The following is a 55,791-nucleotide window of genomic DNA, read 5'->3' as shown; positions in this document are numbered from 1 at the left end:
GCCACGATGCCACCGAGCAGCGGATCGAGCTTTCGCGCCTCCAGCCGCTGCAGAAGGCCGAGCGCATCGAGCGCGCGCCCCTCGCCATAGGCCAGCGCGCCACGCAGCGCCCGCCGCTCGACATAGGGAGTTCGCGGCCGCGTCATCACCGCCCGGAGAACGGCAGGATCGCCTCCCGAAAGGACGAAAAAGATCGCCGCCCGCACGTTGCGCACATCGTCCCACACGGCGATAGGCAAGGCCGTCATCGTTTCGCCAAGCGCGCGCATGAGATCGCGCTGGCGCCCGTGGGCATCCGCGCTCCCCGCCGCCACCTCGTCCTGCACCGCACGTAGCGAGCGGATCAGCACATAGGGTTGCTGATCTTGCTCGACCGCCGGCATCTCCGGCCAGATCGGAGGGGGTGAGTTCTCCCCTTCGCCCTTGTCCTGCGCCTGAGGCGGGGCTGCGTCAGCCGCCGCGGGCTCCGCCTCTGCCGCCGCCAGGTTGATGAGCCCGACGCCGCCGGCGATCAGCGGCTCTGCCACGCATGCCGTCGCCGCCACGACGCTCACACCGGCGAGCAAACTGAGCATCCCGAGCGCGCGAGCCATCTTCATGGCGCTGGCCTCAGCATGATTTCGATACGGCGGTTCTCGGCAGCGTTCGGATCGGCGGTATTCCTGAGATCGCGGTCGGCGCGCCCTTCGATGCTTTCGAAACGCTGCTCGGCGATGCCTCCCCGCGCGAGCATGTAATAGGCCATTTGCGCGCGATCCATCGAGAGGCGCCAGTTGTTGTTCCGCTCCGTTCTGAACGGCCGCGCGTCCGTATGTCCACGCACGACGATCTGGCCCTGCTGGCCGGCCAGCACCTTCGCCACCTTCTCCATCACGACGACCGTTTCGGGGCGCGGTTCAGCCGACGCGCTTGCAAACATGCCGAAGCGGAAGTCGTCCGTGAGGACGATCAGAACGCCCTCGTTCACCAGGCGCACGTCGATCGCCGGCTTCTGGTCCAGGCTGAGACCTCCGAGTGCCTTGCTCAGTTCCGTACTGATCGCCTGCACTTGCTCGCGGGCCTTCTCCGACTGCGCCTCATCGCCCTCGGCAGCATTGGACGAGTCCGCCTTGCCAGAGGCGGCGATTTCAGGCGGAGCTTCGAGCGGTTTTTCGAGATCGAGCGTCGCCTCCCGCCCGCCGAGCGTCATCTGCTCATGCTCGCTCGGCGACTCCGAGAGAGGCGCCCTCTGTTCGGCGAAAGGCTCGAACGGATTGCTGAAGCGATCGCTACCGCCAGCGAGGCGGTCCTGGCTCTCCGTCGCCGCTTCCGACTGTACGGACGCCTCGCTCGCAAGGCGCGCCAGAACGCCGTAGGGATCGTTGAAGAGCTCTTCCTCCGCTATGCGTTCCGCACCTTCTTCGAGATCTCCATCACCTCCGGGATCCGCGGACGCGTTCCGGCTCATCCGGTGCGGCTGAGCGCCCTGCGCTGTTGGGCTTTCCGGACCCGCCGCCGACGGCGCCGCTCTCGGCAGCTCTTCCTCTTCCACGCCCTTGCTGGTCGGCCGCTTCGCATTGAGCTTCAGCGGATTGAAGTAGGTGGCGATCTGCTGGATCTTCTCCTTGTCCGAAACGTTGACCAGCCACATCACCAGAAAAAACGCCATCATCGCCGTCATCAGATCGGCGAAGGCGATCTTCCAGGCACCGCCGTGGTGATCGTCGTCTCCCATGCCGCGACGCCGTCGGACGATGACAACCTCATGGGGAGCCGGCGCGTCGTCGTCGCTGCTCATTGGCCCTCTCCCGTCAGCGTGCCAATCCAGGCCGCGATCCGCGTCTCGAGAATCGTCTCATCGATGCTGACCGAGACATCCATGCCGTCGGACGGAACGAAGGACATCCCGGGATGGCTCCCAGCAAGCCGCGCCTCCATGGTCGCCAGCAGGTCGGGCGGCCCCGAGACGACGACCTTCGCATACTCCCCCTTGGACAGCATGCCATGCAGCACGGCTGCGAGTTCATCCATGGCCCGGCTGCGAATGCTTTCAGACAGCACCGGTTTCAGAAGCTCACCCAGTGTGTGCGCCAGGCGCCGCTCCATGTCGTCGAACGCACTGGCGCATGTCTCGCCGAGGGCCGCGCCTTGCTCCACGGCCCATCGCTCGCGCTCCGCTGCAAGCTTGTCTTCGAAGCCTGCCGCCTGGGCCGCAGCGGCCGCCGCGAACTCGGCTTCTGCCGCTGCCCGCCCCTCGGCCATACCGCGCGCGTGCGCTTCGCTGATGCGCAGCTCGACGTCGGCAGCATCCTCCACACCCGGCGGCGCAAAAAGACGCTCGCTGCGGCGCGACCCGTCACCGGAGAGTTCCTTCAGATAGCGGGCGACGGGAAGAGCGCTCATGCCGCCCGCTCCCTCATCCACTGCTTGAGGATGTTCGCTGCCTGCTCCTCATCGAGGGTCACCATCTGCTCAAGGCGTCGTTGCGAAAGACGCATCACGTCGTTGGTGATGTCCTCGATCAGGTTCGTCTCGCGCTTGATGCCGAGGAGTTCTGCGGTCGCCGAGGATTCGAGCGCCGCGTCGTCCCCTTCCTCGCTCGATGTCAGGAGCGGCCCCTCGTCCGTCGCATCGGGATCGGCCGCATCGAGCGCGCCGCCCGCAACCTGGGGCTCACGCTGGTCGAGCAGGAGCCGTATGACCGGCCGCAGTCCGTAGGTGACGACGATGAACACGAGGCCCAGCACGGTGAGGGCCTTGATGAGCCCGGTGGCCAGCCCAAGAAGCGGCCCCATCAGGTTCGCGCTATCGAAGCCGTCGCTGCCGCGCATCGGCTCTGCGAACTCCACCGCCTCGACGCTGATCTGGTCCCCGCGCTTGATGTCGAACCCGGCGGCCGTGCTGGCCAGGCGCTCGATCTCCTTGACCTTCGCCTGGATCGCCTCCGGTGCCGCCGTTTCTCCGAGGGTCTCGAGCAAGCGCTTGCGGTTGATGACGACGGCGATCGTCAAGCCCTCGATGCGGTACCCCTCGCTCGTCGTCGACACCGTTTTGGTGTTGAGCTCGTAGTTCGAAAGATCCTCGCGCTTCTCGCTGGTGCGCCTGGATTGGTCGCCACCCGCGCCTTCCGCACCCTGGTCCGGCACGTTCTGCTCGACGCCGACCGGCGCACGGCTGGCTGTATTTTCCTGCCGTCCGGTTTCCTTGATGACGCGCAGCGAGCGTTCGACGCGTGAGTCCGGATCGAACGTCGTCTCGCTGATCTGACGCTTGTCGATGTTGAGGATCGCGGCGACGTTGACCTCGAAGTTCTCGAGCCCGAGATAGGGCGTAAGCGTCTTCCGGACGTTCTCGCTGAGATCTTTGCTCACCGTCCGCTCGAGATCGAGCTTCCGGCTCGAAGCCGTTGAGCTCGCATCCCCCGCCGACGCGAGAACGGTGCCGTCAGCGTTGAGCACGCTGATGTCGTCGATCGTGAGGCCGGGCACCGCTGCGGAGACGAGATGCCGAATCGCCTGCGCCATAGAGGCGTCGGCTGCCATCTCGGTGCGGACGAACACCGATGCGGAAGCCGGCTGGCGCCCGCGCCGGAACGAGCCCGTCTCCGGCAGCACGATATGAACGCGCGCCGCCTTGATGCCCTTCATTGCCTGGATCGTGCGCGCCAGCTCTCCTTCGATGGCCCGCACGCGCGTCACTTCCTGCATGAACGACGTGAGGCCGATCGGCCCGAGCTTGTCGAAGAGTTCGTAGCCCGCGCTCGAGCTCGACGGCAGGCCCTTCTCCGCCAGCAGCATGCGAGCCTGCGCGGTTTCCTCGCGCCGCACCATGATGCGGCTGCCTTCCGCATTGATATCGAAGGCGATGCCCGCATCCCTGAGCACGGCGCCTATGCGGCTGACGTCCTGCCCGTTAAGGCCGGCATAAAGCGTATCGTAGTCCGAGCGGCTGAGATAATAGCTGCCGAAGCCGACAGAGGCGAACACGGCAAGCCCGACGAGCCCAAGCGCGGCCAGCCGCCTCGAGCCGAGCGCGAGCAGGTTGCTCCAGAGTTTCTCCAGTTGTTCGAGCCCGAGCATTCCCGCCCCAATTCCTCGCACGCTTCACCTGGAATGATGCCCGGGCGATTCTGGGTGACCAAGCTTGTGCGGAAATTGCCGCCACGTTTAAAAGAGCCAATCGCCGCGACAATTGAGTGAGAGCCGGGCGCTTACGGCTTCAAGAACGAGAGCCGCTCACGCTCACGTGCGACTGCTTAGATTAGATGGCGCTCGATCTAGCCCTGGAAGAGCCTCAGGATCTGCTGCGCCGACTGGTTGGCGATGCCAAGCGCCTGCACGCCCAGCTGCTGGCGGACCTGAAGGGCCTGCAAGCGGGTCGATTCCTCGTTCATGTCTGCATCGACCAGCTGTCCGATGCCGATATCGATGGAATCCATGAGCTTGTTGACGAAGTCCTTTTGCAGGCTGATTCGCGACTTTGCCGCACCGAGCAGGGTCGCCGCGTCGGTCATTCGATCGAGTGCGGCATCGACGGCATCGACCATGGCTTCGAGTGCGAGCAGATCGGTCGGATCGTCCGTAATTTCGCTGATGTCGATGCCGGTGCCGACTCCGGCGACCGAATATGATTTCGTGCCACTTGCGAGCACATAGTCCGTAACTGTATCGAGAATGCCGGTAGCGCTGGCCGGATTGGTTCCACCGATATCGAACAGCATGGTTCCCGTAGCGCCGATATCGACCTCGATGGTCCCAATCGTGATGTTGCCCGTGCTGTCGCGGGAGAACGAGGCGACGATCGTTTTCAGGGTCGGGCCGGTCGAATCGACCTGGAGCCAATTCTCGCCCGAGAAGACCGCAGACCCGGCCGTATTCCTGAGCTCCGCCTGAAGCTCTGCAAGCTCGCTCTGGATCTTCCCGCGGTCGAGACCCGGGGCGCGCGCTGCAACCAGCTTAGCCTTGATCTTTGTGACGGTCTCGATGGCGCTGTTCATGGCGGTGACGGCCACCTCGATGGTGGCGGCGCCGAGCCCGAGCGCGTCCTCAACCGTCGAGACGGCCGCGCGGTCGCTGCGCATCGTCGTCGCGATGGACCAGTAGGCGGCATTGTCGGAGGCGTCCCTCACCTTGAGGCCGGTCGAGACACGGTTCTGGGTGACCAGCATCTCCTTGTTGGTCTGGGCCAGGGTCTGCAGCGCGGTCATGGCCGCAATGTTGGTATTCAAGCTGCTCATGACAGCGCCCCTCCACCGATTCGCAGGCCATTGTTCCTGCCGAACCTTGTGTGGGGATTACGGAGGGATGGCGCCTGCGACAGCAGCCCGCGCGCTCAAAAAAGAGAAAAGCCCGCAAACCCTTCCGGATTTACGGGCCTTCTCGAAAAGGCAGCTGAGAAGGAGACTTACTGGAACAGTCTCAGGATCTGCTGCGCTGACTGGTTGGCGATGCCGAGCGCTTGGACGCCGAGTTGCTGGCGCACTTGCAGTGCTTGTAGTCGCGTCGATTCCTCGTTCATATCCGCATCGACGAGTTGCCCGACACCCGTATCGATGGCGTCGATCAGGCTCTTTGCGAAATCCCTCTGAATATCGATGCGGGTCTTCACGGCACCGAGGCTGGTGGCTGCATCGGTCATCTTATCGATGGCCGTGTCCACCGTCTCCATCATGTGAACGATGGCCGCAAGATCATCCGTATCGTCCGTGAACGCCGAGATGTCCAAGGTCAGAACTGTGTAGGCACTCGAGGCGCTTGAGCTGCTCGTTACCGATGTATTGAGAATACCGCTGACGCTGCCCGACGATCCGGCAGTATCGATCAGGCGCAAGTCATCGAGATCGACGGTGATGGTGCCGATCTCGATCGATCCATCAGCCGCGCGCGAGAAGGACGACACCAGCGTGCGGGTTGTCGTGTTCGCGCCGCTGTCACCCGTAAGCCAGTTCTGTCCGTTGAACGTGGCGCCGTTCACGATGCTCTTGAGCGAATCCTGCAGTTCCTTGATCTCGCTTTGGATCTTTGTGCGATCCACGCCCGGCGTGCGGGCCGCGAGAAGCTTGTCCTTGAGCTTGCCGGCCACCTCGATGGCGCTCTCGATGCCCTTCGCCGCGATCTCCGCGGTTGCCGAGCCAAGGCCGAGAGCGTCGAGGACCGTCGAAAGAGAAGAGCGGTCTCCGCGCATGGTCGTTGCGATGGACCAGTAGGCGGCGTTGTCGGAAGCGTCTGCAACCCTATAGCCCGTCGAGACGCGATTCTGGGTGACCAGCATCTCCTTGTTGGTCTGGTTGAGGCTCTGCAACGCGGTCATGGCCGCGATGTTGGTATTGATACTGCTGGCCATCGTTCTGGATTCCCTATCCGACTGGTCTGTCCCGCTCCGAGTCGGGCTTCAGCAGAGAAAGTAGGATGTGTTGCTTACCGAACCGTTAAAGTGTGTTCCAAAATCACCAAGTTGGGCGGCAGAAGGCTCATGCACCGTCCCCTTCGCAAGCTTGGGGAAAGCCTCAGGCAAGCTTCGAAAATAACTGAAGAAAAGCAAAAAGGCCGCACCCTGATGGATGCGGCCTCTCGGAAACGTCGGGAGTGTTCGACGATTTTTATCGGAAGAGCGACAGGATCGACTGGGCGCCCTGGTTGGCGATACTGAGCGCCTGGATGCTGAGCTGCTGCTTGACCTGCAGCGCCTGCAATCGCGTCGATTCCTCGTTCATGTCGGCATCGACGAGTTGCCCGATGCCCTTGTCGATAGCTGCCTTCATGCTATCGGCGAAATTCTTCTGAATATCGATGCGGGTCTTCACGGCGCCGAGGCTGCTCGCCGCATCGGTCATCTTGCCGATCGCCGTATCCACGTGCTTGACCATGGCTTCGATCAGCGCCAGGTCGTCGGCGCTATCCGTCAGCTCCCCGATATCAAGCGTCAGGACGGTGCCCGCGCTCGAGCCGCCCGAACCGACCGATACCGTTTCGTCGAGGATGCCGCTGACGCTGCCGCCCGAGCCCGCACTCGCGGTGTCCATGAGCCGCGTGGCATCGAGATCTACGGTGATCGTGCCGATCGAGATCGAGCCGTCGCTGCTGCGCGTGAAAGAAGAAACGATCGAACGCTCGGTGTCGGTCGAGCTATCGCCCGTGAGCCAGTTCTGACCATTGAAGCTCGCGCCGTTGATGACGCTCTTGAGGGAATCCTGGAGCTCCGAAATCTCGCTCTGGATCTTGCTCCGGTCGACGCCGGGCGTGCGGGCCGCAAGCAGCTTGTCCTTGATCTTGCCGGCGATGTCGATCGCGCTTTCCATGCCCTTGGCAGCGATCTCTGCCGTGGCCGAGCCGAGGCCGAGTGCATCGGAGACTGTCGAAATGGACGAGTGATCACCGCGCATCGTCGTTGCGATGGACCAATAGGCCGCATTATCGGAGGCGTCGGCGACGCGAAGACCGCTGGAAATGCGGTTCTGGGTCCGGAGCATATCCGCGTTGGTCGACCGCAGGGCTTGCAGCGCGGTCATGGACGCGATGTTCGTGTTGATGCTACTCATGTGTACTACCTTACGCTACACCATAACGGCCGACTTCGTGGCCGCGCTACACCGCAGCAGCGCGTTCGGGCGTACTCCCCCAAAAAGCCGTTCTGCCACTCTGGGAACTATAGGTGCGATATATTGATCGCGAGTTAAGCTCGCGCCCGAACTCGCCAGGTTTCTCCGTTTTCGAAGAAATTTAGCGAGGTATCTGCATCTCGCAAATGAGAGTTGCAGTGCGATGACTACGGAAACGACCGCACAAGCCCGCCGATCAGCAAATTCCAACCGTCGATCAGCACAAAGAACAAAACCTTAAAGGGCAGGCTCATCACGGTTGGTGGCAGCATCATCATGCCCATGCTCATGGTGAGCGTCGCCACGATCAGGTCGATGACCAGAAATGGCAGCACCACGAGAAAACCCATCTCGAAGCCCCGCCTCAGCTCGGAGATCATGAACGCCGGAATAAGAACGCGCAGCTCGATCTCCGCATCCGGTGCGCGCGGGCCAAACCGCTCCTCCGCCAGCTCTTCGAACAGCTCGAGATCCTTCGGCCGCACATTGGCGCGCATGAACTCCCTCAGCGGCTGAGTGATCTGCGTATAGGCTTCCTCCTCGCTGATCTTGTCCTCTGCGAAGGGCTTGAGGCCGTTCTGCCAGACCCGATCGAAGGTGGGCGCCATGACATAAAAGGTCATGAACAGCGCCAGGCTCACCAGGATCATGTTGGCGGGCGTCGTCTGCAGGCCGAGGCCGGAACGGAGCAGCGCCAGCACGATGACGAACCTCGTGAAGCAGGTCACCATCATCAAGAGCCCCGGCGCCACCGACAGCAGGGTGATCAGCAGGATGAGCTGCACCATGCGCCCGGTTACGGTCTGCTCGCCCGCCGGCAGAAGAGCTTCGAGATTGAAGCCCTGCGCGAGCGCCGCCGCAGGCCACGCCACCGTCAGAAGAACCAAGAGAAACGAGAGAGCTGAAAGCCGCCTCATTCGACCACAACCCCGTGAATGATGACGTCCTTGATGTGCTCGCGCCCGCGGATCATCGCTCTGTCGACGAGGTCCTCTCGAAGGTTCTGGAAGCCGCTCGGCCCTTCGAACTGGGACAGCGATGCGGTCCTGAGATAGGCGACGAAGTCCTCCGCCAACCGCGCCGCCAGAACATCCGCGCCCTCAACCTTCTGATCGACAAGCAGCGATGCCTCGATCCGGATCCAGGTATCTCGGGGTTGCGCGAGATTGACGACGAGCGGCGGCAGGGCGACCAGGCGCGAGGTTGCCGGCACGGCCGCGGCGGCCTTGTTTCGCGCCTTTGCCGATGGCGTTTCCACGTCGCTCTCCACCTGCACGGCCGTTGGCTCATCGGAGATGAGCATCCCGAAGCCCGCGCCGAAACCGAGCGCGACCACCGTCACGATCGCGAACCCGACTAGGCTGCCCGCCTTCCCTCCTTCTTGCGCATCGACGCTGGCCACGTTTCAGCTCCCCAGAATTCCTCCCGAAGCCGAGAGCCCGCATGGCTCCGCCGGAGTCGTCATTTGCATCGCCCGGCCCGGTCTTCGTTTGCATGCTCCCGCCATGACAGAGGTCCCGCTTCTCCGAACGGACCTTAGAACGGCGTGAGCAGGTCGAAGAGTTGCTGCCCGACTGCCGGCTGCTGCACTTCCATGATGCGGCCGCGGCCACCATAGGAGATGCGCGCCTCGGCGATCTTGTCGTAGGATATCGTGTTGTCCGTGGAGATATCGCGCGGGCGCACGATGCCGGCGACGCCGAGTTCACGCACGTCGTAGTTGACGCGCACCTCCTGGCTGCCGCTGATGATCAGGTTGCCGTTTGGCAGCACACCCGTGACCACGGCTGCAATCAGAAGCTCGATCTTCTCCGAGCGCGTAATCCCGCCCTTGCTATCGGTCGACGTCTCGGCATCGACTTGCGCATCGACCGAAAGGTCGCCCTGGTGTGCGAGCCCGCCGGTCGTCTGGAAATCATAGCCGAGCTTCGGCTTGAGGGTCGACTTCGCGTCCCGCGAGCGCTTGGAATTGTTGTCGAGCGTCGCCTTGTCCTTGATCGAGATCTTGACCGTCACCACATCGCCGATCTTGCGCGCGCGCGGATCGCGGAACAGATCGGCGCTCGCGTCCTGCCAAATCGAGTTGCCGGGCCGATACGCAGGCTGCGGCGAAGGCTCCGCCGGCAGCGGAACCCGGTCGGCAAGAAGCCCCGAACCCACCGCCGTCAGCGCGGGAGGCCGATTGATGTCGCCGGGGTTCACCGCGCATCCCGCAGCCGAGACGAGCAAGGCCAGCACGCTTGCGAGCAGCGGAGCACGCAAGAGAGCGGATGTCTCCTGCTGTCCTGGCTTCGCTATGTTCTGCCGTCTCATGTCCCGGATCCTTCCGCGGGCATGCTCTCTCCGGACGGCGAACCGCCGTCTCCGGCTTGCGGCGCCCCATCGGCAGCTTCGGCACCGGCTTGCGCAGCAGTCTTCCGCTTGGCGGGCGGCAATTTCGATGCCCCCGAGATGATGGTGGCAATCTTGGCCGCGCGTTCGGGGTCCATCTCGGCCATGATCTGGCTGGCCACCTTCGTCTCGAGCTTCATTACGAGAGCCGCGGCGATCCTCTCGTCGATCGTCGCGATCTGCTCAGCCGCCGCATCGGGCCGCATGCGCGCATAGAACCCCACGAGCTTTTCGTGAGCCTTACGTGCGAAATCATCACGCTTGGCGAGCCATTGCTTGTATTCCTCGGTCTTGGCCTCGAGCTTGCGCGCTTTCTTGTCGAGCTCGGCCTCCATCTCGCGAATCTTCTTCGCCTGCCACGCAAAGCGCGCATCCGCCGCAGTATCGGCCGTGTTGAAGCAGTATTGCTGGGCCTCGCTGGCGTCCGGCGGCAGGGCATCCAGCGGCCCCGGCTTCTTGAAGATCGGCTCGCCCGCGCGCTCATTGCTTTCCGGTGAAGCTCCCGCATCGTCCTGCGCTTTGGGGGCAGCGGCCGTCATCGCCGGACGCTGTGTCGGCCGGACCGGCGAAAGATCGGGAAGCGGCACGGCAGCGCGGGGCGCGGTCGCCGGGGCGGGCGTTCCCGCCCGCGCTGGCGCATCAGTCGCTGGCAAAGCGCCGGTCTCGACCGGAGACCAGCCGGCTTGAGGCTGCGGGCTGCGTACCGGCGGCGGGGGGGCCGTGTCGCGCGGAGAGGGGAAGAAGCGCGGATCGATATTCGTCGGCTCCCGGTTCATCGCTCCGGGCACATCCCCGTGCAGCGTCCCTCCCGGAGCAGTTGCCACCGTTGGGGTCCAGCCCTGCTGCGCCATGCCTGGCGAAACCGTCATCGGCCCAGCGAAAGCCAATACGGCAATCGTAACGCTAAAACGCCCGAGCCTCCGCCTCGCTCCTCTCTCCCGTGCACTGCCGGCTTGCGTCATTGCACTACGAGCTCCGCCTGCAGAGCTCCGGATGTCTTGATGGCCTGAAGGATGGCGATGATGCCGGTGGGCTTGAGCCCCATCATGTTGAGGCCGCGCACCAGCGTCTCGAGGTTCGTCCCGCCCATGATGGCGAGATTGGCGCCCTCCTGGTTGACCGAGACGAAGGTCTCGGGAACGACAACCGTCTCTCCATCCGAGAACGGCTCCGGCTGCGAGACGTTGGCGCCTTCCGTGATGCGCACCGTAAGGTTGCCATGCGACACGGCAACCGTCGCGATCTGCACCTCGCGGCCGATGACGACGGTCCCCGTCCGCTCATCGATCACCACGCGCGCCGGGCTGTCGGCATCCGTATAAAGCTCTCCGATCTCCGCCAGGAAGCGCGCGGCGCTCACGTTGTAGGGCCTCTGAAGACTGACGCTCCTGAGATCCTGCTCGCGCGCCACGCGGCGGCCATAGCGCTCGCGTGCGAAGGCGTTGATCGTGTCCGCGATGCGGACCGCCGTGCTGAAATCCGGGTTCCGCAATTCGAGAACCAGCGTCGCTTCATCGTCGAGGGCGCCGGCCACCTCGCGCTCGACGAGGGCACCATTCGGAATACGTCCGGTCGTCGGCACGTTTTGGCTCACCGATTCGGCGCGCCCCTGCACCGAGAACCCGCTGACGGCCACCGGCCCCTGCGCCACCGCATAGATCGCCGCATCCGCCCCCGAAAGCGGTGTCATCACGAGCGAGCCTCCGGCCAGCGACGTGGCATCGCCGAGCGATGAAACGGTCACATCGATGCGCGAACCGGCGCCCGCGAACGGCGGCAGGTCCGCCGTCACCAAAACGGCCGCGATATTGCGGGTCCGCGAGTTTGCGTGACGGATGTTGACGCCCATCTGATCGAGCATCGATTGCAGCGACTGCGCCGTGAACGGCGAGTTGCGCAGGCTATCGCCGGTTCCGTTGAGGCCGACCACGAGGCCGTATCCCACGAGCTGGTTGGCGCGCACACCCTGCACCGCGGTGATGTCCTTGATCCGTACGGCGCCGTCTCTGCCCGCCCAGGCCGTCGAGCCAACCGGCACCGCGGCAACAAGAGCGAGAAGCAGGAGCATGCCCGGAAAACGGCTCATGGCATTCCCACCCGGACCGTGCCGTCGGGCTGCACTGTGCCGCGGATCGTCGTGCCGCTGTCGGTATTGCGCAGGCTGATCACATCGCCGGAAGATCCCGGCTGCAGTGGCACCGCCGTGGCGGAGATGAGCAGCGCGCCGGATTTGAAGATGACGACGGCGGGCTGCCCTTGAAGAACCGCGAACGGCTCGCGCACCGCGCCTGACGATACCGGCACGTTGGGCAGCAGCGTGCCGCGCGCCACCTTGCCGACGAGAGCCGCCCGGTTCGTCGCCAGCCCGCGCGTATCCGTGCTCTGGCTGCGGAAGCTTTTGTCGATCAGCATCTCATCGGTGATGACGTTGCCGGGATAGATGGTGATGCGCGGCACCGGCAGCACGGTCTCGCGCGCATGCGCTACGGCGGCCGGCAGCATCGCGCCACCGGCGGCCAAGCCGAGCAGCCCCCAAGCCAGGAGCGCGACTTTGCCCATCATCCCTGTCGTAGCGGGCCTTCGTCCGCGCACCATTGGCGTCATGCTACCTCGCTACCGCATGTTGTTGGCGACCGTGCCGTACATCGAGTCGACCGTCTGTATAACCTTGGAGTTCATCTCGTAGGCGCGCTGCGCCGAGATGAGCTGTGTAATCTCCTTCACCGCATCCACGTTCGAGTTCTCGAGATAGCCCTGGTGGATGCGCCCGTAACCGGGGTCTCCCGGCACGCCCGTCACCGGATCGCCCGACGATTCCGTCTGCCTGTAGAGATTGCCGCCCATGGGCTCGAGCCCCGCGTCGTTGACGAACGTGGCGAGCGTGAGCTGGCCGAGAAGCTGCGGCTCTATCTGGTTCGGGATCGTCACATAGACTTCGCCCGTCTCGTTCACGATGATGTCGGTCGCGTCTTCCGGCACCGTCATCGCCGGCTGAACTTCGTAGCCGTCCAGCGTGACGATCACGCCGTCTGCATTCTTGTTGAAGGCGCCGTCGCGTGTGTAGAACGTCTCGCCCTCGGCCCCAGTGATCTGGAACCAGCCGCGCCCGTTGAGCGCGAGATCGAGCTTGTTCGTGGTCTGCGCGAGCGAGCCCTGCTGATGGAGATTTCGGATCGCGGCCGTGCGCACGCCGAGGCCCACGTAAGCGCCTTCCGGCACCGCCGCCTGTCCGCCGCGCGCCGGAGCGCCGAGCGCACGCTCCGCCTGATAGAGCAAATCCGTGAACTCCGCCCGCGCCCGCTTGAAGCCGGTGGTGTTGATGTTCGCGATGTTGTTCGCGATCACTTCGAGGTTGGTCTGCTGCGCATTCATACCCGTCGCAGCGATGGAAAGCGCTCTCATGAAACTGCCTCAGCTAATCCGCTAGATCGTCATGCGGCTGATTTCGAGATAGGCGGAGACGACCTTGTCCCGGATCGCGATGCTGGCCTGAAGCGTCTGCTCCGAGGCCATCACGGCTTCCACCACCTGTTGTGTCGTCGCTTGGCCGCGCACGCCGGCAACGGCCACTTCCTCGCCCTGCTTCAGTGTGCTGATCGCCTCCAGCGTCATGCGCCCGAGCACGGTGCCGAAGTCGGTCGGGAGCGTCTCGGCCACCGCCGCCGGGTTCGGCGTGGTGACGACGGGCGCCGGCTGCGCCAGACCCTGCGCGCTACCGAGACCGTGAGGAGAAACCTTCCCGACGCCGTCCAGCATCACGAGCTCCTGAGCAGGTCGATGGTCATCGACGAGAGAGAGCGCGCCTGCTTGATGACTTGCAGGTTCGCCTCATAGGACCGGTTCGATTCCCGCATATCCGCGAGCTCGACCAGCATGTCTACGTTCGGTAGCTTGACGTTTCCGTCAGCATCGGCCGCCGGATGCCCCGGGTCGAACTCGACGCGATAGGGCCTTTTGTCGATATCGACGCGATCCACCTTTACGAGATTGGCGCCCGATACGTCGTCGAGAACCGATTCGAAGCTCACCGTCTTGCGCGTGTAGGGTTGCGCACCGGGCGTCGAGCCCGTGGTCGTGGCGTTGGCGAGGTTCTCGGACACGACCAGCATGCGCCGGGACTGCGCCTCGAGCCCCGACGATGCCACTTGGATCGCAACTTTGATCGGATCGATCATCGACTACCCCCGTGACGCCGCCAGCAGCATGCGATGGAACGTCTTCATGACCCCAGTATTGCGCGCGTATGCACCCGAGACCTCACCCGACTTCAGCATCTGCTCCTCGAGGCTGACGCTGTTGCCCGAATGCACGATCTGCCACTTGCCGTTTTCTTCCGTCTGGGCATCGGCGCCCGCCGCGCCCGACGGGCTGAGATGGCGCGGCTCGGTCCGCCGCATCTCGATGCCGGTCGCGTTGAGAACGGCATCGAACGGCTCGACGTCGAGCGCCTTGTAGCCCGGCGTATTCACGTTCGCGACGTTCTGCGCCACCACCGACTGACGCACGGTGAGCCAGCGGTTTTGCTGCGACGCGAGTGAGAAGAAGTTGATGGCGTCCATGGAAGCGCGGGCCTCGCCCCTGGACCGAGATCGCTTGCGGCCTTGAGCCCGCAAGTTGAATCATCGGCCGCACCGAAAAGCTGCCCCGGTTTTAGGTCTTCAATCTTGTCCGAAGCTTATACCGGCGCCGCTGCGGCCCCGCGGCGGGCCGAGAAAGACACGCTCTCAGAATGCGTTAATGGAGCAGCGCCGCACCCGCGCCGCCGATCAGCCCGCTCCCCTGAAGACCGTCGAAAAGAGCCTGCACGGCGATCGCCGCAAGCAGGATACCGAACACGCGCATGAGGACCCGCTGCGCCGTCACGCCGATGAAGCGGGTCATCTCATGGGCCGCGAGGAGGAGCGCGAATGTCAGCGCCATGACCGCGCAAAGCGCCGCCACGACCGCGCCGAGCTCGAGCGCATCTCCGCCTGCTTTGGCCGCCATGAGGATCCCGGCGCTCATGGCTCCCGGCCCTGCGAGCAGCGGCGTCGCCAGCGGGAAGACGGCGAGATCATCCTTGCGCTGCGCCTCGGCGCCTTCCGATGGCGTCAGCTTGAAGGCGCTCGTCGGTCGCGCGAACACCATGTCGAGCGCGATCACGAGCAGGATGATGCCGCCCGCCGTCTGCAATGCCGGGATGGAGACGCCGAGTTGCTTCAGCAGCGGCCCGCCCGCGATCGTCGAGGCGAGGAGGATCGAGCTGGCGATGGCGGTTGCCCGCACCGCGATCCGCCGCCGGCCCGCCTGCGAAACGCCGGGCGTGAGCGTTGCGAAGATCACGGCCGCTTCGACGGGACCGACGGTTGCGAAGAATGTCGTGAAGCTGGTGAGCGCCGCAGCCAGCAATGTCGCCTCGTTTGTTATGCTGCCTCGTTGACAGGCCGCCCACTACGCGGCGGGCCATGACCTCGAACGAAGCGCTTCGCCTTGTCCGCACGTTGTTAGCAGCATCTGCGATCTGCTGCTAAATACATGATTTTTATAAACAATATTGAAAGCGCACGCAACTCGCTTTACGCTCGTTCCATCACGCCTGCAATACCGGAGGCCACCTTTGAGCACTGCCGACACCGACTTCGTCCGCATGCTTGCGGGCTATAGCCTGACCACCGCCGAGATCATCTATCGCCTGCCCGATCACCCGCATCTGATGCAGAGCTACATCTGGCAGGATTACGATCTTCATCCGCGCTTTCCCAAGCTGAAGGGCTTCCTCGATTTCTGGTCACGCAATCTCGAGGGCAAGCTGCATCACGTGCTCGTCGCCCATTCCAGTCTCATCAAGCCGTGCGAGCTGCGCCTCGTCGGAACCGAGGTCAGGCTGAACTGACTAAAGCGAGCCTGCCCGTCGCGGGCTGGCTGGCCGCGCAACCATATCACAGCCCCGTCCGCATCTCCGTATGCGGCCGGGGCCGCCTGCTCCGCGACACGGGCACGATCCGCGCATCCTCGATCGCTTCAATGAGCCGTGCCGTATTTTTGTCGGGGTCTTCCGACCCGCCCTCGAATGACACATAGCTGATCTCGATCCCGGCCTTGAGCGACTGCAGCACCATGCGGAAGTAGGCCGAGACGTTGAGATGGTGAAATTCCATGTCGAGCGAGATGGTGGGCGCAGAGCCCCACGGCAGGTCCACCTCTCCCGAAAGCCCAAAGCTGATCGTTCCAGGCTTGAAGAACATCTCCGTCGACGAATTGACGAGGTTGCGCAAATTGCCGAACTGCTCCGTGCGGATGTAGGCGATGAAATCGGCAGGATCGATCAGCCGCAACTCCGAGGCGACGTCCCGTAGGCCTTCCGCCAGCGCCTTCTCCCGCTCGCGGGAGTAATCATTGCCCTGTTTCAGCATATCTCGATCCTCACCCGGCCGGCCGCGTCTGCCGCCCTCGCTGTCCGAGGAATAGGATGACGCCCGCGACGGCCTTGTAGAACTCCGGTGGAATCATCTTATCCACCTCGACGCTTGCGTAGAGCGAACGTGCGAGAGAACGGTCCTGGTAGATCGGTATTCCATTCTGCTCGGCGATGAATCGGATTTTGAGTGCGATGAGGTCTTTGCCCTTCGCCACCACCACCGGTGCTCCGCCCTCTTCGCGCACGTAGCGCAGCGCGACAGAGTAATGCGTCGGGTTGGCGATGATCAGCGTCGCCTTCGGCACCGCCGCGATCATGCGCCGCCGCGAGCGGTCTCTTTGCAACGAGCGGAGGCGCATCTTGACCAGCGGATCGCCTTCCGCCTGCTTGTGCTCGTCTTTCACTTCCTGGCGGGTCATGCGGAGATCCCGTCGCCACGAGAAGCGGCTCCAGGCAAGATCCGCTGCGACCAGCACCGCCGTTGCCGCCACCACCGCCGAGAGGAAGCGCACGCTGAGATCCTGCATCAGCTTCGGTGTGGCCGTCGGCTCCATGAAGAGCGCGTTGAAGATATCGACGTACGAGCTTTTCAGCGCCACGTATCCGGCCAGCGCCACGATCGAAAGCTTGAACACGCTCTTCAGGAACTCGACCTGTCCCTTGACGCCGAAAATACGGCTCCAGCCCTTGACGATGGAGATCCGGTCGAGCTTCGGCTCGATGCGGTTGCTTACGAATTGCGGCTGGTTCTGCAGCGCGCCGCCTGCGACACCGGCGATGGCAAGCGCCGCGATGATCGGTGCGATGAATTTTCCGCATTCGATCGCCAGGACGTACATGATCGCCGAGGCATCCGCCCCATTGGCGAGGAGGAAGCTTTCCGGGCGGTCGATGAAGCTCTCGAGCGTGTAGCGAAGCTTGAGCGCATTGTCCGGGACGAAGAAGACAGCTGCGATCAGGATCGCAAGCATTGACGCGAACACGGTGGCTTCGCGCGAATGCGGGACTTGGCCCTTGTCGAGCGAGTCCCGGATTTTCTTCTCGGTTGCCTCTTCTGTTTTACTCTCTTTGTCCGGCTGCTCTGCCATCGGGTGGACCTGCTCGGCCTAGAGCCTGATTGTTTGGAATGCGAGCAGTGCGATCGTCATGGCGCGAGGCTCCCGCATGTGAACCGCGAACGCCGCCTCAAGCGACGCGCGTCGGCGTGCTCGTTCCGATCACCTCGGTGAGGGAGACGCCGAAGCGCGAGTTGTCCTCGTCGAGCACCACGACCTCCCCGCGCGCAATGACGCGCCCGTTGACCACCACGTCCACCGGCTCGCCGACCTTCCGGTCGAGTGGCACGACGGCTCCGCGCCCGAGTTTTAGCACGCTGGCCACGGGCATCGTCGCCGATCCGAGCACGACCTTGACCGAGACCGGGATCTGCAGAACGGTTTCGAGATGCCGCGGTCTCTCCGCGGAAGCTGCCGCGGGCCTCGCCTCGGGCGGCGCGTCCGCTTGCATGGACTCGGCGATGCTTTGCAGCTCGGCTGCTGCGGAACGGATATCAGAACCTTCCTGGCTCATTTCTCTCGACCTGCGTTGCTCTCTGCAAATCTAAATCCAAGGTGGCGGCTATGCCGCCTTCCGTGCGTCTCCCCCGCCGCCAAGCGTTTCCGCCTCCACCTCGTCGATCGTCGGACGCTCATGAGCGGAGATGGTTTTCCGGCCATACTCCACGGCCACCTGCGGCATGGCTCCGTTCATGAAAGCGAGCAGCGTCTGCTTGGTTACGATGTAAAGGCGCATCTGCTTCTCGCGTCCCGATTTCACCTTGCTCGCCAGCGGTGCAAACACGCCATAGGAAAAGAAGATACCCGCAAACGTGCCGACAAGCGCCGCTCCAATCAGGTGCCCAAGCACCTCCGGCGGCTCCGTGATGGCGCCCATGGCCTTGATGACGCCGAGCACCGCCGCAATGATACCGATCGCCGGCAGTCCGTCCGCGACATTGGAAAGTGCATAGTAGGCCTTGAGCTTGTCGTTGCGCAGCGTCTGGATCTCTTCGTCCATCAGCGCCTCGACCTCGTGCGTACGCGCATTGCCGATGATGATCAGACGGCAATAATCGCAGATGAAAGTCGTGAGTTCCTTGTTCGCAAGCACGCTGCCGAATTTCTGGAAGATCGACGACTCTTCCGGCATGTCGATGTGCTTCTCGACCTCGTTCCGCGGCTTGCTGCGCAGCTCGCGCATGAGCGAGTAGAGCAGTCCCATCACATCCAGGTACTCGCGGCCGGAGGGCGCACCCTTGCCGAACGCTTCGCCAAACCCCTTGCCGGTGTCCTTAATCACCTTCATCGAGTTGGCGACGATGAACGTTCCGAGGGAGGTGCCGAGAATGATCACGAACTCCCACGGCTGCCAGAGCACATCCACATGCCCACCCATGGCGACGTAGCCACCGAGCATGCAGCCGAGCATTACGACAAGGCCGAGGATGATCGTCACGAGGAACCTCGCGCGTTAAGGGTTGTACGGCATTACTGACGCCGCGTCCTTGCGCGAGCCTGACGACATGCGAAGGATGCAAGAAGCCCCAGAGCCTGATCGTTTGAGGTGGGCGGACACGCACCCACCGAGAACGTGGCTCAGTCTCTCAGACAAAGACCTGGAGCAGGCACGCGCCGCAAAGACAAGTCTACCAAGCGTGAGCATGCCCTTGCTTCTCCATCAGGTCAGCCCGAGGCAAGGCATCCCGCACAGACTAAAGGCCTCTGCACGCTAGAGTACTTCCGGAAAGTGGGAACCGGTCATGGCGAAGCCATGCAAGTTAGAGTGTCCGAGAAGAAGCACGATCAAACAAAAACTTAGAGCCGTTCCCCGTTTCCACTCAGACTGGAGCGGCTCTAGACGAGAGATCAAGAGTATGGCCCGCGAATCATCATGTTCGCGACATGCGGCCGCCGCGGCAACCCGTTATTGGAAGAGAACGCGCTGATGCAGCCGAGCCTCTACGTCTCGCTCTCCGGACAGATGGCCCTGATGCGCCGCCTTGAAACCCTGGCTCACAATGTGGCCAACGTGAACACGGCGGGCTTCCGTGCTGAGGAGATCAAGTTCGACGAACTCTTGTCGCAGCGCACGGAACAGCCTACCTCGTTCGTGTCGGGCGGCAGCACATACATTTCGCGCGAAGCCGGTGCGGCGGTCCGCACTGAGAACCCGTTCGACGTTGCCGTCTCCGGCGACGCATGGCTCGCCTTCCAAGGCCCGAACGGCCCAGTCTACACGCGTGACGGCCGCATGACGATGACCCCTGAAGGGGATCTGCGCACGCTCAATGGCTATCCCGTCCTCGACGTCGGCGGCGGCGCCATCCAGCTCGACCCCAACGGCGGAACACCCGTCATCGCACGGGACGGCACCATCACGCAGGGCCAGCAACAGATGGGTGCACTCGGCTTGTTCACCATCCCGAACGAGGCGCGTCTCGCGCGATTCGGAAATTCTGGCGTTCTGCCGGACCGCCCTGCCGAGCCGGCGCTCGATTTCAACCGCGTCGGCGTCATGCAGGGCTTTATGGAGCAGGCCAACGTCAATCCGGTTTCCGAAATTTCACGCCTGATACAGATTCAGCGCGCGTTCGATTCGATCAGCAATTCCATGACGCGCTCCGAGGACACGCTGTCTTCGGCCGTGCGCACGCTCGGCGATACGAACGGCAGCAGCTGACGCACGGCGCCGATCTGGCGGGCCGGACCATCAAGTTTTGAGGAACGCCGATGAGCCTGGCAGCCCCTGACATCGGGCCCCCCGCGCCGAACGCCCCGCGACGGACGCCCAACGCTCTCGAACTCCTCGAGATGCGCATCAGAAACGCGGCTTCGGCCATTCCCCTGACGCGTCTCGGCGGCACGGTCACGCACGTCACGCCCGCCTACGTCCAGGTTTCCGGCCTCTCCCGGCATTTGAAGCTCGGCGATTGCATCGCCTTCGGCTCCTCCCTCACCCCGCCGCTCGGCGAGGTCGTACGCATCGACGAGGATGGGGCCACCATCAAGCCCTTCGACGTCGGTCTCAAGATCGGGCCCGGAGAGGCGGCCTGGCTCCACGGCGGCCAGAGCCTGCGTCCGGACGCGTCGTGGAAGGGCCGCGTCCTGAACGCGCTCGGCACCCCGATCGACGGCCAAGGCGCACTCCGCGAGGGCGCCCGCACGTATTCCTTCGACGCGGAGCCGCCCGCCGCCATGCAGCGCCAGCGCGTCCGCACCCCCCTCAAGACCGGCGTGCGCGTCCTGGATCTCTTCACGCCGCTGTGTGCCGGCCAGCGCATCGGCATCTTCGCGGGGTCTGGCGTCGGAAAATCGACACTCTTGTCGATGCTGGCGCGCTCGAGCGGTTTCGACACCGTCGTTCTGGCTCTCGTCGGCGAGCGCGGCCGCGAGGTTCGCGAGTTTCTGGAAGACGCGCTGGCGCAGAACCGCAGCCGTGCCGTCACCGTCGTCTCGACCGGCGACGAAAGTCCGATGATGCGCCGCCTGGCGCCCAAAACGGCCCTCGCCATAGCTGAATTCTTCCGCGACCAGGGAGACAGCGTGCTCCTCATCATCGATTCCGTCACCCGCTTCGCGCACGCCACGCGGGAGGTGGCGCTCGCGGCGGGAGAGGCTCCGGTCGCCCGCGGCTATACGCCCTCCGTCTTCAGCGAGTTGCCGAAGCTCCTCGAGCGGGCAGGCCCGGGCGCCGAAGGAACGGGCTCGATCACGGGGGTGTTCTCCGTTCTTGTCGATGGCGATGATCACAACGATCCCATCGCCGACAGCATTCGCGGCACGCTCGACGGCCACGTCGTTCTCGACCGCAAGATTGCCGATCAGGGCCGCTATCCGGCGGTCAACGTTCTGACGAGCGTCTCGCGTCTTGCCAACAGCGTGTGGTCGGCCGAGCAGCGCAAGCTCGTGATGATGCTGCGCGCCATGATCTCTCAATTCGAGGACACACGCGACCTGCGCTTGATGGGCGGCTACCAGAAAGGCGCGGACGCCGACCTCGACAGAGCGATCGAAATCGTTCCCAAGCTTTACGAGGCGATGAAGCAGACGCTGACCGATCCGCCGAGCAACGATCCCTTCCAGGAGATCGCCCGCGCCCTCACCGAGTCCAACGGCGAAGGCCAGGATCCTGCGCAGCCCCGGTGACGGGGCGGGATGATGCGAACCCCCGCCGCCCCACTGTCAGGACTTCGTACCGCCGCGCATATCCTTCTTGGGGATATAGGAGAGCTGGTCGATCAGAACATCGCGCACCATCTCGAGGCCGAGCCGCTTGTTGACGTTATCGCCGAGCCTCTTGGCCAACTCCGGCAGGTCCTGCTTCTTCATATTCTGGAAGTTGACCTGCTCGCCCGCATAGATGGTCTTGAACGCCTCGTCGAGCACGTAGACCTCCGGATCGACCGGCATCTTCGCCAGCGCGGTGGCGTCGACCGTGAAAACGAACTGCGCCACGATATAGCCCTGGATCGTTCCGGCACCGATGATCGGCACGTTGATCGCCTTCGTGCGGTATTCCTCAACCTTGACGTCGCCGTCGCCGGACGTCGGCAGTGCCATGCTCTTTTGCCAGTGCATCACGCCGAACGCAGCCACGAGCGACACGATCGACGCCCACACGCCGGCGAGAAGCAGTCTCATCATGAGCGCCACGCGGCCGTAGAGATCGCCTGTGTATAGGTGCCGTCCGACTCGGATTGTCGGATCGCATCGGCGATCGAGGTTGAGATTTCCCGCACGGCTTCCAGGTGCAGCCTGAGCACGGCCTGGTTCACGGCAAGCTTCACCTTGAGAGTGCCGACCCGCTGGGCGAGCGCCGGATCGGGCGGGCCGCCCTGCACCTGCCGCAGAGCACGCGTCAGCTCGAGCAGCGCCTGGCTCTTGCGGTCATTGAACTCCTTGAGGCTGACCGCCTTATGCGTCCGCAGCGCCAGCGTCTCCTGATCAACGATCTCCTCCAGCCGCTGCAGAGAGATCTCGAGCGTCGGCACGCTGCCGGCGCGTATCGCTCCCTGCGAGGCGAGCGGTACGGGTGCGCCTTCTCCAGGGAGCGGGGACATCGTCGGCGCGGACGGCTGGTACATGACGTTACTCTCCAACAAATGGTGGTTTGGCATCGAGCTGTGCGGAAGCGCCTCCCAGGTCTACCTGGTGGTGCATCACGTCGAGCGGATTGAAGCCACGTGGAAGAGCTGGCTCGAGGTGCCCCGAACGGATGAGATCGGCGATGCCGAGATTGCCGCGCTCGGCCACCTGCTCGGCAATCTTCTCCGACATCATCGACTTCCAGAAATCGCCGGAGATGCCAGAGCCGAACACGCTTTCGGAGGTCTCGGGCATCATCTCCTGGATGAACGTCTGCAGGACGAAGGCCTCGAACTTCTGCGCGGCGTCCGCGGTTTTGCGGACATGCGCGGCCGGCGTTGCTGATGCGGCTTCATGAAGCCGCGACGCCTGAGACAGGGGCCGAATTGTGAGATCTGCGGTCAACACCGACCTCCGCAGGATGATCTATCACGCCGGAGAATACCTCACCGGTCTTGCTCGGGGCTTGCGCCCGGGCGCGCCAATCTGGCTTCCAGCAGCCACTCGAGCTCCTGCCGCTCCTCCTCGCGCTGCTGCTCGGCAAAAACCTCTTGCGCCAACCGTTCCGAGTTGCGCATGCGTCCGCCATGCTCAGCGAGAACACGCGCCTGCGCCTCGAGCTGCGGAGCGAGCCGCGCCGCCTCCTGCTGCAGCGATTGGATGCGCCGCGCCGTCACATCCATGAACAGACTGTGCAGCGCTCCGTTATCCGACAGCGCTTCCGTAAGCTCTGCCTGCTCGGTCTCACAGCGCGTCACCCGCTGCTTGAGGCGCGCGAGCTTGAGTTCCTCGACGCTATGAAGGTGCCGCTGAACCTCGAGAATGCGCTTCAGACTGCGAGCACGGTCGCGCATGACAATCACCCGTTGGCTAGGAACATCTGGAACGCCGACAGGAACAGCGTCAGCGCTTCCTTGAACGTGAAGTAGAGCAGAAAAAGGCCGCCCGTCATCACGAACGGCGCCGAAATGAAATAGACCGGAATGATCGGCGTCAGCTTGTTCAGAATGCCAAACAAAAAGTTGACGATCAGCGAATAGGCGAGAAAGGGCGCGAGGAGCTGCGCGATCAGAATGAACGAATCCGACGCCGCATCCGCCACCTTCGAGAGCCCGAACTGCGGATCGTAGAGATCCGTCATCGAGAGCACCGAATAGGAGGCAACCAGCGCCCGCATCACGTCCACATGCAGCCCGAGCGCGAAGAGCAACACGGTGGCCGTGAGCGTGAGGAGCGTCGCCATGGCAGGCGCCGGCTCGTTCTCCTCGATTGCCGTATCCGCCATGCCGCTATAGCCGACGAGCATGCTCGCGGCCGTGCCCATGAACTGCAGCGCCAGAAAAAACAGGCGTGCCATGGTGCCGATCATGGCTCCGACGAGCGTTTCTGAAAGGATGAGCTGCGCAATGGTCGGCGCCGTCGCCCCGGCAAGAGCCGGCTGCACCACTGGAATGAGAAGCGGCGCCAGCGCAAGCGTCACCGAGACCGCGAGAAAAAGGCGCACCTGAACAGGAATGCGGCCACTTCCGAAGCCCGGCATCAGCATCAGGCAGCCCCCGATGCGGCAGAACAGCAGGAACGTGAGCAGCACCGTTCCTTGCGTGATCTCGGTCACGAGATGGTACCTAGCGCCTTCACCTGCACACCGCGCGCGATCTCGAGATGCGAGAGCACCGGCAACGTCGGGAACAGGCGCTCCGTCACCATGCGCACGTAAGGCCTCGCATCCGGCGCCGTGACGAGCACGAACTGGTGGCCCTGGTCGAGAAGCCCGCGGATCACCTTCGAAGCCTCGGCCCCGAACTGTTCGATCAGCCGCGGATCGATATCGAATTCGATCACCTCACCCTTGGCGTCGCGCTTAAGGCTCTGATGGAACGCCAGATCCCAGCGATTTCCGAGCCGCAGCACCTTGAGCACGCCTGCTTCCGAGAGATCGCCGCAGATCTGCTGTGCCATGCGCACGCGAACATGTTCGGCAAGCTGCTCGGAGCGGCGCACGTGCGGCGCCACTTCCGCGATGCTCTCCAGAATGAGATGCAGATTGCGGATGGATATGCGCTCCGCAAGCAGCAGCTTGAGCACCGCCTGCAGCCCCGAGTAGGAAAGCTGCGATGGGATGATCTCGTCGACGAGACGCTTGTATTCGGGCTCCAGGCGATCGATGAGCGCCCGCATGTCCTTGTACGACAGGAGCTGCGACAGGTTCCCCCGGATCACCTCGCGCAAATGCGTCAGCATCACCGACATCGGATCGACCGGGCTGAAACCTTCGCGCTTCACCGTGTTGGCGAACATTTCCGAGACCCACATCGCCTTCATGCCGAACGCGGGCTCGCGGGCCTCGTCGCCAGGCACGTCCGGCACGGGACCGTCGCCAGTGATGACGAGCACATCGCCGATGCGCAGCTCCTCCGAGGCGATGACAGTGCCGTGGATCTTGATCTGGTACGTCTTGCCCGGAATGGCGAGATCGTCGCTGATGCGGATATCCGGCACCACGAAGCCATATTGCTTGGCGAAGGCCCTCCGCATGCGCCCGACACGATGCGCAAGCTCGCCCTGGGACGCGAGGAGAGACGTCGAGAGCTGCTTCCCAAGCGCGATCTCGACTTCGGCGGTCTTGAGCTGTTCCTTGACCGACTGCCGGGCTTCCTCCTGGGAGAGGCGGTCCGCCTCTTTCTTGATCGCCTCCTCGGCCGCTTTTGCCTCCGCGATTTTTTTCGGGATCGAGATCGAGACGAAGATGAGACCGCCGGCAAGAACAGCGAACGGCAGGAACGGCAGCCCCGGCGCCACCGCAAGGGCCAGCAGCACGGCACCCGCCACCGCGAGCGCGCGCGGATAGTTGCCGAGCTGCGAGATGACCGTCATTTCGGCGGACCCGCGCGTCCCGCCTTTCGAGACCAGCAGGCCGGCCGCCAGCGAGATGATGAGCGCCGGGATCTGCGTCACGAGGCCGTCGCCGACGGAGAGCCGCACGAACACGTCAGCCGCGACTCCGAAGTCCATCTCGTGGCGCGTCACGCCGATGATGATGCCGCCGAAGATATTGACGGCCGTGATGATGAGGCCGGCGATGGCATCGCCGCGCACGAACTTGGAGGCGCCGTCCATGGAGCCGAAGAAGGAGCTTTCCTCCTCGAGCTCCCGTCGCCGCCGCATCGCCTCCTGCTCATCGATATTGCCAGCGGAGAGATCAGCATCGATGGCCATCTGCTTTCCCGGAATGGCATCGAGCGTGAACCTCGCGCCGACCTCGGCGATGCGCGTCGCGCCCTTGGTGATGACGACGAAGTTCACCGTTATCAGAATCAGGAACACGACGACGCCGATGACGAAGTCGCCGCCCATGACGAAATTGGCGAAGCCCGCGATGACGTGCCCAGCGGCCGTCGGCCCCTCAGCGCCTTCGGAGAGGATGAGGCGGGTCGTCGCGACGTTGAGCGAGAGCCGCAGCATCGTCGCGATCAGGAGCACGGTCGGGAACGCCGAGAATTCGAGCGGCCGATGGATCCACAGCGACACCATGAGGATCAGCACGGCGAAGGCGATGGAGAACGCCAGCCCGACGTCGATCATGATGGCCGGCAGCGGCAGGAACAGCACCGTCAGGATGACGACGATGCCGATCGCAAACCCGATGTCTCGCATGTTGCTGAACAGCGAGATACTCTGAACGGCGGCACTCGTGGCCATACGACCTCCCGGCACAGTAACGAGCCGGGAGTTTCAGCGATCAACCTTGCGCGAGGGTCGCCGCCAGCCGCAGTCGCACCGAGAAGCCGGGAGCGTCAGAAGCCGTTCGGAATGCGTGCGTAGGTCTGCTCGGCAAACGAGAAGATGACCGAGCCGACGAACGGCGCCGAGAGAGCCATGACAGCCAGGATGGCGAGGATTTTCGGAACGAACGTGAGCGTGATCTCTTGCACCTGCGTCAGCGCCTGCACGAGCGCGATCGAGATGCCGACCAGCATCGCGGCGATCACGGCCGGTGAGGACGCGAGCACGATGGTCCAGATCGCCGCCTGCCCGATATCGAGCGCGTCCGCAGGGTTCATGCAGCAGCTTCCTCCTCGCCGCCGGCAGGAGGCGTGGCGGAGATCTTGACGCCCGCATCGAGCAGCAGCTCCGTGCCGTCCTCGAGCGCCACCACGGTGCCGTTCGAGTAGATGTGCACCTCTTTGACCACGCCCGTGATTTTGTCATCCATCGACGTGACGGTCTTCCCGATCAGCCCGTCGACCTGCGTCAGGGCCTGCGAGATGAGCAGCGCATCGAGCTTGCTGTTGGTCCGGATCGCCTGCTCGACGTTCGAGAACGAGGCGAGCTGCGCCACGAACTGCGTCGCGTCCATGGGATTGGTCGGATCCTGATACTGCATCTGAGCAGTCAGAAGCTTCAGGAAGGAATCGTAGTTGAGCGAGGCAGAAGCCGCCGCTGACGCCGTAGTTGGCTCGCGGCCGGTTGCCGAAGTTACACCATCGACGGTCGTCATGCGCTTGCTCCCACGAGTTTGAGCTCTGCAACGCGGTGTCCCCCCAGGATTGCATCCTCCATCGGGATCAGCGAGCGGACTGTTTTCAATGCGGCGAAGGGCGATCCCTCCTCCACCTGCGCACGAATAACCTCGAGGCCCGCCCGCACCATGTTATTTGAGAAGGCTTGCGTCAGCATTTCCATGGTTTCTTCGAAGATGCCGCTTGTCATCTCGACGCCGCGCGGCTCGAGGATCATTGTCTGCAGAATGTAATAGAGCTGCCTCAGCGGCGTGGTGGTCTGCTGCCCCTGCAGGATCTCGTGCTCGACGAGATACGGTACGTCGTTGAGGATCTCGAACGAGGCGCGCCCTTCGGATTTCAGCACCGCACCGTTGATGAAAATCCGCTCTCCTGGCCGCAGGGCAATCCGCTTTTTGTTGCTCATCCCAGCCCCTCCGAAATGGTCCGCGACACATCGATAAGCCCGGCGAAGTTCGTCGAGCGGCCCTGCCGTATTTCCTCCGTCTCGCGCATCACCCAAAGGCCGATGGAGACGAGATCCGCTCTCAGCTTCGGCGGCAGCTCGTTCTCGGACTTCGCGAGATCCTCGATGAAAATTCCCCAAAGCTTGCGCACGAAGTAGATCGCCTCGATGGACTCACGCGACTGGGCGCCCTGCCTCCGCGCCTCCTCGAGCAGCGCGATCGAGCGTTCGAGCGCGGATCGCTCGTTGTCACGCGCCTCCTTAGGCGATTCGTCGAGAACCTCGTTGTAGTAGAACTTGTACATGGAGCTCCTGGATCTCCCGGCGCTACCGCGCCTTAGATGTGGTTGAGCAGGCTAAGGTTCTGGAGACGTGCGGTTAGGGCGTAAGCGGTTTCGATCTGGGTCAGGAGGGAGTTCACCTTCACGGTGGCTTCGTAGGGATCCACGTTCTCAAGCTGCACGATGTGCTCGTTGAGCAGCGATTTCTGGATGTCGATGCGATCGTTCGCTGCCGCGATCCGCTCCTGCGACGTGCCGAGCCCCGCGCGAAGCTGCGTCAGGTCTGCCGTCGCTTGGCCGACCACCTCGATCGCCTTGTTGATCACCGCGAGATAGGCCTCTGAATCGAGCTCCTCGAGCCCGATGTCGGCAATCATCGTGTAGGCCTGTGCGAGCGCCCGGAACGGCTCGGCGTTAGCGTTGGTCGAGGTTTCGATACGCTCGTTGGTGGAGATGCGGCTGGTGATGTTCTGGTCGGACGCGGACGACCACGTCGTCGTCCAATTCGCGCTGTCGAACAGGTCTGCAAACGCACCGTCAAGGAACGCTTCCATCTGCGCGCCGGTTATATTTTCGACGCCCGCCGCCGATTGCGCCATTCCAAATTCAGCCGTGAACGCATTGGCCATCGCCGTCTGCGCGGCCGATGCCGGCGTATCGAAATAGGTCGTGATCGGCTTCACGTCGGTATTGACGCCGGAGAAGATGTGCGTGCCGTTGACGGTCGTGTTCAGTGCGGCCGTAAACGACGTGAGCTTGTTCTTGGCATCCGTAATGGCGACGCTCGCGCTCGAGGGCGCCGCCCGCGCTGCCATGAGCGTGCTGAGAAACGCCTCCGCAGCTTCCGCAACACCATCAAGCGTGGTCTGCGTCAGCTCGAGCCGGGCCGACGCGACGACGTTGGTATCCCGGAACGTCTGGAGCCGCGCATGATCCTGCCTCAACGAAACGGTGCGCTGCGTCAGATAGCCGAGTGTCATGCCCACGTCGGCGTAGCGCCCTGTGCTCGCCTCTTTCTGCGCTTCGATCAGCTTGGCCTGCAGGTTAACACGGCTCTCACGCGTCGCGTGGACAATGGCCAGTGTCGAGATGGAGCTGGTTTTCATGTCACTACCTGATGGCCCCCAGAAGCGCGTTGTACATGTCGTCGACAACGGAGATGAGCTTCGACGACGTGGCGAACGAGCGCTCGATCTCGAGCAGCAGCGATAGCTCCTCGTCGAGGTTGACGCCCGTTACGCGGGTGAAGGCCTCAAAGGTGTGCTGGAGTAGCGTATTTTGATACGTGTAGTTGTCGTCAGCGACCTTCCTTTGCTCCTGTAGCCACCCGACCGAGATGGCGGAGAATTCGGCAAGCGTTCCACCCGCGATCTTCGTTGCGGGATCGAAGGCGTTGGCCTCTCCCATCTTCTCGATCAGCTCATCGATGCGGTCCGTGAAACTGGCCAGATTATCCACGTTGTACGTAAACGTGATGCCGTCTCGCAGGAGATTGGCATTGCCGCCCTGGTCTGGATCGACGCTGGCGTTGACCTGGATGCGGCCGGCAAGCCCGCTCGTCAGCCCTGTCGGGATTGCGGCCGAGCCTGCGTCGTTGAAGAGGCCGGCAACGGCGGGCGTCCCCTCCGAAAACGTCGTGATCAAGACGCGCGCGATCTCGTCGAGCTGCGCTTCGTACGAGAGAGAGATGTCGTCTCGCGCCTGCACGAGGCCCACGATGCGCCCCGACTGGAGCGGCATGGTGGCGCCAGCTCCCGTCACCTGCACGCCGTCGATATAGATCGCGCCGCCCGGAACGCCCGGCGTCGCATTGAGTGTGCGCTCGAACACGATGGTGCGCGGTGACCTGTCGAACAGCGTCACGCCGCCGTCCGTGTAGATCGCCATATCGTTGTTCTCGCGGGAAACAGCGCGGACGCCCATCTCGTTCGAGAGATTGGCGAGAACCTCGTCGCGCTGGTCCATGTAGTCGGTGACGTCGCGCCCTTGAACGGTTCCCTTCACGATTTCGTCGTTAAGCGATTGGAATTGGGAAAGCAGCGAGTTGACGCGATCGACAGAGGCCTGGATCCCGGCATCGGCCTCGTTGCGCACGGACTGCACGGCAGCGGCCGCACTGTTGAGACCCGTCGCAAGGTTACGCGCCGAGCGCACGGCGGCCTCGGCCGCGAGCTGGCTATGCGGCTGCGCGGAAAAGCTCTGCAGTCCGCTCAGGAGCTTGTTGATCAGCGCCGCCGGCGACCCGTCGAGCTCCACGTCGTTGATCGTCGTATTCAGCATGTCGAGCGAATCGAGCACAGCTGAATACATGGCCGTCTGCGACGACGACGACAGGATCTTGCGGAAGAGGACCGGATCCTCGGCCCGCACCACGGCGGACGTGCGCACGCCCGCGCCGGTCAGCGTCACGACCTCGACGGACTTGCGCGAGTAGAAGGCCCGATCGGCGTTGGCGATGTTGCGAGAGACGAGACTCGTGCGTTCGCTCGATACGAACAGAGAGGAGTTTGCCGTAGACAAACTTGCCGAAAGGCTCATTGCGCGTCATTCCCCCCTGGTCCTCGCTCGCGTTAGCGCTTGAGGTTGACGAGGACCTCCATGAGCTCACCGCCCGTCTGGAACACCTTGGAATTCGCCGTAAACGCGAACTGCGATTCGATCATCGTCGTCAGCTCGTTTGCTGTATCGACAGTCGACTTCTCGAGCGCCGACGAACGGATCGTTCCGAACGCCGACGTGCCCGGCATGCCGATCTGCAGATTTCCCGAGGTCGCGCTCAGCGAATAGACGTTACCCGCCTCCGGCGTCAGGTTGTCGGGACTTGGCACCGTCGCCAGCGGAATCTGGAAAATCGGCACGCGCGCGCTGTTGCCATAGACGGCATAGAGAATGCCATCCGGCGCGAACTCGACGCCCTCCACGGAGCTCGGTTTGTTGCCGTTTATGGTCGGCGCCAGAACCTGGAAGCCCTCGGCGAGCTCCGTCGTCTGAGACAAGTCGAGGGTTAAGGACTGACCATTAGGGACCGGGATACTGATAGAGGTGGGGCTAGCCGGAATAATGGGCGGCCCTGCATCACCTTCATGCAGACGTCCAGTCGCAGGATCGAACGTTAATGTTTCCGTGATCAGCGCGCCAGAGGAATAGGGAAATGGATCCGTCGACGAAGCAGCCCCGTCAGCGCTGAAGACAGTCATCTCCCATGTGTTGGTGCCCGTCTTCGTGTAATAGATGTCGAGCGTCACTTCGCGCCCGACGTTGTCGATCGCGGTAATGGAGCTCTTCGCCGTGTACTCGGCGCCGGAAGCGTTCCCTGAAGGAGGCGTGCCCATAATTTCGGCACTAACTGGCAAGTTGGCATGGAAGGTGCCGCGCGTGGACGGCGTCGCTTCGAGCGACATGGTGGCGATGTTGACCTCGGCCAGTCCCGCCGTGCTGTTCGAAGCCGACGCCGCTGAGCCGTTGACAATCGGGTAGCCGAGCAGCTTGAAGCCCGCCGCGTTAACGAGGTAGCCCTGATCGTCCTTCACGAACGAGCCCGCGCGCGTGAGATAGGTGGAATCGCTGCCGTCCGACACTAGGAAGAAACCCTGGCCGCTCACGGCAAGGTCCGTCGTCGACGTCGTATAATCGAAGCCGCCCTGCTCCGAGATGCCGTAGCGGATCGTCGTGTCGACGCTGCCCGGCACGTAGCTGCCCTTTCCGGACTCAAGCACCACCGTCGAGAAGGCCGTAAAAGCGCGCTTGTAGCCGTGCGTACTGGCGTTAGCGATGTTGTCGGATACGGTCCCGAGGCGGCTCGATTGCGCTGCCATGCCGGACGCGCTGGTCCGCATCATGCCGGAGATGCTCATACGACGGGGTCCTTTGCGAAATGCTCTGACCGTGCAAGTAGAGCATCCGCATCTTGCGCGGGGCTGGACGGACCGCGTGCCGCGCCGGCCTTTTCAGTAGGCGCCTCAGCCATCAGCCGGTAGCCGAGATACCGCTTGGAATCGATCGGATCGTAGCCGAGCCGGTGCCGCAGCCGCTTCCTGAGCTTGCTGATGTGGCTCTCGACGACGTTTTCGTCGATGTCCTCGCTAAAGAGCCCATAGACGGAATTGAAGATCTGCGTTTTGTTGATCCGGCAACCGCGGTTCGCGACCAGATGTTCGAGGATGCGCCGCTCACGCCTTGGGAGTTGCAACACCTCCCCGTTGATCTCCGGATCGCGTCCATCGAAGAAGACGCGCATGTCGCCGACGTCGGTATAGTCCGCCTGCCCGCTCGCACGCCGCCGGATCGCCTTGACTCGGGCGATGATCTCGCGCGCATGGATCGGCTTCCGGACCACGTCATCCACGCCCGCCGCGAAGAGATCCAACGTCTCCTCGAGCGACCGGTTTTCGTTCATGGCAATGATGGCCGCAAGCGACGACCGATGACGGATGGCCCTGGCAAGGCCGCCGCGGTTGTCGCAGGTGCCCAGCACGAATGCCTCGATGGACCGTATGTCCGCCTCGGAGATGGCACGCACCCAGCCCTCAAATTCACACGGCGCCAGCCCGCACGCCGAAACGCCTTCCTTATCGAACCAGGACGCATAGCCCTCTGTTACGGTCGGCCGCTCGTCCACAACGACGATCATGTGATGTCCCCCCGCCCATAGGCACCCCCGAATCACCAACGCAACACCACCCGACCGGGATGCATTGCGTTGCCTTTTTGATCAACGATTTGTTGAGGATTTCTCGGAGACTGCAGTGATTCGCTCTTGTGGTGTTGCGTAAAACAACCACCCGCAGCGGGCGCACCTACGGTACGATACGTACTTTCATACGGAAACCGGCAAGGCGTCCGGCTCACCATGAAAATACTGGAATATGAAGTTCTTGAGCCTAACCGCCAGAGACTTAGGTTGCACGCAGGCGGCCAACGGGAATCGGGGCATATGCATCAAGAGCATTGCATCGGCCGTATAGACGAGGCTTTGGGCCCCGCTCACCGCGTCTCATCGATCCGCCGGGAGGCGAAGAAGGCTTTCAGGATGGCGCTGGCCTCTCCCTCGCCCAGACCGGGATAGAGTTCCGGCCGATGATGACACGTCGCGTGACTGAAGACTCGCGGTCCATGCTCGACACCCCCGCCCTTGGGATCGGGCGCGCCGTAATAGAGGCGCCGGATGCGCGCGAACGAGATCACCGCTGCGCACATCGGGCAGGGTTCGAGCGTTACATAGAGATCGTGCTCGATGAGGCGCTCGCTACCGAGCCTTGCTGCAGCATCGCGGATGACGAGCATCTCGGCGTGGGCGGAGGGATCGGACAGCTCGCGCGTCCGGTTGCCTTGCGCTGCGATCACCTCGCCTGAGGGCGCGACGAGCACGGCGCCGACGGGAACCTCGCCACGGGCTGCGGCAGAACGGGCTTCGGCGAGCGCGCGTTCCATGTGGCCGAGAGGGGCAGGCGGTGCCATAAGGTCGTCTTCCATTTTTCCGTGCCGAGCCCCTGCATCATGCGCAAGCCATCCTTCCGACATCGCCCGCCCACGGGCAAGCCGCAAACCGGCCGGCGCAGCCCCCGCCAAGAGGACGAGGGCAAAAAGTCCGGCCGCGAGGAGCAGGCATCGCCTGCCCGCGCCAGCACGCGTAGCGGCAAACGCGCCGCCCTAAACAAAAAGCGCAGCGCGGGCAAGGAGCGGCCCAAATCCGCCGACGAGCGGACCGGGCCGCCCCCCGGCGTGCGGGTCCGCAGCCGCAAGGCCCCGAGCGGCTCGCGATACGATCGCATGGACCGGCCCGAATGGCGCGCGGCACGGGAAGCCTCCGAAGCACGGAGCGGCGCGCGCCGCAGCGGAGCACGTGAGGCGCGGGCAGAGCGCCCGTCGGTCACCGAGCCGATGCGCATCGCCAAGGCGATGGCGCGCGCCGGCCTCTGCTCGCGGCGCGAAGCGGAGCGGTGGATCACCGATGGGCGCGTGAGCGTCAACGGCGAGGTGCTCAAGACACCGGCCATCGAGGTCAAGCCGAGCGACCGTGTGCTCGTCGACGGGCGGCCGTTACCCGTTGCAGAGCCCGCTCAACTCTGGCGCTACAATAAACCTAAGGGGATGGTGACGACCCACAACGATCCCCAGGGTCGCCCGACCGTGTTCGACAACCTGCCGCCGGCGTTGCCTCGCGTGATCTCGGTGGGACGGCTCGACTTCAATACGGAGGGACTGATCCTGCTCACCAACGACGGGGAGCTCGCACGTCATCTCGAACTGCCTACGACGGGATGGATGCGCCGCTACCGCGTGCGAGCAAAGGGACGGGTGACGCAAACCGATCTCGACAAGCTGATCGAAGGCGTCGAAATCGAAGGCGTACGTTACGGGCCCGTCGAAGCCGCGATCGATTCGGCGCAAGGGGCCAACATGTGGCTGTCCGTCGGCATCCGCGAGGGCAAGAACCGCGAGGTGCGCAAGCTGCTTGCCTACCTCGGCCTCGAGGTCAACCGGCTGATCCGCGTCTCGTTCGGCCCGTTCCAGCTGCTCGAGCTGAAGCCCGGAGAGGCCGAGCCCGTCAAGCGGCGCACGCTGGCCGGTGAGCTCGGCTCGAAGCTCGCGGCAACCTTCGGCCTCATCGACGACGCCGAGGAGAAGCCGCGCAAGGCCGCCGGCCGGCCTCCACGGGGAGGCAAGCGCAAAGATCCACGGGAGGCGAAATGATGCGTGTCGTCGGTGGCCGGTTTCGCGGCCGCCCGCTGGCAGCGCCGCAGCACCCTGGATTGCGGCCCACGTCCGACCGCGTGCGCGAGTCGGTGTTCAACATCCTCGAGCACGGCATTGCCGATTTTGCTCTCGACGGCGCGCGCGTGATCGATCTCTTTGCCGGAACGGGTGCTCTCGGCATCGAAGCCCTCTCGCGCGGGGCCGGCTATTGCCTCTTCGTGGAGGAGGCGCCCGAGGCGCGCGCGCTCATCCGCACCAACGTCGAAGGGATGGGCCTCACAGGCGCCACGCGCATCTTCCGCCGCGACGCGACGGATCTCGGCCCGGCCGGGAACATGGCGCCTTACGCGCTCGCGTTTCTCGACCCGCCCTATGGGCAAGGGCTCTGCGAGAAGTCCCTCGCCGCGCTGCGCGACGGGAATTGGCTCCTGCCCGGGGCCGTGATCGTCGTGGAAGAGCGGGCAAAGGCCGGCGTCGTGCTTCCAGAAGGCTTCACGGAGATCGACCGGCGAACCTGGGGCGATACGCAAGTGGTGTTCGGGCGCGTCTCGTCATCCGGATAACGAACGCCTGCTGCCGCGTCGGCTTGCAACACAAAGCGCCCTACGTGCGGCCGAAAAGGCGCTCGATATCCGCGAGCTTGAGCTCGACGTAGGTCGGCCGGCCGTGATTGCATTGGCCGGAAAACGGCGTCGCCTCCATCTCGCGCAGGAGTGCGTTCATCTCAGCGCCCGTCAGGCGGCGGCCGGCACGCACGCTGCCGTGGCACGCCATGCGCGAGGCGACAGCCTCGAGACGATCGCGCAGCGGCGTGCCGCTCCCGTCGGCAAGGAGATCCGCAGCAAGGTCCCGGACGAGATCATCCACGTCGCTCGTGCCGAGCAAGGCCGGGACCTCCCGCACGGCAACGGCAGCCGGGCCGAAGCGATCCAGCACGAGACCTAGCTCCGCCAGATCCGCCGCCTTCTCCTCGAGCACCATCGCCTCGTCGTGGCTGACCTCGACGACCGCCGGAATGAGCAACGCCTGACGCGCGACCCCCCCATTGGCGATGGCGCGCTTCAAGCGCTCGTAAACCAGCCGTTCATGCGCCGCATGCTGGTCGACGATGATGACAGAGGTTTCGGTCTGCGCGACGATATAGGTCTCGTGAAGCTGGGCGCGGGCGGCGCCAAGGGGGCGGCGCTCGTCATCCTTCGAGATCGCAGCATCATGGGCGCTGGTGTCGGCTGTGGGCAGATCCGCGGCCGCGAAGGGCGCTTGATCAACCTCCGCAAAGCCTGCTGGCGACACCCTGTCGAAACCGAATGTCTGCGACTGCAGAGAGGTCCTCCCCTGCGCAACGATCGGCGGGACCGTGACCGCGGGCGCACGGGCAAGCGTCTCGATCGCACGCGCGCCCCCCTCGGCACTGGCGCGAAATCCCGCACTTTCCAGTGCATGGCGCAGCGCGCCGATCAGAAGCGAACGCACGGCGGCATTGTCGCGGAAGCGGACCTCGACCTTCGCCGGATGCACATTGACGTCGACTTCAGTCGGCGGCAGATCGACGAACACGGCGAGCAGCGGATGGCGCCCGCGTGGCACCAGATCGCCATAGGCAGCACGCACGGCGCCGACCATCAGCTTGTCGCGCACCGGACGACCGTTGACGAACAGGAACTGATAGGCGGCGTCGGGGCGATGCAAGGTCGGGAGGCCCGCAAAGCCGCGCACGCTTATGCCTTCGCGCACGCCTGACACCGGCACCGCGTCGGCCATGAACGCGCGCCCCATGATGCGGCCAAGGCGTTCGAGCATGCCATCAGCGGTGGCCGCGCACCGCGGCAGGCTGAGCCCCGTGCGCTCACCCATGGTGAGCGAGAAACCGACATGCGGATGCGCCATGGCCAGCCGCTTCACCGCCTCGGAGACCGCGAGATTTTCTGCGCGCTCCGATTTCAGGAACTTGAGGCGGGCGGGCGTTGCTGAGAATAGGCTCCGCACCTCGACGCGCGTGCCGGGGTTCAGCGCCGCCGGCTTCGGCTCACCGCGCACGCCCCGATCGACGGTGATCTCGAAGGCATCGCGCATCTCCCGAGGCCGCGACGCGATGGCGAGCCGGGCGATGGAACCGATGGAAGGAAGGGCTTCCCCGCGAAACCCAAGCGTCTCGATGGCGAGCAGATCCTCTCCCGTGAGCTTGGACGTGGCATGGCGCTCGACGGAGAGCGAGAGGTCCTGCTTATCCATGCCACGGCCGTCATCGGTAACGCGAATGAGCGATAATCCGCCGGCGGCCGTAACCACCTCGATCTCCGAGGCGCCGGCGTCCAGCGCATTCTCCACCAGCTCCTTGACGACGCTCGCCGGCCGCTCGACGACTTCGCCGGCCGCGATGCGGTTGACGGTTGCGGGGCTCAACTGGCGGATGGCCATCGTGACGGCAGGGTCCTCGTGATGATGATGATGTAATTGGCTCGACGGGCGCGGCGGCGCGCGCCGACTCGCCTGGGTGACACGGAACGTATCCCGTCGCCGGCGGGACGGCAAAACGGAACGCTTGCCTCAATTCCGCACGATCCTACCGAGGAGCTGAAGCACCGTGTCGCCCTGCCTGAGGCCTGGCCGCAGCGTCACGACGACCTCCGTGACCGCCCGTCTGCCATCCACCGGAAACGCACGGCTCTGATGGCCTGCGGGCACCGTTTCCTGCGCCGCGATGCGCGCGAAACCACCATCCGCGAATGCGATCTCCAGGCCGGCGATGGACATGGCGAGGCTGCCCGAACGAAGGGACAACTCAGAGATACGCGACTGATGCGCCGGAATGCGGAAGCGGACCACGCCGGCCCGGTGGCTCGTCCGAACGGTAGAAAGAATTTCGAAGGTTCCCGAGGCATCGGCTGGAATAGCCCAGCCGAAAAAGAGCATAGCCGTGGCAAGGGCGATCAATGGAAATCGGCGCACTTTGCTTTCGTCCCGTCGCTCATCCATTGCGCTCTATTAATGCGTCCGAACGGCGAACCCCGCTTTTCACCTCACCAACGCATGCACACCGGACTCGCCCGCGTTTCGCGCCGATTGGCGAACAATCGGCTTAATGAAAAGTGAAAAACACGCAACCTTCATAAAACATCTACCGGTCTGCCTGCTCTAATGATGGCAGCATATAGTTCTTCTTATTTATTGGGCTAAATTTTAAGCAACATACGCCATTCGCCCGCTTCTTCTCTTGCAATGCTCAGGTATTTCGGTCTTTATTGTAGTGGCGAACATGGCGCCGTCCCACCTATCCCCCCTAGGGGCGTCATAGTTCTTCAGCCCGCGACCTTCCCCCCCGGTCGCGGGCTTTCCATTTAAAAAACGCCGCCGATTTGTTTTTCATTTCACGACGGGGATGCGCGCTTCCATCCTGCTGTCTCGGCTTCCCTTTCGCTACAGAACCAACGTTCGCCACGCGAAGCTCGAATACGCAGGCTGTCGTAGCCCGGCCCCCAGGGCACGACGTAAAAGCGTTTGCCCGAGCGAACGGGGCCTTTGATCGGGCATCCCTTGGGCGATCTTTCTTTTGCCTCCTCCCAGCGCTTGTCTCGAAACTCCTGGGGGCGATCCGCTTCACCCGCCCAAAGCCCGACCTTTTGCGCCTGCGCGTCGCTCTCGACGCTGGCATAGCCGCTCCAGAACCCTCCGTTAGCGAAGACGTGGCCATTGCGCAGCAGCCACTCGCCAATGTCGGCGCCGCCGACGCTGCAACGGGCCCTGTTGCTGGTGCCGTCATTCTCTCTCCCCAGCACCTCGCAGGTGACCGGCCGGCGCCGGACGAGATTGCCAAGAGCACTCTTGGCGACCGTGCCGCAGCGCCATGCGCCGGACTTGCGCCGGCAGATCTGCGCCAGCTCCGGAGCCTCAATGCCGTCAAGCCGCACCAGCGTCCCCGAGACGCGCAGCGTATCGCCGGTGAGGGCTTCCGCCCGGCCCTCGAGTTGCACAGGGTGGCTCTCCGGAAGCGCGCTGGTGGTCATTGGCGAGACAAGCTCGCTCTCGGCGCCATTGTCCACGCCATGAAGAATAGCGCTGCCGGCTCCGGTGAGGCCGAGAACGAAAAGCGCCGCGACACCGGGCGGTCCCAAAAGCATCCGGCGACCGGCCTCAAACCCGAGCTCGCCCGCAAATACACACGAGCGAAATGTTTTCCGCCCCCCCGATGAGCGCCAGCGATCGCCTTCGCTGAAGAAGGCGAGGAGCAGAAGCGCTACGCTCACGGCAAAGACGACTGCGGCAAAAACCGCGTCGCCATCGAACCCGAAACGCCATGTGCGGTAGGCGGCACCTAGGCCAGCCGAGAGGGCCGTGATTTTCAGCGCCACGTTGGGGATGGGCTTGCTTGCCCATGCAGCCGCCGGGTCAAGGCCGGGAGCGAGCAGAATGCCGAGCCGCCGCGTGGTAGACGCGGTCGCCGCGGCGAGGCTATGAGCAGCCACGACGGAAGCGGCGCCGACGGCCCGGATGGCTCGCCGCGAAAGGATAGCTGCCGAAGCAGCAAGCCGCTTCCCCGCCGAATACAAGGCCTGCGCACAAGCCCAAAGTCTCGCGCCGGCTCCGCGCGATCCTGCGATGCCGGCCTCTACGCTACGCTTACCGGCATTCTTGACGTGCTGCGCGGCGGCGGCCTGCACGTCCTTTACGCGCTGGCGGCGCTGCTCCCGGCGCACCAGGATCGTGGTGCGGACGTACTCGCGCCATTCAAAGCCTTCATTGCGTTTTCGCCACCACAACACGTGCCCGCCCCGCGCCGCCGCCCGCTTTCAGTCCCAGACTCTCATGATCGACATGCCCGGCGCGATCTTCGTCGCGGCAAAGCGGGCGCTCGAGCCTTGAGCCTCAATGATGGCAAGGCTTGGGCCAGGCCCGCCGCGCTCACCGCAATCCGCAGTTGCATAGGCCCCATGGACACGCCGTCGGATCAAGCGCTAAATTGTGGCGCTGCCGATACACCCCTACGGAGGGTTCCATGACACAGCCTTTACCCGCCCTCGCACGTTCCTTCACGGCCCTGCTGTGCTCCGCAGCCCTGCTTATGACGGCAGTGCCGCAGCCGTCCCACGCCGACGACGACGGCCCGCGCAAGCCGCGGATAGACTGCTCGAAGCCTAAGAACAAGACGAAGCCGGCCTGCAAGCCGCACCATGGGATCTCCGACGACGAGATCATCAATGGCGCTTACTGGCTCACCCACACCGGGCGCCACCATGAGGCCATGGCCCTGCTCAGGACCGTGGAGGATAAGGACAATCCTCGCGCTCTCAATGCCATAGGCTTCACCACGCGCAAGCTCGGGAACGTCGATGGCGCACTCCCCTACTATGCGCGTGCGCTCGCCCTCGAACCCGACTATGTTCAGGCCCGCGAATACCTTGGCGAGGCCTTCCTGGCCAAGGGCGATCTCGTCCGCGCGCAAGCGCAGCTCGGCGAGATTGCGCAGCGCTGTGGCATAAGCTGCGCGTCTTTCGCGAACCTCGAGCGGGAGATCGCAGCCTTCACGGCGCGGCAGGCTTCGCGCGGGTGAGCAGCCAGCCGCTGGCTGCAAACGTATGGAATTGAGAGAGGGACGGCGCCAGGCCGTCCCGGAGGGAAACGTTGATGACGAATTTCATGTCGAAGGCCGCAGCCCTTGCCCTGGCTTCAGCGGCGTCGGTGGCACTCCTCGCCTCGCCGGCGGCAGCGGATGGGCGCATCTCCAAGGACACGGGGCCGGCGAGCGCGCTTTGCGATGCCCATGCTAAGGGAACGGCGGCTTGGTCGTCCTGCATTGGCGCCGCCCGCGCGGACATGAGCGACGAGGAGCTCTTCTATGCCGGCTATTGGCTGGCGAAGAGCGGGGACTATGAGAAGGCGCTCGGCTATCTCAATCTCGCCGGAAAGAAGGATGAGCGGGTGCTCACCTACATCGGCTTCGCGACGCGCAAGCTCGGGCACGTGGACGAGGCCCTGCCGCTTTACCAGAAAGCCCTCGAGGTCAATCCCGGCTATGTCGTGGCGCGGGCGTATCTCGGCGAAGCGTTTCTGACCAAGGGCGAGCCTGATAAGGCGCGTGCGGAGCTTGCTGAGATCGCGGAACGGTGCGGCGCCGGCTGCGCGGCCTACGTCGATCTCGCCGGCCATATCGCAGACTACGAGACGCGTGCGACGAAGGGGTGATCCTCTCGTTTCATTGACGCTTGGTGACGACACCGATCCCGGCCTCGCAATCATCGCGGCGCCGGGATTTTCTTTGCTCGAAGCTACCGTGAGGCGGCCGGCAACCGCTCACATACCGGAGCGGGCGAGCGGGTTGGCCCAGATGCGGACCACGCCGTCTTCGCCTGCGGACGCGATGTGCTCGCCATCCGGCGCAAAGCTCGCCGCGTTCACGGCGCCACCATGCCCGGTCAAGGTGCGGATGGTGCGGCCGCGCGCGACGTCCCAGATTCGCAGCTGACCGTCGCTGCCGCTCGAGGCCAGCGTCTTTCCATCTGGAGAGAAGGCGAGGCTCCCGACACGGCCGCGATGGCCGTAGAGACGGCGCAGCGCGCGGCCCGATCCGGGTGACCAGATGCGGATGGCGCCGTCGAGGCTGGCCGAGGCGAGATGCTTCCCATCCGGCGAAAAGGCGACGGCGGTGATGAAATCCTTGTGACCGCGATACGTGCGCATGCGATCGAGCGTATCGAGATTCCACAGCTTCACCAGCTTGTCGGCACCTCCTGAAGCAAGACGCGGCCCCCGCTCGGTTGTCACGTATGCGACAGCCTGCGCTGCGCTCTCATGCGCGTCGAGGACATGCAGCGGCGCTGACGGCGCCTCGGCATCCCAGAGCGTTACCTTCCAGTCGTGGCTCGAAGCGACGAAGCGGTCGGAGCGGCCAGCAAAGGCCAGCGACCAGATCTGGGCGTCGTTCCGCTTGAAGGTGGCGAGCTTCTCCGCGCGTTGCCAGTCCCAGAGCACGATCTCGCCCGACGCATGCCCCGTGAGGGCGCGATCGCCGAAAAGAGCAAATGCGGAGGCGGGGCCGTCATCGAGCTCGATCGTGCGCACGAGCGTGGCTGAGCCGGCGCTCCAGATCTTGAGCCGCCCATCGGCGCCCGCGGTCGCGATGGAGGCGCCATCGCTCGTGTAGGCAACGGCTGTGACGGCGCCAACATGGCCGCGCAGCTCCGCCAGCGGGCGAATGGCGGGCACCTCTTGCAGAGACGCGGTTCGGATGGCTGCGGATATCTCACCGCTGCCGCGGCTCTCGACCTGCGGAAGACGCTCCTGCAGCGAAACCGCCGCGCTGGCGACGCCAACACCGATGAGAAGCTTGAACACGACCGGACGCCAACCGATGCCGATGCCGCGCTTCGCGCGAACAGGCCGCGGTCGGCTAGCCGGTCGCAGTTTCTCTTTTTCTTTTGCTGGCTCTTTTGCTGGTTCTTTCGCCTTTTCTTTTTCTTTGACGGGAGCTTTCGTCTCGATCCGCTTCGGCTCCTTCGCGGCCACCTCGCGGACAGGCTCCTTCTTGCGCTCCACGCGCGGCAGCTTGATCGGCTTGGGCTGCTTGCTGACCTTCGCGGTCCCGCTGGCCGCCGCCGCTTTCTCCGTGCCCGCCTTCGCCGCCTTGGCCGGAGCTCGGGCCGGCGCCTGTGGCTTTCTGCCGGCTTCGCCGGCCGCAGGCGTCTTCAGGGACTCGAGGAAATCGAGCATGCCCCCCTTGGGGCCCGGCGCGTCCGGCGGCGGCGGAACGATGGAGGGCGAATCGCGCGCATCATCATCGGCCGTTTCCCCAGCTTTCACCGTCTTCACATCTGCTTCGTTGGCGGACGGCTTGGCAAACCAGCCGCCCTTTGCCGGATCTGGCGCCAACAGCGTCTTGCGCCACGCCGCGATCGACTGCGGCCGCGCCTCGATCTGCAGCGCGAGTGCGTGATCGACCGCCCTGAGAAAGCCGGCCCTGTACGACGCGCGTGCACCATCCCGGGCTGCGGCCAGTTCATCCTTTACCATGCGCGACGGGCTATCCGCCGGCCGCTTCCCCGTGACGGCATGATAGAGCGTCGCGCCCAGCGCATAGATGTCGGTCCACGGCCCCTGCCGGCGGCTCGTCTCGGCATACTGCTCGTAGGGAGAGTATCCCGGCTTCACGAGCGCCGAGACGGTTTTCGAATGCGTCGCGATCTCGCCGCGCGCGGAGCCGAAGTCGATGAGGACCGGGCTGCCATCCTTGCGGATGATGATGTTGTCCGGCGCGATGTCGCGATGCAGGAAGTCCTGCTTGTGGATCAGCTCGAGCGCATCGAGAAGGGGCGAGACGATCGCATCCAGCTCCTTCTGGCGCGGGGCGCGGCCGAGGCCCTTGAGCCAAGCCTTGAGGCTCTGGCCCTCCTCGAAATGGAGAACCATGTACGCCGTGTTGTTAGCCTGGAAGTAGCGATAGACGCGGACGATGTTGGGATGCGAGAAGCGCGCCAGCGTCTGCGCCTCCTCGATGAAGCGATCGAGCCCCCAGCGATAGTCGCCGGCGCAATCCTGCGAGCGAGGCGCCGCATCCGACGTCGAGGTGCGGGCCGCAAAATCGGAGGGAAAGTATTCCTTGATCGTAACGTGCCGGTCGAGGGCGGTCTCCTCGGCTAGATACGTGATGCCAAATCCGCCCGCGCCGAGTACGCGCTCGATTCGATAGTCGCCGACGAGCTCCGTACCGGTCTTAAGCGCAATCAAATTCGTCATCAGCTTTCGCGCTCTAGAGAACGTCCGGAAGAATGGAGCCGGTCATGATGTAGCCATGCCACTAAAAAGATCAGGCGCAGCCATGCGAACCGACTGGGCCGGCAAGAAGCACGGGGCAAGTCCGGCGCATCACGATGATCCGATTCCGGTGCAAATCACCTCCCTGCCTCTTGTGGAGCAAGAATGTGGCGGACGCGTGCGCGGTGTGCCTGGATTCCGGGTAGAGCACCGTGCTCGAACATCCCACGGCCATGTTGCTGCCGCAGAGCGCACGAACACTAGTGTTGATGATCGAAAGATTCGCCACATCACGCAGCGCGGCTCCGAATGGATTTTTCGATCTGAATCACACGAGCAAGTCTATGTTTCTAGTGTCCCTTACGCTTCCGAAGTTCACTCCGAAGCCTAGTCGCAAACACTGACGAACTTCGGAACGGGAACACTAGGACAGATTCGAGCCTGAGCCTATCCATGCCACGTCCACAATCGGGGGCGATCCGCCGCCGCACTGACTGTAGCCTCGGCTCTTTACAAAGCGCCGCCGTGGCCCGGGCCTTGATGGTCACAGCCGCACTTACGTCAGTGCCGGCAACGGTATGCGCGCAGTCCCCCGGCGCAGGCTCGCCCGCGGCCGGTCGCGGCGCGCAACTTTGGACGGGCATGAGCGACTGGATCATGGCGAGCTATCAGCAGGCGCCAGCCCTGGTGATAGCTCTCGCGGCGCTGCTGGCGCTGTCTCCGTTCGCGCTCGTCGGCCTTTGGGCGGCCCGGCGTGAGCGGGCGCTCGTCGCCGTTCCGGAGGCGCGGACCAAGGTGCTGCGTGCAGCGCGCCGGACCGAGCGGCTTCCGCGCGAGAGCGTGAAGACCGGATACATTCCGGCGAAGCCCCAGGAAGCCTGGATCGAGATCGTCAACGGCAGCGAAGTTGCGCCGCGCGCACCGACGACGCGCTACCCGATCAAACACGTGCTGCTCCGCATCGGGCGCGAGAGCGATAACGACGTCTGTCTCGAGGACGTGACCGTGCACCGTTATCACGCTGCCATCCATCTGACGGAGGATGCGGAGTTCATGATCACCGATCTTTCGAGCGAGAGCGGCAATGGCGTGGTGGTCAATGGGCGAGCAGTGGCTGAGGCCCGCCTCAAGAAAGACGACGTGATCGGGCTTGGCAAAGCGCAGATCAGGTTCACGACGGGAAAAGCAGATCCCGCATAAGCCGCGTCGCGGCGCGTTGCGAGCAGACGTAGACAGGCCGCGCGACAAACATCGGCGGACAGATGAGGAGGACGAGACCATGACTGCGGGCGGAGGTTCATACGGCCAGGGACAGCGGTCGGGCCGGTTTCTCGGATCGCTCAAGGACGCACTCGTAGCAGCGAGCCGCGAGGATACGGGGCGTCATGAAGCCGCCACCGCCGAGCGCGCGGCAGCACTTACATCGGCTGCCGACAGCGTAATCCCAGTGCCCGGGCCTCAGGGCGCGTCCGCGCAACTGCCCGCGCCGCGGCCGGAGAGCGCCGCCTCCCCCTCGGCGGCGGAAGCAGCGCGCGAGGCGCGCACGCCCCGCATTACCGACGAGCGCCACATCGAAGTCGATTCGCCGCCGACCACGCGCGTCGTTCGGGCCGCCGCTCAGGCGGAGCCCGAGGATGAGGATACGGGCGCTCGGACGAAGCTCGTGCGCGGCAAGATGCAGGTGGCGCGCGGCACGTTCGACCGGGACCCCGTGGCCGGCTGGCTCGTTATCGTCGGCGGTCCCGGCATCGGGCAGTACCGGCCAATCTTCGAGGGCAACAACACCGTGGGGCGGGCGGCCAGCAACCGCATTCCGATCGACTTCGGCGATGATGCCATCTCGGCCGAGGAGCAGGCCTATATCCGCTACGATTCAGCGGACCGATCATTTCTTTTCGTGCCCAATCTTGCTAAGACCAATGTCGTCTCGGTCAATGAAAAGCGGCCGACCGGCGCTGTCGAGCTCGCCCAGATGGACGTGATCACGATGGGCCGGACACAGCTCGTGTTCGTGCCGTTCTGCGGGCCCGATTTCGACTGGGCGGCGCTACAGGAGCAGAGCTGAGACACGCCAGATCGCATGCCAGCCTTCGAGCACGCCAGCCGCGCCACAAAAGGCGCCCGCAACTACCAGGAGGACAATGCCCTCTTCTGGAGCGGGTTTGACGTTACGAAAAACGCTTGCCTGTCGGACGCAACCGATGGGGCAGCGGCGGTGGCTGTGCTGGCCGACGGCATGGGCGGACATACCGGCGGTGCACTCGCGAGCCGCATGGCGTGTGAACGTTTCATCCAGGCTTTCCTCGCCGCCACGGGCTCCAATCGGGAGCGCCTAGTCGCAGCGCTGAGCGCAGCCAACCGGGCGATCGCGGAAACGGTCGAGGCCGACCCCATGTTGTCTGGCATGGGCTCGACGCTCGTCGGAGTGACGTTCGCGGCGGACGGCATCGAATGGGTAAGCGTTGGCGACAGCCCGCTGATGCTCTATCGGCGCGGCGAGGTCGCCATGCTCAACGAGGATCACTCACTCGCGCCCGAGCTCGACCGGCTGGCAGCGACCGGAGCGATCTCCGAGCAGGACGCGAAGCGCGACCCGCGCCGGCACATGCTGCGCTCAGCCGTGACCGGAGATGACATCGAGCTGATCGACGTATCGCGCCGCCCGCTCAAGGTCGAGCCCGGCGATTACATCATTCTCGCGAGCGACGGGCTGCAGACCCTCGAGGCGGCGGAGATCGCACGCATCGTGACGGCGTATGGCGATGACGGAGCCGATGCCGTCGCCGCCGCATTGATACGGGCCGTCGAGGCGCTTAAGGATCCGCACCAGGACAATGCGACGGTCGTTGCCGTCCGCCTGCTGCCGCATCCCGCACGAGAGACGATCCCTGCCGAGACTGCATCCGAGGGCGATTGAGACGCCGGCGTACCCCGCTGATCCCGCACCACCCATCAACCCGCAAGGCCCGAACAAGGCACGGCCAACACACTCCCCCAAGGGCGATTTGCGCCCGGGGAGACCCAAACCGTGGTTTGGCCGATACGGGGCCGGCGCCGTGAACCCAGAAAGCACGCCTTCGAGGCGGCGCTCGAGGAGGCACGGCTCGACCCGGAGAGCAACGAGCCCCTGAGCGATGGGCCAGGCCCGTTGGGCCCCGGTGTTGGCAGTCTCGGCGGCATCGCGGTCGCGGAAGGATATGTGGCGCCGGCATCCCTTGTGCGCGCCTATGGCGGAGAGGGTGAGGCGGATGGCGCGCGCCCGAAAGACCGCCCACAGGAGGCCGCGCTGAAGCTCAAGGCGGTCCTCGCCAAAGGCGGCCATACACCGAGAGATCTTGCAAAGCTGCGGCGAAGCTTTGCAGCCCGGCACCACCCGGACCGCGTGCCGGATGACATGCGCTCCGAAGCCGTTGCCGCCATGGCGGAAATCAACGCGGAGATCGACCGAGCATTGAAGCGGGCCAATGCTTGAGCAATCGGCAGGCGCAGCCCAGTTATTTCAATCGATAGCCGCCGGTCGCATAGGCGCCATCGATCTCATCCTCCCAGCGGAAAGCTGCCAGGAAGTCCTCGCAACGGCCCATGACACGGCTCGGATAGGCCCGCATGTGGCGCACGCGGCCGCTCTCGAACCAGACGGTGACATAGAGGTCGGGATCCCGCTCGCGGTCGAGAAAATCCTCGACGAAGCGGCGGAAGCTGCGCGGCGGGCAAAACTGCCAGGCCTGCCGCAAACCCTTCACCTGGATGTAGCTCGGCGGCCCCATGACGGATTGAAGCTCGGTCTGGTTCATGCCCGGAGCCACGAGATCGATCGCGAAGCCCTGGCTGAGCGCATCGCGCGGGACGCCGCAGGCGAGCACGACAAGGCCAAGGCCAACGGCGATGCCGCGCGCCAGACCCGGTCGACGACGGGCTCTCATTTCATGCCGCTCCCACACAAGCTCGGACTGCGCGAGTAGAGCCCATGCCGCTTGCGCCAGGCTTGAGCGCTATGAGCCGCCGTTGATCGGGGCCGTTCCGTGGCGCATGAGCGCGCTATCAAGCTTCGCGTGAAGCTCGGCTTTGGCTGGTTCCGCCGCAGCCAGAATCTCACGCACCTTCAGAAACTCCAGCGCCTGGAAATGTCCGGTTCCCGCATCGATGTAGATATCGGGCCGTCGCGCCTTGAGCTTCTCCCGCACGATCGAGCGCTCGAACAGGAACGACGAGGCGAACAAGGCCTCGATCGCCGTCGGCCGGGCGCGCTTAGGCGACGGAACCGTCGTCCCCGAGACATCGATGGCAACCAGGAGATCGGCTTCGCCTGCAATGAGATCGAACGGCAGCGGATTGGTCAGTCCCCCGTCGATGAGGCTCCGCCCGCCGATCAGCACTGGCTCGAAGATCACCGGCAGCGCCATGCTGGCCGCCACCGCCGGCCGGAGCGGTCCGGTCGAGAACTGCGTTGCCTCGAGGGCGTAGAAATCGCTCGCCACCACGCGCAACGGGATGGAGAGCTCCTCGAACGTCTGCGGCACAGCTTTCGGCAAGACGAGCTCGAGCAGCGCACCCGGGGTCAGAAACGCGCTCCGCGCCGTGAAAAAATCGCGGAAGCGCCCCGAGACCTGAACGCGTGCCGCAAAAAGATCGCGCAGGAGGCCGAAGCGCTTGGTCAGGGTCTCTTCGGTATGGGCGCGAATGTCGGCCGCCGAAAGCCCCGCAGCATAGGCTGCCCCATAGATGGCCCCGATCGAGGTTCCTGCGATGATTTTCGGTTTGAATCCAAGCTCATCGAACACCTCGAGCATGAGGATATGCGCAAGCCCCCGCGCACCCCCGCCGCCGAGAACGAGGCCGATCGAAGGCTTGCTCTCACCCCCGGGCAAAGCGGATCGATCACGTTTTGCCGCAATGCGGGAAGCCAGCGCGTCTGCCATGATCGGGCCTCAGAATTGGTTTTTTTGCCCATCATAGGCACGCGAGGCGAACGCACCAGCCGGTTCCATCCCGGCGCGGCTTTTCTCTCTCCCGTGTCCGGTCGCATACGGCAGCGTCATCCGGCGTCAACGGATCTACGCTCTGGGTTTGCGTAACAACGGAGTAGATCATGAGTAACCCGTGGACCACGCGTGCTGCGACGCTGCTCCTCAGCACCGCCCTGCTCGCTTCCGCCGCTTCGGCCGCCTCCTCGCGCTGGCCCGGCACCGAGGCGTCGATCGGCGGCGCCATCGCGGCCCGCATCATCGCGGTGAAGTGCAACGGCCCCCTTACCGCCGCGGAAATCTCCGAGCTCGACACCTACATCGACGAGCGCCAGACCGCGTTCATGACCGGAAGCAAGGCCAACCAGCGCTTCGGCGAAGCCGTCTTCCCCCGCCTCGCTCGCGACTACGAGCACAGCTACAGCAGCCCCGCTGCCTGCGATTTCGCCGCCCGCGACATGGTGCGTGACATGCTTGCGCGCGTGCGCACCGCCCAGACGGACCTGAGGAAGCGCGCCGAAGCGCGGCCATGACACCGAGCATCCGGCACCACTCACGGCCGCCTCATCGCAGTCGCCACCTCGGCGCCACAAAAGCGAACGGGGCACGCTGCTGATCCGCAACCTGCCCCGTTTTCTATCGCAGCCAGCACGCCCGCTCACGTGAGCTTGAAGGGCATCTCCTTGCCGGCGAAGAAAGCGTCGATGTTGTCGAGCGCCTCGAACCCCATCTGGTTGCGCGCCTCGACGGCCGCCGATCCGAGATGCGGCAACAGGAACGTGTTCGGCAGATCGTAATAGCCTTCGTTGATGTTCGGCTCGCCGGCGAACACGTCGAGACCGGCATAGCCGAGCCGTCCCGACTTCAGCGCCGCAATCATATCCTCGTCGTTGACGAGATCGCCGCGCGCCGTGTTCACGACGATGGCTCCCTGCGGCAGCTTCTCGATGGTCGCCTTGTTGAAGAAGCCGCGCGTCTCTGGCGTCGAGGGCGCGTTGATCGAGAAGAACTGCGAGATGGCGAGCAGGCTGTCGAGGCTCTCGTGATAGGTCGCACCGAGCTCCCTCTCCTTCTCGGGCGGCTGCCGGTAGATATCGTAGTAATGGATCTCCATGTCGAAGCCGCGCGCACGCTTGGCGAGCGCCTGGCCGATCTTGCCGAAGCCGTAGATGCCGAGCTTCTTGCCGTCGAGCCGCTGGCCCACGAGTTGCAGCGGCTGCCAGCCCGGCCATGACCGGGCGCGGATCATGTGCTCGCCCTCGGACGCGCGGCGCGCCGAGCCTAGCAGCAGCAGCATGGCGATCTCCGCCGTCGCGACCGTGACGCCATGCGGCGCGTTTCCGACCTTGATCCCCCGTGCCTTGCAGGCGTCGAGATCGATGTGATCGAAGCCGATCGAAAACGTCGAGATACACTTGATGTGCTCGGGAATCCGGTCGACGACGTCCTTGCGGCACTTCTCGTTCAGCGTGATCAGGAGCGCATCGACGGTCTTGGCCGCCTCGAGCATCTCGTCGATCGTGATCTTCGGATCATCGCCATGCGCGATCACGTCGTAGGTCTCGCGCGCTCGGGCCATGACGGCCTCCGGCAAGGGCCAGGTGATGAGGATCTTCTTCTTTGCCATGGGTATCCTTCCCCCGAGTTCGACTTTGGTATGCTGGCCGCGATCCATGCCCCAGGGCATGCGCCGTGACAAGTCCGAGCCCGACTGCCGACGGCGCGGGCACCCAGCCTCGGCTCTCTCGCCAAGCCGGCCAGCTTCGTAACGATCAGTCCCCGGACGCCTTTTTATAATCCTACGTTCGCGGGCTCCGAGCACGCGCGATTCGTGAGATCAAACGCCGCGGCCTCTCGGCCCCGCCTAGCGCGCCCCGTGTTTCACTTTATAGGCGGCAAAAGCCGAAGCGAAGACCTGATCCAACAGCCACGCCAACAGCCCGAGGCGTTGATTGCCACAAAAAAGAAACCTCCGAGCCTAGGTCGGGATACCCCTCTCCTAGGCTCGAAGGTTTCGTCGTGTGCAGATTGGGTCTTGGGTCTTGGGTCTTAGAGCGCGCTCACACGTCGTGGTCTCGCCTTTGCGGTGGAAACGCGCTCCATGTCGTCCTTACTTGAGAGACTGTTCACGTTCCCGGCGGGCGCGTGCGCTCGCCGGGAACGATTAGGCTCTAGTCGAACTTGAGCGTGAAACCGGCCCAGAGGGTACGGCCGACGCCGGGCTTCACACCGTCCGAGCGATCCGTGATGTAGAACTCGTCGGTCAGGTTCTGGCCGGCGGCCCACAGCGTGAGCTGGTCGGTGAGCTTGTAGTTCGTACGCGCCGAGAGCAGCCACACATCCGGCACGAGACCCTCGTCGGCGTAGGACGAGTTGTCCACGTCGGTGTGGTAGTCGCCGCGATAGGTCCAGGTCAGGCTCGCATCCCAGCCCGCACGGTGCTCAACACCGAGGGTGAGGTTTGCGAAGTGCCGGAGCGCTTCGGGTACCCGATTTCCGGCGACGCTGTCCTCGTCCTCGTTGACGCCTTTCTTGATCTCAGCGTCCACGTAGGTGTAGGTCGCTTCTCCGAACACGTTCCACGGGCCACCGGTGAAGGGCTGGCTATCCAGGCGACCGTAGATCTCGAAGCCCTGCAGCACCACCTTGTCGAGCGCGGAGAACACGCGATCGCCTGTGTCGCTCTGGAAGGCCTCACCGAACTGATAGTTATCAATGCGGTTGTGGAAGTAGGCCATGTCGAGCGTCACGCCGCGCATAGCCGTGGTGCGCACGCCGATCTCGAAGTTGTCGCCGATCTCCTCGTCTGGCGCGATGAAGATGTCCTCATCCGCCTCCAGCACGTCGCGCACGATGTGCGGAGTTAGTCCCCGATGGTAACCGCCGTAGAACGTCGTCCGCGGCATCGCCTCCCAGGCGAAACCGATCGCCGGCAGAACGTGGTCATAGTCAGCGCTGCCGCTAAAACCCTCGGTGATGTTGTTGAAGCTGATGTCATAGCTTTCGAAGCGAACACCCGGCGTCACGGTCAGCGAAGGCGTTACGCGCACCGCCGTCTGAACGAAGGCGGCGAACGCATCGGCTTCAAGCTTCTGCTGCTCGTCAATCTCACCGCGATTTCCGAAGGTCAGCTTTTGGCCTTCCTCACCGACCCGGTTCTTGTTGGAGAAACGATGCTCTTCGTAGCGGATGCCAGCCTGAACCGTATGGCTCATCCCGCCGAACAGCGGCAGGTTGGCGAACTCGATCCGCGAATCGGCTCCGTAGTTCCGATAGCGGCGATCCCGCCCTTCCATCTCCAGCTCGTCGAAGCTGTCGCCGTCTTCAGCGTAGAAGCGCGCGCGCTCATGGTCGTTGCCGTAGATGCGCGTCGTCAGCGTCGTATTCTGGTCGATGTAGAGGTTATGAGCGAGCTGAAGCCGGTAGAAGTCGGCATTGTAGCTGCTGAGATTCCGGCAGCACGTCGCATCCTCGTCGAGGGCGCCAGCCCGGGCTGCCGCTGTCTTGTTGCGGCGGAACCTGAACAGGTCCTCCTGATCCTCGATGTTGTCTTCATCGTAGGTGTCGCGCTGGCGGAAGAACCCGCCGGAGATCGTGAGATCCTGGCGCGAGCCGCGGAAGCCGATAGCACCGTAGAAGTCGTTGTAGCCGAGTTCTTCGACGTCCCAAGCCCCACCCGCGTCCGCACCAGAGTACGACGCCACGACACCCACGTTGCCGAGGTTCTGGCGCGTATGAACGTGACGGAAGTTGTTGACGCTCTTGTCCGCACCTTCGGTGTGGCCGATGCCTGCCTTGATCACCGTTTCATTGGCGCCGAACGGCGACAGGTTGCGGAAGTTGACCACGCCGTGGTTGTTGAGCGGCCCATAGTTCACGATCGGACCGCGGAACACCTCGATGCTCTCCACACGCTCCATCGGCGGCGTGTAGTGGGTGGAGGAATCCAGATAGGTCGAGAAGTTGATCGGAACGCCGTCCTCCATCACGAGGACCTTGCGCGAGCGGCGGAACGCAGAGCCGCGCATGCCGATGCCGCCGTGGCGCGCGAAGCCGTCGTCGGCCACCGTGACGACACCGGGAACGCGAGCCAGGGCCTCGTGGTTGGTAGCCGGGCGCTGCTCCTCGAGATCACCCGAGGTCACCCGCGTGCCGGAGCCGGCGAGATTCTGAAGGTCGTCGGGCAGCACGGCCTTCGCATTGATCGGCGAAAGCGGGCCGCTTTCGGCGCGCGCAGCGGCGCCACCGCTGGCGGCTGCCCCGTAAGGCGAGTTCTCGAGCGCCGGAGCTTCATCGGCATAATCAGCCTGGGCCGAAGAGGTCGGCGGCGGCATCGGCGTTGGAGAAGCCTTCTTGGCCACCGGCGCTGCCTTCTTGGCCGCAGGCGCCTTCTTCTGGATGACTTCGACCTCCGGCAGGTCCCCGTCCGCCGGCTCCGCCGCCTGCTGCGCAAACGCGGCTGTCGAAGCGAAGCACGCCACGCTCGCCATCAGCGCGAATTTTGTTCCTAGGATCCTAGTCCTCGGCATCCATCCCACTCCCATTAACGAACCCCCATAGGACATTTCCGGTGAAGCGTTGCACCGGTTGGCCACGTTGTTGCCAAACTTGAGCTATCCGGGAGAGGAAGGAACGAACAATGGCACTAATTCCCGATTTCACTCGGGATCCAAGAAAGAATCCTGATGTTGCGCGGGAGCATCTAACTTTCGTCAAATATCCGTATGAACTGTCATCATCCAGGAACTAACACCTAAGTATTTTCACCATATATACTCGAGGAAATACACGTACGCTATTTCACATCCGTATAATTACGGAAGCCATTCAAAAGCATGACTTAGGTTTTTGGTTCCGGTGAAACAACGCGCCGATTCGAGCTCACAATCATTCAATCGCAAGCGATCGCCGCCAATGAACGGAGGCGGCCATGAAGGATGGGCCCGCGCGCCGGCATGGATCTCGGCCACGCATTGCGGAGCGATCGCCCCCGGCACGCGGCCCTCCACAACGCAAAACGCAAGAAGCGGACGGCTGAACCAGCCGCCCGCTTCTCACCTTGTCGTCCTCAGCCGTTCGGGCTGGGTCTTGGCGTAGTTTAGAACCTAATCTTCACACCGCCGTAGGCTGCGAAGGGCATCGACGGCCCGATGGAGCGAACGTCGCCGTCTTCATCGATGGCGTTGGAAGCTTCGGCAGCCTCCTCGGCATCGAAATAGGTGCCGTAGATGCCGTACTTCTGGTTGAACAGATTCCTCACGAGGCCATACACCTGCACGTTCTCGGTAATGTCATAGGAGGTGTGCAGGTCCACGCGCCAATATCCGCCGAGTGGCTTGTTGTTGTTGGCCTCGTCACCGAAGAAGATCTGGTTGCTGGCGGCGATGAGGTCCGAACCGAACTTCCACTGAGGCGTGATCCAGTATTCGAACCCGGCCTTGAGGCGGTGCCGCGGGATGCCCGGCAGCCGATCGCCCGAGCGCACGAAATTGCACTGCGGCACGCCCTCACCATCCTCATCCTCTGCGTCGGGGCAATCCTCCGTCCCGCCTGGCGTATTGGGCGCCGGCAGCACGACGTTGCTGTCGAACGTCGCATCGATGAAGGCGTACGAACCGTACACCCGGAAGCGGCGCGTCTCATAAGTGGCGGCAAGCTCGACGCCCTGGCGGAGCGTATCGCCCGCGTTGAGGAAGTAGCCGCGTCCCGTCTGCTCGGCAGCCACGTTCAGGATGTCATCCTCATTGAGCGTGCGGAACAGCCCGGCGCTCCACGTGAGGCGCTGGCCGTCGTAGCTCCGGCTTTCGCCACGGAAACCGATCTCTGCCGTGCGCGAGACGACCTGCTTCAGCGGCGGATCGTCGGTGAGGAAGCTCTCGATGAAGCACGGGAACTCCGGCTCGGCGCAGCCAAGCTCGGCTGCCGTCGGCGCACGGTTCGCCTCGGAATAGCCGCCATAGAGAGAAAGCCCGGGCAGAAGCTTGTAGGTAGCGCCCGCCATGGGGTTGAACCGGTCATACTTGTTCGTCTTGTTAAGCTCGTCGAAGTTGCCGGTGAGGTCCTTCATCTTGATGGTGGCGTGATTGTAGCGGCCGCCGACCGTCAGCGCGAGCTGATCCGTGACATCCATGGTGTTCGAGAAATAGACGCCCCAGTAGTCATTCTCGGTCTTGAGAGCGCGCGGCGCAATGAGCGACGGGCCTCCTACGATGATGCCCGACCCTTCGACGACGAACTTGGGTCCGATCGTCCCGAGCTCACTCGAGGTATCGTAATCCACTTCACCATGATCATAGCTGGCACCGACCAGGAACTGGTTCGGCCGGTTGAACAACGGCGACTTCTCGACGGCCTGCACGGTGCCGCCCCAGCTTTTCGCCTTGGTGTTGATGCGCTCGATCGATCCCAGCGGCTCCTCGACGTCGTCCTCCTCGATGAAGCTGCCATCCAGGCGCCGCAGCCTGCGCTCCGTCTCTCCCGGAGGCAGATCGTCCTCCTCGACGCAGAGATACTCCTCGCCGGCGACCTCGCACTCATCCACCTCGGAGAGGTTGCCGTCGATGACGTTCGACTTGAACCGGCGGTAGTAGGCAAGTCCGGAGAACGTCAGCGTATTCGTCGCCTTGATCTCACCGGAGATCGTCGGCATGAACACTTCGAGATCCGTATCCTGTGGCGAGGTGAAGGTGTTCGCCCAGCGCTGGCGCAGAAGCTGCAGCGGTCCGGCTGCCGTGACGCCGACAGAGCTGTCCGCCGCCGTCAAGCTGAGATGCAGCTCGCCGTTGCTCCCCTTGAAGCCGATATCACCGTAGAGCCGCTTGATCTCGGCATCCGAAAAGTCACGGAAACCATCCTCTTCGAGCCCTTCGGCGGCGATGTACGCTCCAACGCCTCCCACCTGGCCGCCGGCTTGCACGCCGATCTGCTTGCGGCCGAACGAGCCGGCCATGATATCGACTTCCCCGCCTTGATAGCTGAAGCCGTCCTTCATCATGATGCTGACGGAGCCGCCGATGGCGTTGAGGCCGAACACCGGATTGTTGCTAGCGACGGTGATCGAATCGATGGCGTTGGTCGGGATCAGGTCCCAGTTGACCGTATCGCCGAACGCCTCATTGATGCGCACGCCGTTCTGATAGACCGCCAGCCCCTGCGAGCGCCCGCCCACCGGCGAGGCGTCGAAACCACGGTAGGAAACCTCCGCGCGAAGCGGGTTGCCAGCCGCGTCGGAAAGAATGACGCCTGGCACGTGCTGCTGGAGAACCTGCTGCACTTGCTGCGTGCCGTCGGTCTCAATGTCCTGAGACGAAACCGTCGAAACGCTGCTTGGAACCTTGGCGCGAGGAATTTCGCTGCCACCGAGCGGAGCCATCCGCACGAACTCTCCCACGGCGCCGCCGAACTCATCGAAGGGTTCCTGCGGTGGCTCGAAAGCGGGCGGCGGCTGCGGCGCCGGCGCCTGCTTGGCCACGGCCTTCTTCTTCGCAGGCGCCGCCTTTTGCTGCACGGCCTTCTGCTGAATGACGTCGACCTCCGGCAGCTCCGTATCCGCCGGCTCCGCGGCTTCCTGCGCACCGGCGACCTGCGCGCCCAGCGCAAGCGCTCCGGCAAGCACGGCCGCGCGTCCGATCCCCCGTCCCGTCCCCATTCTTAT

The 55,791-nt window shown here is 64.0% G+C and carries 58 protein-coding genes (1 of these 58 only partly in view); 12 read left to right on the top strand and 46 right to left on the bottom strand.

The features are described from left to right. From V7P99_RS05630 to V7P99_RS05545, 18 genes are all read right to left on the bottom strand, one after another. Positions 1–599 carry the start of a hypothetical protein gene (locus V7P99_RS05630; RefSeq protein ID WP_333793810.1) on the bottom strand. Its footprint begins 700 nt before the window's first position, so only the first 599 of its 1,299 coding nucleotides appear in the window; it begins with the start codon at positions 597–599; its stop codon lies beyond the left edge, outside the window. Then, positions 596–1,777: a flagellar motor protein MotB gene (locus V7P99_RS05625; RefSeq protein ID WP_333793809.1), complete on the bottom strand. Its 1,182-nt coding sequence runs from the start codon at positions 1,775–1,777 to the stop codon at positions 596–598. Before V7P99_RS05625 ends, V7P99_RS05630 begins: the two co-directional genes overlap by 4 nt. Further along, positions 1,774–2,382 carry a hypothetical protein gene (locus V7P99_RS05620; RefSeq protein ID WP_333793808.1) on the bottom strand — a complete coding sequence of 203 codons (609 nt, stop codon included), beginning with the start codon at positions 2,380–2,382 and terminating at the stop codon, positions 1,774–1,776. The genes V7P99_RS05625 and V7P99_RS05620 overlap by 4 nt, the downstream gene beginning before the upstream one ends. Then, positions 2,379–4,058, bottom strand: coding sequence for a flagellar basal-body MS-ring/collar protein FliF (fliF, locus tag V7P99_RS05615; protein WP_333793807.1), 1,680 nt, complete (start codon positions 4,056–4,058; stop codon positions 2,379–2,381). Before fliF ends, V7P99_RS05620 begins: the two co-directional genes overlap by 4 nt. A gap of 197 nt (positions 4,059–4,255) precedes the next feature. After that, positions 4,256–5,215, bottom strand: a complete 960-nt coding sequence (locus V7P99_RS05610; protein WP_333793806.1) for a flagellin N-terminal helical domain-containing protein — start codon at positions 5,213–5,215, stop codon at positions 4,256–4,258. A 167-nt stretch (positions 5,216–5,382) separates the two neighbouring features. Continuing rightward, entirely contained in the window at positions 5,383–6,321 is a 939-nt protein-coding gene (locus tag V7P99_RS05605; protein ID WP_333793805.1) for a flagellin N-terminal helical domain-containing protein, read from the bottom strand. 256 nt (positions 6,322–6,577) lie between these two features. Continuing rightward, positions 6,578–7,516, bottom strand: coding sequence for a flagellin N-terminal helical domain-containing protein (locus V7P99_RS05600; protein WP_333793804.1), 939 nt, complete (start codon positions 7,514–7,516; stop codon positions 6,578–6,580). 227 nt (positions 7,517–7,743) lie between these two features. Next, on the bottom strand, positions 7,744–8,493 hold the full coding sequence (gene fliP, locus V7P99_RS05595; protein ID WP_333793803.1) for a flagellar type III secretion system pore protein FliP: 750 nt from the start codon (positions 8,491–8,493) through the stop codon (positions 7,744–7,746). Next, on the bottom strand, positions 8,490–8,978 hold the full coding sequence (locus V7P99_RS05590) for a flagellar basal body-associated FliL family protein (protein WP_333793802.1): 489 nt from the start codon (positions 8,976–8,978) through the stop codon (positions 8,490–8,492). The genes fliP and V7P99_RS05590 overlap by 4 nt, the downstream gene beginning before the upstream one ends. Positions 8,979–9,112: 134 nt before the next feature. Then, positions 9,113–9,889, bottom strand: coding sequence for a flagellar basal body L-ring protein FlgH (gene flgH / locus V7P99_RS05585; protein WP_333793801.1), 777 nt, complete (start codon positions 9,887–9,889; stop codon positions 9,113–9,115). Beyond that, positions 9,886–10,836 carry a MotE family protein gene (locus tag V7P99_RS05580; RefSeq protein ID WP_333793800.1) on the bottom strand — a complete coding sequence of 317 codons (951 nt, stop codon included), beginning with the start codon at positions 10,834–10,836 and terminating at the stop codon, positions 9,886–9,888. Before V7P99_RS05580 ends, flgH begins: the two co-directional genes overlap by 4 nt. 89 nt (positions 10,837–10,925) lie before the next feature. Beyond that, a complete protein-coding gene (gene flgI, locus V7P99_RS05575; RefSeq protein ID WP_333793799.1) occupies positions 10,926–12,053 on the bottom strand; it encodes a flagellar basal body P-ring protein FlgI in 1,128 nt (375 codons plus the stop codon). Further along, the gene (gene flgA, locus V7P99_RS05570) at positions 12,050–12,529 is read right to left on the bottom strand and encodes a flagellar basal body P-ring formation chaperone FlgA (protein ID WP_333793798.1); all 480 of its coding nucleotides are present in this window, start codon (positions 12,527–12,529) and stop codon (positions 12,050–12,052) included. Before flgA ends, flgI begins: the two co-directional genes overlap by 4 nt. Positions 12,530–12,580: 51 nt before the next feature. Continuing rightward, complete coding sequence (flgG, locus tag V7P99_RS05565) at positions 12,581–13,369, bottom strand: flagellar basal-body rod protein FlgG (protein ID WP_333793797.1); 789 nt, start codon at positions 13,367–13,369, stop codon at positions 12,581–12,583. A 21-nt stretch (positions 13,370–13,390) separates the two neighbouring features. After that, positions 13,391–13,723 (bottom strand): flagellar hook-basal body complex protein FliE, encoded by a 333-nt coding sequence (locus tag V7P99_RS05560; protein WP_333793796.1) that lies wholly within the window; start codon positions 13,721–13,723, stop codon positions 13,391–13,393. Further along, positions 13,723–14,142: a flagellar basal body rod protein FlgC gene (gene flgC, locus V7P99_RS05555; RefSeq protein WP_333793795.1), complete on the bottom strand. Its 420-nt coding sequence runs from the start codon at positions 14,140–14,142 to the stop codon at positions 13,723–13,725. Before flgC ends, V7P99_RS05560 begins: the two co-directional genes overlap by 1 nt. Positions 14,143–14,145: 3 nt before the next feature. After that, the gene (flgB, locus tag V7P99_RS05550; protein ID WP_333793794.1) at positions 14,146–14,526 is read right to left on the bottom strand and encodes a flagellar basal body rod protein FlgB; all 381 of its coding nucleotides are present in this window, start codon (positions 14,524–14,526) and stop codon (positions 14,146–14,148) included. Between the two features lie 175 nt (positions 14,527–14,701). After that, positions 14,702–15,355, bottom strand: coding sequence for a MarC family protein (locus V7P99_RS05545; RefSeq protein ID WP_333793793.1), 654 nt, complete (start codon positions 15,353–15,355; stop codon positions 14,702–14,704). Positions 15,356–15,593: 238 nt separating this feature from the next. Here V7P99_RS05545 and V7P99_RS05540 point away from each other — a divergent pair, with 238 nt between their 5' ends. Then, positions 15,594–15,839, top strand: a complete 246-nt coding sequence (locus V7P99_RS05540) for an usg protein (protein ID WP_333793866.1) — start codon at positions 15,594–15,596, stop codon at positions 15,837–15,839. Between the two features lie 46 nt (positions 15,840–15,885). Here the strand turns inward: V7P99_RS05540 and V7P99_RS05535 are convergent, their stop codons facing one another. The 4 genes from V7P99_RS05535 to motA form a co-directional block, all read right to left on the bottom strand. After that, positions 15,886–16,359, bottom strand: a complete 474-nt coding sequence (locus V7P99_RS05535) for a hypothetical protein (RefSeq protein WP_333793792.1) — start codon at positions 16,357–16,359, stop codon at positions 15,886–15,888. 10 nt (positions 16,360–16,369) lie between these two features. After that, positions 16,370–17,452 (bottom strand): flagellar biosynthesis protein FlhB, encoded by a 1,083-nt coding sequence (gene flhB / locus V7P99_RS05530; protein ID WP_333793791.1) that lies wholly within the window; start codon positions 17,450–17,452, stop codon positions 16,370–16,372. Positions 17,453–17,549: 97 nt separating this feature from the next. Then, a complete protein-coding gene (gene fliN, locus V7P99_RS05525) occupies positions 17,550–17,933 on the bottom strand; it encodes a flagellar motor switch protein FliN (RefSeq protein ID WP_442909875.1) in 384 nt (127 codons plus the stop codon). Positions 17,934–17,981: 48 nt separating this feature from the next. Further along, on the bottom strand, positions 17,982–18,857 hold the full coding sequence (gene motA, locus V7P99_RS05520) for a flagellar motor stator protein MotA (RefSeq protein ID WP_333793790.1): 876 nt from the start codon (positions 18,855–18,857) through the stop codon (positions 17,982–17,984). A gap of 489 nt (positions 18,858–19,346) precedes the next feature. Here motA and flgF point away from each other — a divergent pair, with 489 nt between their 5' ends. Both flgF and fliI read left to right on the top strand, forming a co-directional pair. Then, positions 19,347–20,081: a flagellar basal-body rod protein FlgF gene (gene flgF / locus V7P99_RS05515; protein WP_333793864.1), complete on the top strand. Its 735-nt coding sequence runs from the start codon at positions 19,347–19,349 to the stop codon at positions 20,079–20,081. Between the two features lie 50 nt (positions 20,082–20,131). Continuing rightward, positions 20,132–21,547, top strand: a complete 1,416-nt coding sequence (gene fliI / locus V7P99_RS05510) for a flagellar protein export ATPase FliI (RefSeq protein WP_442909874.1) — start codon at positions 20,132–20,134, stop codon at positions 21,545–21,547. 36 nt (positions 21,548–21,583) lie between these two features. On the opposite strand, the gene V7P99_RS05505 is transcribed toward fliI, so the two are convergent. From V7P99_RS05505 to V7P99_RS05435, 15 genes are all read right to left on the bottom strand, one after another. Then, positions 21,584–22,045: a hypothetical protein gene (locus tag V7P99_RS05505; RefSeq protein ID WP_333793789.1), complete on the bottom strand. Its 462-nt coding sequence runs from the start codon at positions 22,043–22,045 to the stop codon at positions 21,584–21,586. Continuing rightward, entirely contained in the window at positions 22,042–22,485 is a 444-nt protein-coding gene (locus V7P99_RS05500; RefSeq protein ID WP_333793788.1) for a hypothetical protein, read from the bottom strand. Before V7P99_RS05500 ends, V7P99_RS05505 begins: the two co-directional genes overlap by 4 nt. A gap of 4 nt (positions 22,486–22,489) precedes the next feature. Then, the gene (locus tag V7P99_RS05495) at positions 22,490–22,891 is read right to left on the bottom strand and encodes a rod-binding protein (RefSeq protein ID WP_333793787.1); all 402 of its coding nucleotides are present in this window, start codon (positions 22,889–22,891) and stop codon (positions 22,490–22,492) included. Between the two features lie 41 nt (positions 22,892–22,932). After that, on the bottom strand, positions 22,933–23,340 hold the full coding sequence (locus V7P99_RS05490; RefSeq protein WP_333793786.1) for a hypothetical protein: 408 nt from the start codon (positions 23,338–23,340) through the stop codon (positions 22,933–22,935). A gap of 5 nt (positions 23,341–23,345) precedes the next feature. Further along, on the bottom strand, positions 23,346–24,101 hold the full coding sequence (locus V7P99_RS05485) for a flagellar biosynthetic protein FliR (protein ID WP_333793785.1): 756 nt from the start codon (positions 24,099–24,101) through the stop codon (positions 23,346–23,348). Beyond that, complete coding sequence (gene flhA, locus V7P99_RS05480; RefSeq protein WP_333793784.1) at positions 24,098–26,185, bottom strand: flagellar biosynthesis protein FlhA; 2,088 nt, start codon at positions 26,183–26,185, stop codon at positions 24,098–24,100. The genes V7P99_RS05485 and flhA overlap by 4 nt, the downstream gene beginning before the upstream one ends. A 95-nt stretch (positions 26,186–26,280) precedes the next feature. Then, positions 26,281–26,547 (bottom strand): flagellar biosynthetic protein FliQ, encoded by a 267-nt coding sequence (locus tag V7P99_RS05475; protein WP_333793783.1) that lies wholly within the window; start codon positions 26,545–26,547, stop codon positions 26,281–26,283. After that, entirely contained in the window at positions 26,544–26,984 is a 441-nt protein-coding gene (gene flgD / locus V7P99_RS05470; RefSeq protein ID WP_333793782.1) for a flagellar hook assembly protein FlgD, read from the bottom strand. Before flgD ends, V7P99_RS05475 begins: the two co-directional genes overlap by 4 nt. Next, entirely contained in the window at positions 26,981–27,412 is a 432-nt protein-coding gene (locus tag V7P99_RS05465; protein ID WP_333793781.1) for a flagellar biosynthesis repressor FlbT, read from the bottom strand. Before V7P99_RS05465 ends, flgD begins: the two co-directional genes overlap by 4 nt. Beyond that, a complete protein-coding gene (gene flaF / locus V7P99_RS05460) occupies positions 27,409–27,756 on the bottom strand; it encodes a flagellar biosynthesis regulator FlaF (protein ID WP_333793780.1) in 348 nt (115 codons plus the stop codon). Before flaF ends, V7P99_RS05465 begins: the two co-directional genes overlap by 4 nt. A 32-nt stretch (positions 27,757–27,788) precedes the next feature. Continuing rightward, a complete protein-coding gene (locus V7P99_RS05455; RefSeq protein WP_333793779.1) occupies positions 27,789–28,838 on the bottom strand; it encodes a flagellar hook-associated family protein in 1,050 nt (349 codons plus the stop codon). A 4-nt stretch (positions 28,839–28,842) separates the two neighbouring features. Continuing rightward, positions 28,843–30,270 carry a flagellar hook-associated protein FlgK gene (flgK, locus tag V7P99_RS05450; RefSeq protein ID WP_333793778.1) on the bottom strand — a complete coding sequence of 476 codons (1,428 nt, stop codon included), beginning with the start codon at positions 30,268–30,270 and terminating at the stop codon, positions 28,843–28,845. Between the two features lie 32 nt (positions 30,271–30,302). Then, complete coding sequence (locus V7P99_RS05445) at positions 30,303–31,586, bottom strand: flagellar hook protein FlgE (protein ID WP_333793777.1); 1,284 nt, start codon at positions 31,584–31,586, stop codon at positions 30,303–30,305. Next, positions 31,583–32,362, bottom strand: a complete 780-nt coding sequence (locus V7P99_RS05440; RefSeq protein WP_442909873.1) for a response regulator transcription factor — start codon at positions 32,360–32,362, stop codon at positions 31,583–31,585. Before V7P99_RS05440 ends, V7P99_RS05445 begins: the two co-directional genes overlap by 4 nt. A 353-nt stretch (positions 32,363–32,715) precedes the next feature. Further along, positions 32,716–33,189 (bottom strand): nucleoside deaminase, encoded by a 474-nt coding sequence (locus V7P99_RS05435; protein ID WP_333793776.1) that lies wholly within the window; start codon positions 33,187–33,189, stop codon positions 32,716–32,718. A gap of 39 nt (positions 33,190–33,228) precedes the next feature. Here V7P99_RS05435 and V7P99_RS05430 point away from each other — a divergent pair, with 39 nt between their 5' ends. Both V7P99_RS05430 and rsmD read left to right on the top strand, forming a co-directional pair. Continuing rightward, complete coding sequence (locus tag V7P99_RS05430; protein ID WP_333793775.1) at positions 33,229–34,425, top strand: pseudouridine synthase; 1,197 nt, start codon at positions 33,229–33,231, stop codon at positions 34,423–34,425. After that, entirely contained in the window at positions 34,425–34,991 is a 567-nt protein-coding gene (rsmD, locus tag V7P99_RS05425; protein ID WP_333793862.1) for a 16S rRNA (guanine(966)-N(2))-methyltransferase RsmD, read from the top strand. The genes V7P99_RS05430 and rsmD overlap by 1 nt, the downstream gene beginning before the upstream one ends. A 40-nt stretch (positions 34,992–35,031) precedes the next feature. Here the strand turns inward: rsmD and mutL are convergent, their stop codons facing one another. The 3 genes from mutL to V7P99_RS05410 form a co-directional block, all read right to left on the bottom strand. Continuing rightward, positions 35,032–36,846 carry a DNA mismatch repair endonuclease MutL gene (gene mutL / locus V7P99_RS05420; protein WP_333793774.1) on the bottom strand — a complete coding sequence of 605 codons (1,815 nt, stop codon included), beginning with the start codon at positions 36,844–36,846 and terminating at the stop codon, positions 35,032–35,034. Positions 36,847–36,975: 129 nt separating this feature from the next. Continuing rightward, entirely contained in the window at positions 36,976–37,404 is a 429-nt protein-coding gene (locus V7P99_RS05415; RefSeq protein WP_333793773.1) for a hypothetical protein, read from the bottom strand. A gap of 392 nt (positions 37,405–37,796) precedes the next feature. After that, complete coding sequence (locus V7P99_RS05410; protein ID WP_442909872.1) at positions 37,797–39,185, bottom strand: thermonuclease family protein; 1,389 nt, start codon at positions 39,183–39,185, stop codon at positions 37,797–37,799. Positions 39,186–39,421: 236 nt separating this feature from the next. Between V7P99_RS05410 and V7P99_RS05405 the strand changes: the two genes are divergently transcribed. Next, positions 39,422–39,976, top strand: coding sequence for a tetratricopeptide repeat protein (locus tag V7P99_RS05405; RefSeq protein ID WP_333793771.1), 555 nt, complete (start codon positions 39,422–39,424; stop codon positions 39,974–39,976). 74 nt (positions 39,977–40,050) lie between these two features. After that, positions 40,051–40,608: a tetratricopeptide repeat protein gene (locus V7P99_RS05400; RefSeq protein ID WP_333793770.1), complete on the top strand. Its 558-nt coding sequence runs from the start codon at positions 40,051–40,053 to the stop codon at positions 40,606–40,608. 108 nt (positions 40,609–40,716) lie between these two features. On the opposite strand, the gene V7P99_RS05395 is transcribed toward V7P99_RS05400, so the two are convergent. After that, a complete protein-coding gene (locus V7P99_RS05395) occupies positions 40,717–43,155 on the bottom strand; it encodes a protein kinase domain-containing protein (RefSeq protein ID WP_333793769.1) in 2,439 nt (812 codons plus the stop codon). Positions 43,156–43,815: 660 nt separating this feature from the next. Between V7P99_RS05395 and V7P99_RS05390 the strand changes: the two genes are divergently transcribed. The 4 genes from V7P99_RS05390 (at position 43,816) to V7P99_RS05375 (ending at position 46,645) form a co-directional block, all read left to right on the top strand. After that, a complete protein-coding gene (locus tag V7P99_RS05390; RefSeq protein WP_333793768.1) occupies positions 43,816–44,373 on the top strand; it encodes an FHA domain-containing protein in 558 nt (185 codons plus the stop codon). Positions 44,374–44,452: 79 nt separating this feature from the next. Next, positions 44,453–45,238, top strand: a complete 786-nt coding sequence (locus V7P99_RS05385) for an FHA domain-containing protein (protein ID WP_333793767.1) — start codon at positions 44,453–44,455, stop codon at positions 45,236–45,238. A 15-nt stretch (positions 45,239–45,253) separates the two neighbouring features. Further along, complete coding sequence (locus V7P99_RS05380; protein WP_333793766.1) at positions 45,254–46,090, top strand: PP2C family protein-serine/threonine phosphatase; 837 nt, start codon at positions 45,254–45,256, stop codon at positions 46,088–46,090. Between the two features lie 111 nt (positions 46,091–46,201). Next, positions 46,202–46,645: a hypothetical protein gene (locus tag V7P99_RS05375; RefSeq protein WP_333793765.1), complete on the top strand. Its 444-nt coding sequence runs from the start codon at positions 46,202–46,204 to the stop codon at positions 46,643–46,645. 22 nt (positions 46,646–46,667) lie between these two features. On the opposite strand, the gene V7P99_RS05370 is transcribed toward V7P99_RS05375, so the two are convergent. Next, positions 46,668–47,096: a hypothetical protein gene (locus V7P99_RS05370; protein WP_333793764.1), complete on the bottom strand. Its 429-nt coding sequence runs from the start codon at positions 47,094–47,096 to the stop codon at positions 46,668–46,670. A 69-nt stretch (positions 47,097–47,165) separates the two neighbouring features. After that, positions 47,166–48,092, bottom strand: coding sequence for a patatin-like phospholipase family protein (locus V7P99_RS05365; protein ID WP_333793763.1), 927 nt, complete (start codon positions 48,090–48,092; stop codon positions 47,166–47,168). Positions 48,093–48,262: 170 nt separating this feature from the next. Between V7P99_RS05365 and V7P99_RS05360 the strand changes: the two genes are divergently transcribed. Beyond that, the gene (locus V7P99_RS05360; RefSeq protein ID WP_333793762.1) at positions 48,263–48,670 is read left to right on the top strand and encodes a hypothetical protein; all 408 of its coding nucleotides are present in this window, start codon (positions 48,263–48,265) and stop codon (positions 48,668–48,670) included. A gap of 125 nt (positions 48,671–48,795) precedes the next feature. On the opposite strand, the gene V7P99_RS05355 is transcribed toward V7P99_RS05360, so the two are convergent. The 3 genes from V7P99_RS05355 to V7P99_RS05345 form a co-directional block, all read right to left on the bottom strand. Next, positions 48,796–49,764 carry a 2-hydroxyacid dehydrogenase gene (locus V7P99_RS05355; protein ID WP_333793761.1) on the bottom strand — a complete coding sequence of 323 codons (969 nt, stop codon included), beginning with the start codon at positions 49,762–49,764 and terminating at the stop codon, positions 48,796–48,798. 544 nt (positions 49,765–50,308) lie between these two features. Continuing rightward, complete coding sequence (locus V7P99_RS05350) at positions 50,309–52,627, bottom strand: TonB-dependent receptor family protein (RefSeq protein WP_333793760.1); 2,319 nt, start codon at positions 52,625–52,627, stop codon at positions 50,309–50,311. A 608-nt stretch (positions 52,628–53,235) separates the two neighbouring features. Continuing rightward, positions 53,236–55,791 (bottom strand): TonB-dependent receptor (locus V7P99_RS05345; RefSeq protein ID WP_333793759.1); only part of this gene is annotated, 2,556 nt, incomplete at its 5' end.

This window comes from Hyphomicrobium sp., assembly GCF_036780825.1.
Taxonomy (GTDB): Bacteria; Pseudomonadota; Alphaproteobacteria; order Rhizobiales; family Hyphomicrobiaceae; genus Hyphomicrobium_C.
The sequence above is the reverse complement of the archived record's forward strand: the minus strand, read 5'-3'. Positions and strand labels throughout refer to the sequence as shown.

What these genes read in the sequence shown, in the direction of transcription:
- flaF (WP_333793780.1), bottom strand. Translation starts at nt 27,756, where the DNA reads ATGTACAAGTTCTACTACAACGAGGTTCTCGACGAATCGCCTAAGGAG.
- V7P99_RS05430 (WP_333793775.1), top strand. Translation starts at nt 33,229, where the DNA reads ATGCGCAAGCCATCCTTCCGACATCGCCCGCCCACGGGCAAGCCGCAA.
- V7P99_RS05390 (WP_333793768.1), top strand. Translation starts at nt 43,816, where the DNA reads ATGAGCGACTGGATCATGGCGAGCTATCAGCAGGCGCCAGCCCTGGTG.
- flgA (WP_333793798.1), bottom strand. Translation starts at nt 12,529, where the DNA reads ATGATGGGCAAAGTCGCGCTCCTGGCTTGGGGGCTGCTCGGCTTGGCC.
- V7P99_RS05385 (WP_333793767.1), top strand. Translation starts at nt 44,453, where the DNA reads ATGACTGCGGGCGGAGGTTCATACGGCCAGGGACAGCGGTCGGGCCGG.
- V7P99_RS05500 (WP_333793788.1), bottom strand. Translation starts at nt 22,485, where the DNA reads ATGTACCAGCCGTCCGCGCCGACGATGTCCCCGCTCCCTGGAGAAGGC.
- V7P99_RS05360 (WP_333793762.1), top strand. Translation starts at nt 48,263, where the DNA reads ATGAGTAACCCGTGGACCACGCGTGCTGCGACGCTGCTCCTCAGCACC.
- V7P99_RS05465 (WP_333793781.1), bottom strand. Translation starts at nt 27,412, where the DNA reads ATGAGCAACAAAAAGCGGATTGCCCTGCGGCCAGGAGAGCGGATTTTC.
- V7P99_RS05535 (WP_333793792.1), bottom strand. Translation starts at nt 16,359, where the DNA reads ATGCTGAAACAGGGCAATGATTACTCCCGCGAGCGGGAGAAGGCGCTG.
- V7P99_RS05490 (WP_333793786.1), bottom strand. Translation starts at nt 23,340, where the DNA reads ATGCGCGACCGTGCTCGCAGTCTGAAGCGCATTCTCGAGGTTCAGCGG.
- mutL (WP_333793774.1), bottom strand. Translation starts at nt 36,846, where the DNA reads ATGGCCATCCGCCAGTTGAGCCCCGCAACCGTCAACCGCATCGCGGCC.
- flhB (WP_333793791.1), bottom strand. Translation starts at nt 17,452, where the DNA reads ATGGCAGAGCAGCCGGACAAAGAGAGTAAAACAGAAGAGGCAACCGAG.
- V7P99_RS05475 (WP_333793783.1), bottom strand. Translation starts at nt 26,547, where the DNA reads ATGAACCCTGCGGACGCGCTCGATATCGGGCAGGCGGCGATCTGGACC.
- flgH (WP_333793801.1), bottom strand. Translation starts at nt 9,889, where the DNA reads ATGAGACGGCAGAACATAGCGAAGCCAGGACAGCAGGAGACATCCGCT.
- V7P99_RS05505 (WP_333793789.1), bottom strand. Translation starts at nt 22,045, where the DNA reads ATGATGAGACTGCTTCTCGCCGGCGTGTGGGCGTCGATCGTGTCGCTC.
- V7P99_RS05380 (WP_333793766.1), top strand. Translation starts at nt 45,254, where the DNA reads ATGCCAGCCTTCGAGCACGCCAGCCGCGCCACAAAAGGCGCCCGCAAC.
- V7P99_RS05540 (WP_333793866.1), top strand. Translation starts at nt 15,594, where the DNA reads ATGCTTGCGGGCTATAGCCTGACCACCGCCGAGATCATCTATCGCCTG.
- flgF (WP_333793864.1), top strand. Translation starts at nt 19,347, where the DNA reads ATGCAGCCGAGCCTCTACGTCTCGCTCTCCGGACAGATGGCCCTGATG.
- rsmD (WP_333793862.1), top strand. Translation starts at nt 34,425, where the DNA reads ATGCGTGTCGTCGGTGGCCGGTTTCGCGGCCGCCCGCTGGCAGCGCCG.
- fliF (WP_333793807.1), bottom strand. Translation starts at nt 4,058, where the DNA reads ATGCTCGGGCTCGAACAACTGGAGAAACTCTGGAGCAACCTGCTCGCG.
- V7P99_RS05395 (WP_333793769.1), bottom strand. Translation starts at nt 43,155, where the DNA reads ATGACGAATTTGATTGCGCTTAAGACCGGTACGGAGCTCGTCGGCGAC.
- V7P99_RS05350 (WP_333793760.1), bottom strand. Translation starts at nt 52,627, where the DNA reads ATGGCGAGCGTGGCGTGCTTCGCTTCGACAGCCGCGTTTGCGCAGCAG.
- flgG (WP_333793797.1), bottom strand. Translation starts at nt 13,369, where the DNA reads ATGAGAGCGCTTTCCATCGCTGCGACGGGTATGAATGCGCAGCAGACC.
- V7P99_RS05365 (WP_333793763.1), bottom strand. Translation starts at nt 48,092, where the DNA reads ATGGCAGACGCGCTGGCTTCCCGCATTGCGGCAAAACGTGATCGATCC.
- fliP (WP_333793803.1), bottom strand. Translation starts at nt 8,493, where the DNA reads ATGAGGCGGCTTTCAGCTCTCTCGTTTCTCTTGGTTCTTCTGACGGTG.
- V7P99_RS05580 (WP_333793800.1), bottom strand. Translation starts at nt 10,836, where the DNA reads ATGACGGTTTCGCCAGGCATGGCGCAGCAGGGCTGGACCCCAACGGTG.
- V7P99_RS05400 (WP_333793770.1), top strand. Translation starts at nt 40,051, where the DNA reads ATGACGAATTTCATGTCGAAGGCCGCAGCCCTTGCCCTGGCTTCAGCG.
- V7P99_RS05605 (WP_333793805.1), bottom strand. Translation starts at nt 6,321, where the DNA reads ATGGCCAGCAGTATCAATACCAACATCGCGGCCATGACCGCGTTGCAG.
- V7P99_RS05440 (WP_442909873.1), bottom strand. Translation starts at nt 32,362, where the DNA reads ATGATCGTCGTTGTGGACGAGCGGCCGACCGTAACAGAGGGCTATGCG.
- flgD (WP_333793782.1), bottom strand. Translation starts at nt 26,984, where the DNA reads ATGACGACCGTCGATGGTGTAACTTCGGCAACCGGCCGCGAGCCAACT.
- V7P99_RS05560 (WP_333793796.1), bottom strand. Translation starts at nt 13,723, where the DNA reads ATGCTGGACGGCGTCGGGAAGGTTTCTCCTCACGGTCTCGGTAGCGCG.
- V7P99_RS05620 (WP_333793808.1), bottom strand. Translation starts at nt 2,382, where the DNA reads ATGAGCGCTCTTCCCGTCGCCCGCTATCTGAAGGAACTCTCCGGTGAC.
- flhA (WP_333793784.1), bottom strand. Translation starts at nt 26,185, where the DNA reads ATGGCCACGAGTGCCGCCGTTCAGAGTATCTCGCTGTTCAGCAACATG.
- fliI (WP_442909874.1), top strand. Translation starts at nt 20,132, where the DNA reads ATGAGCCTGGCAGCCCCTGACATCGGGCCCCCCGCGCCGAACGCCCCG.
- V7P99_RS05625 (WP_333793809.1), bottom strand. Translation starts at nt 1,777, where the DNA reads ATGAGCAGCGACGACGACGCGCCGGCTCCCCATGAGGTTGTCATCGTC.
- V7P99_RS05610 (WP_333793806.1), bottom strand. Translation starts at nt 5,215, where the DNA reads ATGAGCAGCTTGAATACCAACATTGCGGCCATGACCGCGCTGCAGACC.
- V7P99_RS05370 (WP_333793764.1), bottom strand. Translation starts at nt 47,096, where the DNA reads ATGAGAGCCCGTCGTCGACCGGGTCTGGCGCGCGGCATCGCCGTTGGC.
- V7P99_RS05455 (WP_333793779.1), bottom strand. Translation starts at nt 28,838, where the DNA reads ATGAAAACCAGCTCCATCTCGACACTGGCCATTGTCCACGCGACGCGT.
- fliN (WP_442909875.1), bottom strand. Translation starts at nt 17,933, where the DNA reads ATGAGCCAGGAAGGTTCTGATATCCGTTCCGCAGCAGCCGAGCTGCAA.
- flgK (WP_333793778.1), bottom strand. Translation starts at nt 30,270, where the DNA reads ATGAGCCTTTCGGCAAGTTTGTCTACGGCAAACTCCTCTCTGTTCGTA.
- flgB (WP_333793794.1), bottom strand. Translation starts at nt 14,526, where the DNA reads ATGGACGCCATCAACTTCTTCTCACTCGCGTCGCAGCAAAACCGCTGG.
- V7P99_RS05355 (WP_333793761.1), bottom strand. Translation starts at nt 49,764, where the DNA reads ATGGCAAAGAAGAAGATCCTCATCACCTGGCCCTTGCCGGAGGCCGTC.
- flgI (WP_333793799.1), bottom strand. Translation starts at nt 12,053, where the DNA reads ATGAGCCGTTTTCCGGGCATGCTCCTGCTTCTCGCTCTTGTTGCCGCG.
- V7P99_RS05405 (WP_333793771.1), top strand. Translation starts at nt 39,422, where the DNA reads ATGACACAGCCTTTACCCGCCCTCGCACGTTCCTTCACGGCCCTGCTG.
- V7P99_RS05445 (WP_333793777.1), bottom strand. Translation starts at nt 31,586, where the DNA reads ATGAGCATCTCCGGCATGATGCGGACCAGCGCGTCCGGCATGGCAGCG.
- flgC (WP_333793795.1), bottom strand. Translation starts at nt 14,142, where the DNA reads ATGATCGATCCGATCAAAGTTGCGATCCAAGTGGCATCGTCGGGGCTC.
- V7P99_RS05415 (WP_333793773.1), bottom strand. Translation starts at nt 37,404, where the DNA reads ATGGATGAGCGACGGGACGAAAGCAAAGTGCGCCGATTTCCATTGATC.
- V7P99_RS05435 (WP_333793776.1), bottom strand. Translation starts at nt 33,189, where the DNA reads ATGGCACCGCCTGCCCCTCTCGGCCACATGGAACGCGCGCTCGCCGAA.
- V7P99_RS05600 (WP_333793804.1), bottom strand. Translation starts at nt 7,516, where the DNA reads ATGAGTAGCATCAACACGAACATCGCGTCCATGACCGCGCTGCAAGCC.